This is a genomic window from Streptomyces sp. NBC_01077 (genome assembly GCF_045162855.1).
Classification (GTDB): Bacteria; Actinomycetota; Actinomycetes; order Streptomycetales; family Streptomycetaceae; genus Streptomyces.
Map to the genome: position 1 here is coordinate 4,553,325 of NZ_CP108669.1, position 55,731 is coordinate 4,609,055.

General features: G+C 72.0%; 53 protein-coding genes and 1 tRNA gene (2 of these 54 running past the window's edge). 21 read left to right on the top strand and 33 right to left on the bottom strand.

What is annotated here, in order from left to right:
- Positions 1 to 427: the 5' portion of an ABC transporter permease gene (locus OG462_RS20310; RefSeq protein WP_406059476.1), read on the bottom strand. It extends 260 nt beyond the left edge of the window; 427 of the gene's 687 nt are visible here — the first part of the coding sequence; it begins with the start codon at positions 425 to 427; its stop codon lies off the left edge, out of view.
- A 144-nt stretch (positions 428 to 571) separates the two neighbouring features.
- On the opposite strand from OG462_RS20310, the gene OG462_RS20315 reads away from it, so the two are divergent.
- Positions 572 to 1,579, top strand: a complete 1,008-nt coding sequence (locus OG462_RS20315) for an ABC transporter ATP-binding protein (protein WP_406059478.1) — start codon at positions 572 to 574, stop codon at positions 1,577 to 1,579.
- A gap of 16 nt (positions 1,580 to 1,595) precedes the next feature.
- On the opposite strand, the gene OG462_RS20320 is transcribed toward OG462_RS20315, so the two are convergent.
- Complete coding sequence (locus OG462_RS20320) at positions 1,596 to 2,708, bottom strand: alpha/beta hydrolase (RefSeq protein ID WP_406059480.1); 1,113 nt, start codon at positions 2,706 to 2,708, stop codon at positions 1,596 to 1,598.
- A 165-nt stretch (positions 2,709 to 2,873) separates the two neighbouring features.
- Between OG462_RS20320 and OG462_RS20325 the strand changes: the two genes are divergently transcribed.
- From OG462_RS20325 to OG462_RS20350, 6 genes are all read left to right on the top strand, one after another.
- Positions 2,874 to 4,718, top strand: a complete 1,845-nt coding sequence (locus OG462_RS20325; protein ID WP_406059482.1) for a phosphatidylglycerol lysyltransferase domain-containing protein — start codon at positions 2,874 to 2,876, stop codon at positions 4,716 to 4,718.
- A gap of 28 nt (positions 4,719 to 4,746) precedes the next feature.
- The gene (gene folP, locus OG462_RS20330) at positions 4,747 to 5,607 is read left to right on the top strand and encodes a dihydropteroate synthase (protein ID WP_406059484.1); all 861 of its coding nucleotides are present in this window, start codon (positions 4,747 to 4,749) and stop codon (positions 5,605 to 5,607) included.
- Positions 5,604 to 6,071 (top strand): nuclear transport factor 2 family protein, encoded by a 468-nt coding sequence (locus OG462_RS20335; RefSeq protein ID WP_406059486.1) that lies wholly within the window; start codon positions 5,604 to 5,606, stop codon positions 6,069 to 6,071. Before folP ends, OG462_RS20335 begins: the two co-directional genes overlap by 4 nt.
- A 144-nt stretch (positions 6,072 to 6,215) precedes the next feature.
- Entirely contained in the window at positions 6,216 to 6,575 is a 360-nt protein-coding gene (folB, locus tag OG462_RS20340) for a dihydroneopterin aldolase (RefSeq protein WP_056569486.1), read from the top strand.
- A complete protein-coding gene (gene folK, locus OG462_RS20345) occupies positions 6,572 to 7,171 on the top strand; it encodes a 2-amino-4-hydroxy-6-hydroxymethyldihydropteridine diphosphokinase (RefSeq protein ID WP_406059488.1) in 600 nt (199 codons plus the stop codon). The genes folB and folK overlap by 4 nt, the downstream gene beginning before the upstream one ends.
- Before the next feature lie 62 nt (positions 7,172 to 7,233).
- The gene (locus OG462_RS20350) at positions 7,234 to 7,713 is read left to right on the top strand and encodes a DUF3180 domain-containing protein (protein WP_406059490.1); all 480 of its coding nucleotides are present in this window, start codon (positions 7,234 to 7,236) and stop codon (positions 7,711 to 7,713) included.
- 163 nt (positions 7,714 to 7,876) lie between these two features.
- On the opposite strand, the gene folE is transcribed toward OG462_RS20350, so the two are convergent.
- The 6 genes from folE to dacB form a co-directional block, all read right to left on the bottom strand.
- Positions 7,877 to 8,482 carry a GTP cyclohydrolase I FolE gene (folE, locus tag OG462_RS20355; RefSeq protein ID WP_328944019.1) on the bottom strand — a complete coding sequence of 202 codons (606 nt, stop codon included), beginning with the start codon at positions 8,480 to 8,482 and terminating at the stop codon, positions 7,877 to 7,879.
- Positions 8,483 to 8,583: 101 nt separating this feature from the next.
- A complete protein-coding gene (gene ftsH / locus OG462_RS20360) occupies positions 8,584 to 10,602 on the bottom strand; it encodes an ATP-dependent zinc metalloprotease FtsH (RefSeq protein WP_406059492.1) in 2,019 nt (672 codons plus the stop codon).
- Between the two features lie 171 nt (positions 10,603 to 10,773).
- Entirely contained in the window at positions 10,774 to 11,313 is a 540-nt protein-coding gene (hpt, locus tag OG462_RS20365) for a hypoxanthine phosphoribosyltransferase (RefSeq protein WP_043226634.1), read from the bottom strand.
- Positions 11,314 to 11,354: 41 nt separating this feature from the next.
- A complete protein-coding gene (gene tilS / locus OG462_RS20370; protein WP_406059494.1) occupies positions 11,355 to 12,374 on the bottom strand; it encodes a tRNA lysidine(34) synthetase TilS in 1,020 nt (339 codons plus the stop codon).
- Between the two features lie 207 nt (positions 12,375 to 12,581).
- Complete coding sequence (locus OG462_RS20375) at positions 12,582 to 13,721, bottom strand: zinc-dependent metalloprotease (RefSeq protein ID WP_406059496.1); 1,140 nt, start codon at positions 13,719 to 13,721, stop codon at positions 12,582 to 12,584.
- A 93-nt stretch (positions 13,722 to 13,814) separates the two neighbouring features.
- On the bottom strand, positions 13,815 to 15,218 hold the full coding sequence (gene dacB, locus OG462_RS20380; protein ID WP_406059498.1) for a D-alanyl-D-alanine carboxypeptidase/D-alanyl-D-alanine-endopeptidase: 1,404 nt from the start codon (positions 15,216 to 15,218) through the stop codon (positions 13,815 to 13,817).
- A gap of 102 nt (positions 15,219 to 15,320) precedes the next feature.
- Between dacB and OG462_RS20385 the strand changes: the two genes are divergently transcribed.
- Both OG462_RS20385 and OG462_RS20390 read left to right on the top strand, forming a co-directional pair.
- Positions 15,321 to 15,812 (top strand): inorganic diphosphatase, encoded by a 492-nt coding sequence (locus OG462_RS20385; protein ID WP_024758444.1) that lies wholly within the window; start codon positions 15,321 to 15,323, stop codon positions 15,810 to 15,812.
- A 115-nt stretch (positions 15,813 to 15,927) separates the two neighbouring features.
- On the top strand, positions 15,928 to 17,598 hold the full coding sequence (locus tag OG462_RS20390) for a threonine/serine exporter ThrE family protein (protein WP_406059500.1): 1,671 nt from the start codon (positions 15,928 to 15,930) through the stop codon (positions 17,596 to 17,598).
- A 30-nt stretch (positions 17,599 to 17,628) separates the two neighbouring features.
- Here the strand turns inward: OG462_RS20390 and OG462_RS20395 are convergent, their stop codons facing one another.
- Positions 17,629 to 18,333 (bottom strand): DedA family protein, encoded by a 705-nt coding sequence (locus OG462_RS20395; RefSeq protein ID WP_406059502.1) that lies wholly within the window; start codon positions 18,331 to 18,333, stop codon positions 17,629 to 17,631.
- Positions 18,334 to 18,484: 151 nt separating this feature from the next.
- Here OG462_RS20395 and OG462_RS20400 point away from each other — a divergent pair, with 151 nt between their 5' ends.
- Positions 18,485 to 18,853 (top strand): YbjQ family protein, encoded by a 369-nt coding sequence (locus tag OG462_RS20400; protein WP_406059503.1) that lies wholly within the window; start codon positions 18,485 to 18,487, stop codon positions 18,851 to 18,853.
- A 20-nt stretch (positions 18,854 to 18,873) separates the two neighbouring features.
- Here the strand turns inward: OG462_RS20400 and OG462_RS20405 are convergent, their stop codons facing one another.
- Entirely contained in the window at positions 18,874 to 19,635 is a 762-nt protein-coding gene (locus OG462_RS20405; RefSeq protein ID WP_406059504.1) for a MerR family transcriptional regulator, read from the bottom strand.
- Between the two features lie 135 nt (positions 19,636 to 19,770).
- Between OG462_RS20405 and OG462_RS20410 the strand changes: the two genes are divergently transcribed.
- Together OG462_RS20410 and OG462_RS20415 are read left to right on the top strand one after the other, a co-directional pair.
- The gene (locus OG462_RS20410; RefSeq protein WP_406059506.1) at positions 19,771 to 21,060 is read left to right on the top strand and encodes an ion channel protein; all 1,290 of its coding nucleotides are present in this window, start codon (positions 19,771 to 19,773) and stop codon (positions 21,058 to 21,060) included.
- Positions 21,061 to 21,091: 31 nt separating this feature from the next.
- Positions 21,092 to 22,510: a glutamate decarboxylase gene (locus OG462_RS20415; protein WP_406059507.1), complete on the top strand. Its 1,419-nt coding sequence runs from the start codon at positions 21,092 to 21,094 to the stop codon at positions 22,508 to 22,510.
- Between the two features lie 70 nt (positions 22,511 to 22,580).
- Here the strand turns inward: OG462_RS20415 and OG462_RS20420 are convergent, their stop codons facing one another.
- The 7 genes from OG462_RS20420 to OG462_RS20450 all read right to left on the bottom strand — a co-directional run bounded on the left by OG462_RS20420 (position 22,581) and on the right by OG462_RS20450 (position 29,879).
- Positions 22,581 to 23,645, bottom strand: a complete 1,065-nt coding sequence (locus tag OG462_RS20420; protein WP_406059509.1) for a WD40/YVTN/BNR-like repeat-containing protein — start codon at positions 23,643 to 23,645, stop codon at positions 22,581 to 22,583.
- 489 nt (positions 23,646 to 24,134) lie between these two features.
- Positions 24,135 to 24,899: an ABC transporter permease gene (locus OG462_RS20425; RefSeq protein WP_406059510.1), complete on the bottom strand. Its 765-nt coding sequence runs from the start codon at positions 24,897 to 24,899 to the stop codon at positions 24,135 to 24,137.
- A complete protein-coding gene (locus tag OG462_RS20430; protein ID WP_406059512.1) occupies positions 24,896 to 25,900 on the bottom strand; it encodes an ATP-binding cassette domain-containing protein in 1,005 nt (334 codons plus the stop codon). The genes OG462_RS20425 and OG462_RS20430 overlap by 4 nt, the downstream gene beginning before the upstream one ends.
- 137 nt (positions 25,901 to 26,037) lie before the next feature.
- Complete coding sequence (locus tag OG462_RS20435; RefSeq protein WP_406059513.1) at positions 26,038 to 26,652, bottom strand: PadR family transcriptional regulator; 615 nt, start codon at positions 26,650 to 26,652, stop codon at positions 26,038 to 26,040.
- A 76-nt stretch (positions 26,653 to 26,728) separates the two neighbouring features.
- The gene (locus tag OG462_RS20440; protein WP_406059515.1) at positions 26,729 to 27,271 is read right to left on the bottom strand and encodes a DinB family protein; all 543 of its coding nucleotides are present in this window, start codon (positions 27,269 to 27,271) and stop codon (positions 26,729 to 26,731) included.
- 176 nt (positions 27,272 to 27,447) lie between these two features.
- Entirely contained in the window at positions 27,448 to 28,905 is a 1,458-nt protein-coding gene (locus tag OG462_RS20445) for an aldehyde dehydrogenase family protein (protein WP_406059517.1), read from the bottom strand.
- A gap of 101 nt (positions 28,906 to 29,006) precedes the next feature.
- A complete protein-coding gene (locus OG462_RS20450; RefSeq protein ID WP_406059519.1) occupies positions 29,007 to 29,879 on the bottom strand; it encodes a helix-turn-helix domain-containing protein in 873 nt (290 codons plus the stop codon).
- Positions 29,880 to 30,186: 307 nt separating this feature from the next.
- On the opposite strand from OG462_RS20450, the gene OG462_RS20455 reads away from it, so the two are divergent.
- Entirely contained in the window at positions 30,187 to 30,684 is a 498-nt protein-coding gene (locus OG462_RS20455) for an ATP-binding protein (protein WP_406059521.1), read from the top strand.
- 99 nt (positions 30,685 to 30,783) lie between these two features.
- Here the strand turns inward: OG462_RS20455 and OG462_RS20460 are convergent, their stop codons facing one another.
- The 7 genes from OG462_RS20460 to OG462_RS20490 form a co-directional block, all read right to left on the bottom strand.
- Positions 30,784 to 30,996 (bottom strand): DUF397 domain-containing protein, encoded by a 213-nt coding sequence (locus OG462_RS20460; RefSeq protein WP_173861569.1) that lies wholly within the window; start codon positions 30,994 to 30,996, stop codon positions 30,784 to 30,786.
- Positions 30,997 to 31,261: 265 nt separating this feature from the next.
- Positions 31,262 to 32,077 carry a hypothetical protein gene (locus tag OG462_RS20465; RefSeq protein WP_406059523.1) on the bottom strand — a complete coding sequence of 272 codons (816 nt, stop codon included), beginning with the start codon at positions 32,075 to 32,077 and terminating at the stop codon, positions 31,262 to 31,264.
- Positions 32,074 to 32,640 carry a SigE family RNA polymerase sigma factor gene (locus OG462_RS20470; RefSeq protein ID WP_406059525.1) on the bottom strand — a complete coding sequence of 189 codons (567 nt, stop codon included), beginning with the start codon at positions 32,638 to 32,640 and terminating at the stop codon, positions 32,074 to 32,076. The genes OG462_RS20465 and OG462_RS20470 overlap by 4 nt, the downstream gene beginning before the upstream one ends.
- 93 nt (positions 32,641 to 32,733) lie before the next feature.
- Positions 32,734 to 33,393, bottom strand: coding sequence for a hypothetical protein (locus tag OG462_RS20475; protein WP_406059527.1), 660 nt, complete (start codon positions 33,391 to 33,393; stop codon positions 32,734 to 32,736).
- A 227-nt stretch (positions 33,394 to 33,620) separates the two neighbouring features.
- On the bottom strand, positions 33,621 to 35,699 hold the full coding sequence (locus OG462_RS20480; protein WP_406059529.1) for an FUSC family protein: 2,079 nt from the start codon (positions 35,697 to 35,699) through the stop codon (positions 33,621 to 33,623).
- Between the two features lie 172 nt (positions 35,700 to 35,871).
- Positions 35,872 to 37,002, bottom strand: a complete 1,131-nt coding sequence (locus tag OG462_RS20485; RefSeq protein ID WP_406059531.1) for a DUF2786 domain-containing protein — start codon at positions 37,000 to 37,002, stop codon at positions 35,872 to 35,874.
- Positions 37,003 to 37,006: 4 nt separating this feature from the next.
- Entirely contained in the window at positions 37,007 to 37,396 is a 390-nt protein-coding gene (locus tag OG462_RS20490; protein ID WP_406059533.1) for a winged helix-turn-helix transcriptional regulator, read from the bottom strand.
- Between the two features lie 73 nt (positions 37,397 to 37,469).
- Here OG462_RS20490 and OG462_RS20495 point away from each other — a divergent pair, with 73 nt between their 5' ends.
- From OG462_RS20495 to OG462_RS20505, 3 genes are all read left to right on the top strand, one after another.
- On the top strand, positions 37,470 to 38,300 hold the full coding sequence (locus OG462_RS20495) for an NAD(P)H-binding protein (RefSeq protein WP_406059534.1): 831 nt from the start codon (positions 37,470 to 37,472) through the stop codon (positions 38,298 to 38,300).
- 127 nt (positions 38,301 to 38,427) lie between these two features.
- The gene (locus OG462_RS20500) at positions 38,428 to 39,252 is read left to right on the top strand and encodes an ABC transporter ATP-binding protein (protein ID WP_406059536.1); all 825 of its coding nucleotides are present in this window, start codon (positions 38,428 to 38,430) and stop codon (positions 39,250 to 39,252) included.
- Positions 39,246 to 41,387, top strand: coding sequence for an ABC transporter permease (locus OG462_RS20505; RefSeq protein ID WP_406059537.1), 2,142 nt, complete (start codon positions 39,246 to 39,248; stop codon positions 41,385 to 41,387). The genes OG462_RS20500 and OG462_RS20505 overlap by 7 nt, the downstream gene beginning before the upstream one ends.
- Positions 41,388 to 41,593: 206 nt before the next feature.
- Here the strand turns inward: OG462_RS20505 and OG462_RS20510 are convergent, their stop codons facing one another.
- Positions 41,594 to 42,166, bottom strand: a complete 573-nt coding sequence (locus OG462_RS20510) for a GNAT family N-acetyltransferase (RefSeq protein ID WP_406059539.1) — start codon at positions 42,164 to 42,166, stop codon at positions 41,594 to 41,596.
- Between the two features lie 80 nt (positions 42,167 to 42,246).
- Complete coding sequence (locus OG462_RS20515) at positions 42,247 to 43,173, bottom strand: NADP-dependent oxidoreductase (protein WP_406059541.1); 927 nt, start codon at positions 43,171 to 43,173, stop codon at positions 42,247 to 42,249.
- Positions 43,174 to 43,325: 152 nt separating this feature from the next.
- Here OG462_RS20515 and OG462_RS20520 point away from each other — a divergent pair, with 152 nt between their 5' ends.
- Together OG462_RS20520 and OG462_RS20525 are read left to right on the top strand one after the other, a co-directional pair.
- Positions 43,326 to 44,570, top strand: a complete 1,245-nt coding sequence (locus OG462_RS20520; RefSeq protein WP_406059542.1) for a LuxR C-terminal-related transcriptional regulator — start codon at positions 43,326 to 43,328, stop codon at positions 44,568 to 44,570.
- 88 nt (positions 44,571 to 44,658) lie between these two features.
- Entirely contained in the window at positions 44,659 to 46,350 is a 1,692-nt protein-coding gene (locus tag OG462_RS20525; RefSeq protein ID WP_406059543.1) for a bifunctional 3'-5' exonuclease/DNA polymerase, read from the top strand.
- 61 nt (positions 46,351 to 46,411) lie between these two features.
- On the opposite strand, the gene OG462_RS20530 is transcribed toward OG462_RS20525, so the two are convergent.
- Positions 46,412 to 47,698, bottom strand: coding sequence for a hypothetical protein (locus tag OG462_RS20530; protein ID WP_406059545.1), 1,287 nt, complete (start codon positions 47,696 to 47,698; stop codon positions 46,412 to 46,414).
- 103 nt (positions 47,699 to 47,801) lie between these two features.
- Positions 47,802 to 48,311 carry a SigE family RNA polymerase sigma factor gene (locus OG462_RS20535; RefSeq protein WP_406059546.1) on the bottom strand — a complete coding sequence of 170 codons (510 nt, stop codon included), beginning with the start codon at positions 48,309 to 48,311 and terminating at the stop codon, positions 47,802 to 47,804.
- A gap of 152 nt (positions 48,312 to 48,463) precedes the next feature.
- On the opposite strand from OG462_RS20535, the gene OG462_RS20540 reads away from it, so the two are divergent.
- On the top strand, positions 48,464 to 48,844 hold the full coding sequence (locus OG462_RS20540; RefSeq protein WP_406059548.1) for a DUF6479 family protein: 381 nt from the start codon (positions 48,464 to 48,466) through the stop codon (positions 48,842 to 48,844).
- A 30-nt stretch (positions 48,845 to 48,874) separates the two neighbouring features.
- The gene (locus OG462_RS20545) at positions 48,875 to 49,798 is read left to right on the top strand and encodes a sigma factor-like helix-turn-helix DNA-binding protein (protein WP_406059550.1); all 924 of its coding nucleotides are present in this window, start codon (positions 48,875 to 48,877) and stop codon (positions 49,796 to 49,798) included.
- Between the two features lie 80 nt (positions 49,799 to 49,878).
- Here the strand turns inward: OG462_RS20545 and OG462_RS20550 are convergent, their stop codons facing one another.
- The 4 genes from OG462_RS20550 to OG462_RS20565 all read right to left on the bottom strand — a co-directional run bounded on the left by OG462_RS20550 (position 49,879) and on the right by OG462_RS20565 (position 54,943).
- The gene (locus OG462_RS20550; protein WP_406066627.1) at positions 49,879 to 50,502 is read right to left on the bottom strand and encodes a pyridoxamine 5'-phosphate oxidase family protein; all 624 of its coding nucleotides are present in this window, start codon (positions 50,500 to 50,502) and stop codon (positions 49,879 to 49,881) included.
- A 184-nt stretch (positions 50,503 to 50,686) separates the two neighbouring features.
- The gene (locus OG462_RS20555) at positions 50,687 to 51,349 is read right to left on the bottom strand and encodes a response regulator (RefSeq protein ID WP_406059551.1); all 663 of its coding nucleotides are present in this window, start codon (positions 51,347 to 51,349) and stop codon (positions 50,687 to 50,689) included.
- 112 nt (positions 51,350 to 51,461) lie between these two features.
- Positions 51,462 to 52,646 carry a sensor histidine kinase gene (locus tag OG462_RS20560; protein ID WP_406059553.1) on the bottom strand — a complete coding sequence of 395 codons (1,185 nt, stop codon included), beginning with the start codon at positions 52,644 to 52,646 and terminating at the stop codon, positions 51,462 to 51,464.
- Complete coding sequence (locus OG462_RS20565) at positions 52,643 to 54,943, bottom strand: MMPL family transporter (protein WP_406059555.1); 2,301 nt, start codon at positions 54,941 to 54,943, stop codon at positions 52,643 to 52,645. Before OG462_RS20565 ends, OG462_RS20560 begins: the two co-directional genes overlap by 4 nt.
- A 285-nt stretch (positions 54,944 to 55,228) precedes the next feature.
- On the opposite strand from OG462_RS20565, the gene OG462_RS20570 reads away from it, so the two are divergent.
- On the top strand, positions 55,229 to 55,669 hold the full coding sequence (locus OG462_RS20570) for a VOC family protein (RefSeq protein WP_406059557.1): 441 nt from the start codon (positions 55,229 to 55,231) through the stop codon (positions 55,667 to 55,669).
- A 60-nt stretch (positions 55,670 to 55,729) separates the two neighbouring features.
- Here OG462_RS20570 and OG462_RS20575 read toward each other — a convergent pair.
- Positions 55,730 to 55,731, bottom strand: a tRNA-Thr gene (locus OG462_RS20575) (it continues 72 nt past the right edge of the window).

A 55,731-nucleotide genomic window follows, 5' to 3' on the forward strand; every position in this document is an offset into this window, starting at 1 on the left:
GCGGGAGTTCGACCTGCCACAGGAGACGCATGGAGCCGTACCCCATGCCCCGGGCGGCCTCACGGGTCTCGGCGGGCACGGCCGCGAGCCCCGCCAGCGTGTTCCGCACGAGGATCGTCAGTGCGTACAGCACGAGGCCGGTCACCACGAGCGCCGCCGAGAGCCCGAAGAGGGGCAGCAGCAGGGAGAACATGGCGAGCGACGGCACCGTGTAGAGCAGGGTGGTCAGTCCGAGGACGGGTCCCGCGAACCGCGGCCGGGCCCGGACGAGCAGCGCGAGCGGCACCGCGACGACCAGGGCGATCAGCACGGACACGACCGTGATTCCCACATGCTGGAGTGTGGCGTCCGTCAACTCCTCGGCGCGCGTACGCAGGTACTCACCGCAGATCCAGTCGTTCGTGACCAGACAGTTCGGTGCGCTCATCCGTCCCTCCCCCCGGGTCGTCGATCTTCCCGAACGCATGTATGACGACCCTAACCCCCGCCACCGACAATCCCCGAGACCCGCCACAATGCGGCAACACGCCCTTCACACACCCCCGGCATGCAGGGGCCAGAATGGGGAACCATGATCCGGTTCGAGCACGTGACCAAGCGGTACCCGGACGGCACCACCGCCGTCGACGACCTCTCCTTCGAGGTGGCGGAGGGCGAACTCGTCACCCTGGTCGGACCGTCCGGCTGCGGCAAGACGACCACGATGATGATGGTGAACCGGCTCGTCGAGCCGACCTCCGGCCGCGTCCTCGTCGACGGCGAGGACATCGCCGACGTCGACCCCGTCGCCCTGCGCCGCAAGATCGGCTACGTCATCCAGCAGGTCGGGCTCTTCCCCCACCGCACGGTCCTCGACAACACCGCGACCGTCCCGGCCCTCCTCGGCTGGAAGAAGGCCGCCGCACGCGCGCGTGCCGCCGAACTCCTCGACCTCGTCGGCCTCGACCCCGCCGTCTACGGATCCCGCTACCCCGCGCAGCTCTCCGGCGGTCAGCGCCAGCGCGTCGGCGTCGCCCGCGCCCTCGCCGCGGACCCGCCGGTCCTCCTCATGGACGAACCGTTCGGCGCCGTCGACCCCGTGGTCCGCGAACGCCTCCAGAACGAGTTCCTCACCCTCCAGGCCACCGTCCGCAAGACGGTCCTCCTCGTCACCCACGACATCGAGGAGGCCGTCCGCATGGGCGACCGCATGGCCGTCTACGGACAGGGCCGCATCGAGCAGTTCGACGCGCCCGCGACCGTCCTCGGCTCCCCCGCCACCCCGTACGTCGCGGACTTCGTCGGCAGCGACCGGGGCCTGAAGCGGCTCGCGGTCACGCCGGTCACCGAGGCCGACCTCGAACCCGTACCGGCGGGACATCCCACACCTCCGGCGAAGCCCGGGAACCAGGACGGCGCCCCCGACCCCGTACCCCTCGGGATCTCGCTCAAGGACGCGCTCGCCGTGCTGCTCCAGCACGACACGGGCCGGCTCACGGTCACGGGCGGCGACGGCCGGCCCCTCGGCGTCCTCACCCCGGAAGGCGTCCACCGAGCCCTGCGCCGGGCGTCGGCCTCCGCCCCGGCCCCGGCCTCGTAACCCCGGGCGGCGAGGCTCAGGTCGCGCTGAGCTTGCCGCCCATCCAGACCATCCCCGGCGGGATCTCCCGGTTCCACGTGTTGAAGTTGTGGCCGCCGCTCTCCAGCGTGATCGACGAGACCTTCGCCGGGCTCTTCACCTTCTTGATGAACTCCAGCGTTCCCCGCCGGTTGTCCTCGCCCCGCTTCGACGTCGTCACCAGGAACGACGACGTTCCCTGCGGCAGGTGGTCCAGGCTCCACAGCAGGTCAGCCCGCTTGCGCAGCGCGTCGTCCCCGTGGAAGAGGTCGCCCGTCGTCACGTCCTCCGCCGCCCGGTAGTACGCGGAGAACCCCGCCCCGGCGGTGAACCGGTCGGGGTGGTGCAGGACGATCTTCAGCGCGCAGTACGCGCCCGTGGAGTTGCCCATGAACCCCCAGTTACGGGCCTTCGTGCCCACCCGGTACGTCTCCGAGACGGCCTTCGGCAGATCCTCCGCGAAGAAGGTCTCCGTCTGCGGGCCGCCCGGCACGTCCACGCACTCGGTGTCCCGCGGCGGAGCAACCGTCGGACGGAGCATCACCAGGATCATCGGCTGCATCCGCCCCTCCTTCGCCTGGACGTACGCCGTCTTCGGGTACTTCAGCCCCTTGATCAGGTTCTCGGCCGTGCCGGGATACCCCGTCAGCACCACCGAGGCCGGGAAGGTGCGCTTCGCGTACCGCGCCTGGAAGTACTCCGGCGGCAGATACACATAGGCCGACGAGACGATCTTGGACCGCTCCCCCGCCACCACGACCTTCTGTATCTGGCCGGCGACCTCGGGACGGCCGCCGCCCGGCACGTCGAGCCCCTGCGTCCCCACCACCCGGACGTCCTTCGAACCGCCCGCGTGGTCGACGACCACGCCCAGGTCCTGCTCCTGCCCGAACAGGTCGGCCCACGAGCCGTAGAAAAGGAAGGAACGGTTCGCCGCCAGGCCCACCGCCGCGAACAGCGCCACCTGCGTCACCAACAGCAGCCCGACCCGCCCCACCACCGCCCGCCAGCCACGACGCGCGAGCCGCGGCCAGAGCCAGACCGTGGCGACGAACAGTGCCACGGCCATCACGACCGCCACCACGAGAACTTTGTTGCTGGTGAGACCCATGGGGCGACCGAGCCTTCTTTCCGAGAATTTCCTGTGAACCGATGAACCCGACCCCGCGCAGCTCCGTCCTAGAAGGCGCACCAACCGGAACGGCCCGCCGAACGCGCCGCAGGGCCCGACCGGAGTCAAGGACCCTTCGCAGGACCACGGGAAGCACGGGAAGCCATGTCTGTCACAGTAGATGGGGACAAATCAGGAATGGTTCCGGTTCGGGTACGCCGGATTCTCCGCGGCCCCCGCCCCGAGAAGGTCCCCGCACTCGTCGGCACCGCCTGCACCCTGATCGGCCTCATCGACATCGCCGCAGGCGTCTTCCCCCGCTTCCGCGCCAGCCGGATGCACGCCATGGCGGAAGTCCTCCCCGGCACCCTCGGCCCCCTCTCCGCCGCCCTCTCCCTCAGCGCCGGCGTCCTCCTGCTGCTCCTCGCCCACGGCCTCAAGCGCCACAAGCGCCGCGCCTGGCGCGCCGCCGTCGTCCTGCTCCCCCTCGGCGCCCTCGCCCAGTTCGTCTGGCGCCACTCCGTCCTCGGCGCCCTCCTCTCCCTCGTACTCCTCACACTCCTCCTACGCCACCGGAGCGAGTTCGCCGCCCTGCCCGACCCCCGAAGCCGCTGGCGCGCACTCGCCAACTTCGTCGTCATGGGCGCCGGCTCCATCGCCCTCGGCCTCGTCATCGTCAGCGCCCACCCACGCCGCGTCATCGGCAGCCCGAGCCTCGCCGACCGCCTCGAACACGTCCTCTACGGACTGTTCGGCGTCGAAGGCCCCGTCGGCTACGACAACGGCGTCGACTGGACCGTCGGCTACTCCCTCGGCGCCCTCGGCATGCTCACCGCCCTCACCACCATCTACCTCGCCTTCCGCCCCGAACACCCCGCCGCCCGCCTCACCGGCGAGGACGAAGTCCGGCTCCGCGCCCTCCTCGACCAGCACGGCGGCCGCGACTCCCTCGGCCACTTCGCGCTCCGCAGCGACAAGGGCGTCGTCTTCTCCCCCAGCGGAAAGGCCGCCGTCTGCTACCGCGTCGTCTCCGGCGTCATGCTCGCCAGCGGTGACCCCATCGGCGACGTCGAAGCCTGGCCCGGCGCCATCGAACGCTTCATGGACGAAGCCAAAGCCCACTCCTGGACCCCCGCCGTCATGGGCTGCTCCGAGACCGGCGGCCAGGTCTGGACCCGCGAGACCGGCCTCGACGCCCTCGAACTCGGCGACGAGGCGGTCGTCGACGTCCCGGATTTCTCCCTCTCCGGGCGGGCCATGCGCAACGTCCGCCAGATGGTGAAACGCATCGAGCGCAACGGCTACACCACCCAGGTCCGCCGCGTCCGTGACCTCGACGACGCCGAACTCGAACGCGTCCGCCACGCCGCCGCCGACTGGCGCGGCACCGACACCGAACGCGGCTTCTCCATGGCCCTCGGACGCATCGGCGCCCCCGGCGACGGCGACGCCGTGATAGCGACCGCCCACAAGAGCGACGCAGGCGACGACCCCGACTCGCGCTACGGCGACCTCAAAGCGATCATCCACTTCGTGCCCTGGGGCCCCGACGGCATGTCCCTCGAACTCATGCGCCGCGACCGCTCCGCCGACCCCGGCATGAACGAGCTCCTCATCGTCGCCGCCCTCCAGGCCTCCCCCGACCTCGGCATCGCCCGCGTGTCCCTCAACTTCGCGATGTTCCGCTCGGCCCTCGCCCGCGGCGAGAAGATCGGCGCCGGACCCGTCCTGCGCGTCTGGCGCGGACTCCTCGTCTTCCTCTCCCGCTGGTTCCAGATCGAGTCGCTGTACAAGTTCAACGCCAAGTTCCAGCCCCGCTGGGAACCCCGTTTCGTCGTCTACCGCAAGAGCCGCGACCTCCCCCGCATCAGCTTCGCCGCCATGCAGGCCGAAGGCTTCGTGAACCTCTCCCTGCCCCGCCCCTTCACCCGCAGGCGCCCCGCCCCGGCCCCCCGCCCCTGCGCCCACATCGTCCCCGCCGCCTCCGAGCGCGAGATCCGGGCGGCCTGATGCCACCGCTGGGCCCTACGCTGGACGCATGAGTACGACGATCGACCGGGGTACGGCCCTGGGCCTGCCGGAGTGGGACCGCTGCGCGGTCATGGGCGTGGTCAACGTGACCCCCGACTCCTTCTCCGACGGCGGCCGCTGGTTCGACACCACGGCCGCCGTCAAACACGGTCTCGACCTCGTCGCCGAGGGCGCCGACCTCGTCGACGTCGGCGGCGAGTCCACCCGACCCGGCGCCAGCCGCGTCGACGAGGAAGAAGAACTCCGCCGCGTCGTCCCCGTCGTCCGCGGCCTCGCCGCCGAAGGCGTCACCGTCTCCGTCGACACCATGCGCGCCGCCGTCGCCGCCCGCGCCGTCGAAGCCGGCGCCCTCCTCGTCAACGACGTCAGCGGCGGCCTCGCCGACCCCGGCATGGTCCCCGCCGTCGCCGCGGCCGAAGTCCCCTTCGTCGTCATGCACTGGCGCGGGTTCAGCCAGGACATGAACAGCCTCGCCGTGTACGACGACGTCGTCACCGAAGTCGTCAGCGAACTCCGCACCCGCCTGGAAGCCGTCATCGACGGCGGCATCGACCCCGCACGCATCGTCGTCGACCCGGGCCTCGGCTTCGCCAAACTCGCCCCCCACGACCTCGCCCTCGTCGCCCACCTCCCCGAGCTCCGCGCCCTCGGCCGCCCCCTCCTGGTCGCCGCCTCCCGCAAGCGCTTCCTCGGCCACGTCCTCGCCCGCGAAGGCGCCGCCCCGCCGCCCGCCCGCGAACGCGACGCCGCCACAGCCGCCGTCTCCGCCCTCGCCGCCCACGCAGGCGCGTGGGCCGTCCGCGTCCACGAGGTCAGGGCCACCGCCGACGCCGTACGAGTCGCCCGCGCCGTCGAGGGAGCCGCGTGAGGCACACCACCGACGAAGCGGCCGTCGAAGCCGCCAACACCGCCTTCTACGAAGCGATGGAGACCGGCGACTTCGAAGGCGTCTCACACCTCTGGCTCGACGACGGAGCCACCCCCATCACCTGCGTCCACCCCGGCTGGCCCGTCCTCACCGGCCGCGGCGAGGTACTCCGCTCGTACGCCCTGATCATGGCGAACACCGAGTACATCCAGTTCTTCCTCACCGACCTCAAGATCTCCCTCGCCGGCCGCACCGCCGTCGTCACCTGCACCGAGAACATCCTCAGCGGCGGCCCCGCCGAGGACGGCGCCGAACTTGGACCCCTCGTCGGCCAGCTCGTCGTCGCCACCAATGTGTTCCGCCACACACCCGACGGCTGGAAGATCTGGTCCCACCACGCCTCCCCGGTCCTCGCGGACACCGAGGAGACACCGGACGAAGAGCCCGGCGGCGACACCCCGTAACCACCCCGCGACCCGCCCACCGAACCCGCCCACAACCCCCACGGGCAAGCGCTGTCGGTCCCCGCAGGTAGATTCGATGCTGGACACCCGGCCGTCCGCACCCGGCTGCGTGGCCACCGAACTACGACAGCAGGAGTGATTCGCGTGGATCGTGTCGCGCTGCGCGGCCTCAAGGCCCGGGGCCACCACGGCGTCTTCCCCAAGGAGCGCGAGGAGGGCCAGACCTTCATCGTGGACCTGGTCCTCGGCCTGGACACCCGCCCGGCGGCCGCCGACGACGACCTGACGAAGACCGTGCACTACGGAATCGTCGCCGAAGAGGTCGTCGACGTCGTCCAGGGCGAACCCGTCGACCTCATCGAAACCCTCGCCGAGCGCATCGCCCAGCAATGCCTCAGCCACGCCGGGGTACAAGAAGTGGAGGTCGTCGTCCACAAACCGGACGCGCCCATCACCGTGCCTTTCGACGACGTGACCATCACGATCACCCGGAGCCGACGATGAAGCCGACGCAGAGCGACCCCACCGTCCAGCCCGTACCGGCCTCCGTCGTCGCCACCGTCGACGCCGCCGACACGACCCTGTCCAACCCCCGCTGGGCCGTCGTGGCCCTCGGCGCCAACCTCGGCAACCGCCTGGAGACCCTCCAGGGGGCCGTCGACGCCCTCGCGGACACCCCCGGCCTCCGGGTCAAGGCCGTCTCCCCCGTGTACGAGACAGAGCCCTGGGGCGTCGAGCCGGGCACCCAGCCCTCGTACTTCAACGCCGTCGCGCTCGTGAAGACGACACTGCCCCCTTCCTCGCTCCTGGAGCGGGCCCACGCCGTCGAGGAAGCCTTCCACCGCGTCCGCGAGGAGCGCTGGGGCGCCCGCACCATCGACGTCGACATCGTCGCCTACGCGGACGTCATCTCCGAGGACCCCGTCCTCACCCTCCCGCACCCCCGCGCCCACCAGCGCGCCTTCGTGCTCGCCCCCTGGCACGACGTGGACCCCGACGCCCAGCTCCCCGGCCACGGCCCCGTCGCCGAGCTCCTCACCGCCGTCGGCGGCGAAGGCGTCGCCCGCCGCGCCGACCTGGAACTCCGTCTGCCCGAGTAGTCGTTACGCTTCGTGGCAGACCGCCCCGCGACCACGACCGACGACCACGTGAAGGACACCCGGTGAAACAACTGCGGCTGAAGGTGCTCGCCGGACTCTTCCTCGTGGCCGGCATCCTCTCCTGGGGTGCCGCCCGGCTCTGGGACGCGGTCGGCACCCTCCCCAGCGTGCCGATCGCCGCGCCCATCGTCCTCGCCGTGATCGCGGTCGTCCTCACCGCGACCGCCCTCTCGATCCGCGCCCGCCTCAAGGCCCAGCGCGACCGCCGCCCCGGCGCCAAGGGCGTCGAGCCCCTCATGGCGGCCCGCGCGGTGGTCTTCGGCCAGGCGAGCGCCCTGGTCGCCGCCCTCGTCGCCGGCATGTACGGCGGCACGGGCGTCTTCCTCCTCGGCTCCCTCGACGTCCCGGCCCGCCGCGACCAGGCCCTCTACGCGGCCCTCGCGGTCGCAGCGGGCATCGGCGTCATCGCGGCAGCCCTCTTCCTGGAGCGCGTCTGCAAACTCCCGGAGGACGACGACGAAAACCGTTCCCCGGCCGCCTAGCGCCCCTACCGGCCCTCGCGCACGAGGTGCCCGTTCGCCGGGAAGGTGGGGTACGGGGCCAGCCTCGCTGGTCAGCCCATGCCCCATACCGATCCCCCTTGATCAGCGGAGTTGAATCGCTGATCAAGGGGGATCGGTATGAAGCAAGGCGGGCAGTCCGCTACTAACGGGCCAATATCAGGGACATGGCCTCAGCGCGTGTAGTCGCGTCACGAAGTTGACCGCGTACCGCCGAGGTGGTCGTCTTCGCGCCCGGCTTACGGACGCCACGCAGAGCCATGCACATGTGCTCGGCCTCGATGACGACGATCGCGCCGCGGGCATCAAGAATGCGCATCAACGAGTCGGCGATCTGCGTCGTCAGGCGCTCCTGCACCTGCGGACGCCGCGCGAAGACGTCGACGAGGCGGGCCAGCTTGGACAGCCCGGTAATTTTGCCCGATTCAGCTGGAATATAGCCAATGTGAGCTACGCCATGAAAGGGGAGCAAATGATGTTCACATTGGGACGTCAGTTCGATATCTTTCACGAGGACCATTTCGTCGTGCCCAAGGTCGAACGTCGTCGTCAGAACATCCTCGGGCTTCTGCCACAGCCCCGCGAACAGCTCCTTGTACGCCCGCGCCACCCGCGCCGGCGTCTCCCTCAGGCCCTCGCGGTCCGGGTCCTCGCCGACCGCGATGAGGAGCTCGCGTACGGCCGCCTCGGCGCGCTTCTCGTCGAAATCGCCGATCGTGCCCTCGCCGTCCAGCGTCACCGGGTCGGTCATCTCTGTGCCTCGTTCCGTCTGACTGATGTGCGCGAAAAGCCGCGCCCCCACAGGCTAAAACCTGTGAGGGCGCGGCATCCATTCCGGGGTCGACCGAGAGGTCAGTCCTCCGGAGTGTCCACCGGGGCGATGTCGATGCCCTTCGTGGTGTCGACCGTGGGGGTCGCCGAGCCGTTCGCGCTGTTCGTCAGGGCGAGCTCCTTGGGGGAGAGCACCGGCGGACGCGTGGACGGGGTACGGCGGGAGGAGCCGGTCCAGGCCGGGCGGGCCGGGCGCTTGACGATGGGGGTGAAGATCTCGGCGATCTCCTCCTTGCCCAGCGTCTCCTTCTCCAGGAGGGCGAGGACCAGGTTGTCGAGAACGTCGCGGTTCTCGACGAGGATCTCCCAGGCCTCGTTGTGCGCGGTCTCGATGAGCTTCTTGACCTCTTCGTCGACCAGCGCGGCGACTTCTTCCGAGTAGTCACGCGGGTGCGACATCTCGCGCCCGAGGAACGGCTCGGTGTTGTCGCCGCCGAACTTGATCGCGCCCAGACGCTCGGTCATGCCGTACTGCGTGACCATCGCTCGCGCGGTGGCCGTGGCCTTCTCGATGTCGTTGGCCGCGCCCGTGGTCGGGTCGTGGAAGACGAGCTCCTCGGCCGCACGCCCGCCCAGCATGTAGCCCAGCTGGTCGAGCATCTCGTTGCGGGTGGTCGAGTACTTGTCCTCGTCCGGCAGGACCATCGTGTAGCCCAGGGCACGGCCGCGGGACAGGATGGTGATCTTGTGGACGGGGTCGGAGTTCGGCAGGGCCGCCGCGACGAGGGCGTGGCCGCCCTCGTGGTACGCGGTGATCTTCTTCTCCTTGTCCGACATGATCCGGGTCCGCTTCTGCGGACCCGCGACCACACGGTCGATCGCCTCGTCCAGAGCATGGTTGTCGATCAGCTTCTGGTCGCCGCGAGCGGTGAGGAGCGCCGCCTCGTTGAGGACGTTGGAGAGGTCCGCGCCGGTGAAGCCGGGGGTGCGTCGGGCGACGGCGCCGAGGTCGACGTCCGGAGCGACCGGCTTGCCCTTCTGGTGGACCTTGAGGATCTCCAGACGGCCCAGCATGTCCGGTCGGTCGACGGCGATCTGCCGGTCGAATCGGCCGGGGCGCAGGAGGGCGGGGTCGAGGATGTCGGGCCGGTTCGTGGCGGCGATCAGGATGACGCCGCCCTTCACGTCGAAGCCGTCCATCTCGACGAGGAGCTGGTTGAGCGTCTGCTCGCGCTCGTCGTGGCCGCCGCCGAGGCCGGCACCGCGGTGGCGTCCGACGGCGTCGATCTCGTCGACGAAGACGATGGCGGGCGCGTTGGCCTTGGCCTGTTCGAAGAGGTCGCGGACCCGGGAGGCGCCGACGCCGACGAACATCTCGACGAAGTCGGAGCCGGAGATCGAGTAGAACGGCACCCCGGCTTCGCCGGCGACGGCGCGCGCGAGGAGCGTCTTGCCGGTTCCGGGCGGGCCGTAGAGCAGGACGCCCTTGGGGATCTTGGCGCCGACGGCCTGGAACTTCGCCGGCTCCTGGAGGAACTCCTTGATCTCGTGGAGTTCCTCGACGGCCTCGTCCGCGCCTGCGACGTCGGCGAAGGTGGTCTTCGGCGTGTCCTTGGTGATGAGTTTCGCCTTGGACTTGCCGAACTGCATGACGCGGGAGCCGCCGCCCTGCATCTGGTTCATCAGGAAGAGGAAGACGACCACGATGAGGACGAAGGGGAGGAGGGAGAGCAGGATCGAGACGAAGGGCGACTGCTTCGTCGGGGAGACGGTGTAGCCCTTCTCGATCTGCCCGGCCTCGAACTTCTCCTGCAGCTTGTCGGCCAGGTCGGCGCCCTGGGTGCCGATGTAGCTGGCCTGGACCTTGCTGCTGTTGTCGATCTTCTGGCCGTCGACGAGTTCGATCTTGACGATCTGCTCGTCACCGGTGGTGATCTTTGCCTGCTTGACCTGGTTCTTGTCGATCGCCTGGACGACCTTGCCGGTGTCCACCGTCTTGTAGCCCTCGGACGAGCCGACGACCTGCATCAGCACGACCACGGCGAGGACGGCCAGCACGATCCACATGACCGGCCCACGGAAGTATCGCTTCACGTCCATCCATACGGAGCGAGAACGCCCCGTCCCTCCTGCCCGTAGGAAAATGCTGCTGTGAGTGCTGCTGTATGAAAAAGCTGTTCTTCGGACGGTACCTCAGCATCGTCGCCCGCGACCGCCTTCCCGTGGTTCAACGGAGGGAAGGCGGTGCGGGTTCCCCGTACAGCCGGGTGTTCAGCCGCCGTAGACGTGCGGGGCGAGCGTGCCGACGAACGGAAGGTTCCGGTACTTCTCGGCGTAGTCGAGGCCGTAGCCCACGACGAACTCGTTGGGAATGTCGAAGCCGATCCACTTGACGTCGATCGCGACCTTCGCGGCCTCGGGCTTGCGCAGGAGCGTGCAGACCTCGAGGGAGGCGGGCTCGCGCGAGCCGAGGTTCGACAGCAGCCAGGACAGGGTCAGGCCGGAGTCGATGATGTCCTCGACGATCAGGACGTGCTTGCCCTTGATGTCGGTGTCGAGGTCCTTGAGGATCCTGACGACGCCCGAGGACTGGGTGCCGGCGCCGTAGGAGGACACGGCCATCCAGTCCATGGTGACGGGGGTGGAAAGGGCGCGAGCCAGATCCGCCATCACCATCACCGCGCCCTTGAGGACGCCGACGATGAGCAGGTCCTTGCCCGCGTATTCCGCGTCGATCTTCGCGGCCAGCTCTGCCAGCTTGGCGTCGATCTCTTGCTTGGTGATGAGCACCGACTGGAGGTCGGTGCCCATGTCCTTCTCGTTCACCCGGGTCACTTTCGTTGCAGCGTGCGTCAGCCTTGCCGGATCACCAGTCTGCCACCCTGGCGGCGGGCTTCGACGCGGCCGGGCAGGTTGATGGCCCCCTGGCCGCGCCAGCCGGTGATGAGCCGGTCGACTTCTTCGATGTGCCGGGCGAAGAGGGAGCCGGCGGGTGCGCCCTCGGCGATGACGGCGCGGCGCAGGACGCGGCGGCGTACGGCGGGGGGCAGGCCGTAGAGCTTGGCGCATTCGAGGGCGCCTGCGTCGTCGCGTACGCGGGTCTCGGCGTCGGCGGCCCAGGTGTCGAGGGCGTCGGCGTCGTCACGGGAGAGCTGGGCCGTTCGGGCGAGGGCTTCGACGACGCCTTTGCCGAGGGCCTTCTCGAGGGCGGGGAGGCCCTCGTGACGGAGCCGGGAGCGGGTGTACGCGGGGTCGCTGTTGTGGGGGTCGTCCCAGACGGCGAGTTCCTGTGCGACGCAGGCTTTGCGGACGGTCTGGCGGTCGAGCTGGAGGAAGGGGCGCCGGTAGCGGCCGGAGGCGCCGGAGATCGCGGCCATGCCGGAGAGCGAGCGGATGCCGGAGCCGCGGGCGAGCCCGAGGAGGACGGTTTCCGCTTGGTCGTCGCGGGTGTGGCCGAGGAGGATCGCGGCGGCTCCGTGGCGTTCGGCTGCGGCGTCGAGGGCCGCGTACCGCGCGTCGCGTGCGGCGGCTTCGGGTCCTCCTTCGCGGCCGACGGTGACGGCGACGGCCTCGGAGGGGGTGAGGCCGAGGGCGGTCATGCGTGCGACGACCTCGCCCGCGCGGCTGTCGGAGCCGTCCTGGAGTCCGTGGTCGACGGTGATGCCGCCGGCGCGCACGGGAAGCTTGCGGGCCTCGAAGGCGAGGGCGGAGGCGAGCGCCATGGAGTCGGCGCCTCCGGAGCAGGCGACGAGCACGAGGGGGGTGTGTGCGTCGCGTGCGGGGGCGGGTTCGGTCTGGTGCTCGGTGAGAACGTCGTGGAGTACGCGGCGGACCGCCAGGCGTATCGCCGCGACCGCAGGATGGGGACCCATGTCCGGTGCCCTTCGTGATGGGGTGGGGTGCCTCGGTCGGAGTCTTAACGGTCGGAAAGGGGGGTTCGGTCACTCAGAGTGCGTCGATGGTGACAGAAACCCGGCCGTTACCCGAGCATTGCACGCCTCACCCCATGCCCAGGGTCCCTCGGATGGGTGATTGGTGAGGTGTTCCGACGTGTTCCTGTGCCGTCTGCCGCACCTGTCTCACGAGTCTGCCTTACGGTGCACCCTCGCGATCCAGTCGGCGGGGGTGGCGATCTCGGCCTTGGTGGGGAGCGTGTTGGGCGAGGTCCAGACGCGGTTGAATCCGTCCATGCCGGCCTGGTCGACGACGGCGCGGACGAAGCGCTCGCCGTCGCGGTACTGGCGGAGTTTGGCGTCGAGGCCGAGGAGCTTGCGCAGGGCGAGGTCGAGGCGGGAGGCGCCGCGTGCGCGGCGCTGCTGGAACTTCTCGCGGATCTCGGCCACCGAGGGCACGACCTGGGGTCCGACGCCGTCCATGACGTAGTCGGCGTGGCCTTCGAGGAGGGACATGACGGCGGTGAGGCGGCCGAGGATCTCGCGTTGTTCGGGGGTCTGGACGAGTTCGACGAGGGAGGGGGAGGGTTCGCCCTCTTCGCCCTCGGGGCGGCCGCCGGCGAGGGTCTGGGCGGCCTCGCGGAGGCGTTCGACGACGGTGCCGGGGTCGACGTCGGTGGCGGCGAGGAACGACTGGATTTCGCCCTGGAGATGGTCGCGGAGCCAGGGGACGGCGGTGAACTGGGTGCGGTGGGTCTCCTCGTGGAGGCAGACCCAGAGCCGGAAGTCGTGCGGGTCGACTTCGAGTTCGCGTTCGACGTGGACGATGTTGGGCGCGACGAGGAGGAGGCGTCCGCCGCCGTTGGTGCCGGCGGGGAGGTCGCGGGTGGCGGGGGCGAAGGTCTCGTACTGGCCGAGGATGCGGGAGGCCAGGAACGACAGCAGCATGCCGAGTTCGACGCCGGTGACCTTGCCGCCGACGGCGCCGAGGACGGCGCTGCCGGGGGTGGTGGAGCGGCGGTCCTGCATCTTGCCGAGGAGGGGGGTGAGGAGCTCGCGGAAGCCGGCGACGTTGGCCTTGATCCAGCCGGCCCGGTCGACGACGAGGACGGGGGTGTCGTGGGGCTCCATGCCTTCGGGGATCATCCGCGTGTAGGCGCGGACGTGTTCCTCCGAGGCCTTGGCGTGCTTGCGGAGTTCGGCGACGACCTCGCGGGCCTCGTCGCGGCTGACTTCGGGTCCGGGCCGCACGAGGCGGGTCGCGGTCGCGACCGCGAGGTTCCAGTCGACCATCCCGGATGTGCCTGCGCCACCGATGCTCGTCATGCGTCAACCGTACGGTCTCGAAGCCCGTTCGGTGTGGGTTCGGGACGGCTTCCGTGCGGGTCGGAGCGGTGTCCGGACGGGGGCGGGCGGGGGTCAGTCCTGTCCGGCGAGGGCGGCGGAGAGCCGGTCGAGGGCGGGCTGTGCCTCGTACGGGGAGAGGGTGGCTCCGGCGAGGAACGCGAAGGCGAGGAGGCGTCCGTCGGCGGTGACGACGGTCCCGGCGAGGGTGTTGACGCCGGTGAGGGTGCCGGTCTTGGCGCGGACGAGTCCGGCGCCCTCGGTGGCGGGTGCCGTGTCGAAGCGGCCGGCGAGCGTGCCGGTGAAGCCGCCGACGGGCAGTCCGGTGAGGAGCGGGCGCAGGGCGGGGTGCGCGGGGTCGGCCGCTCGGGTGAGGAGTCCGGTGAGGAGTGCGGCGGAGACGCGGTCGCGGCGGTCGAGTCCGCTGCCGTCGGCGAAGCGGGCTCCGGCGACGGGGAGGCCGAGGCGGGCGAGTTCGTCCCGTACGGCCTTGCTCGCGCCGTCGAAGCTCGCGGGCTGTTTGCGGGCGAGTGCGGTCTGCCGGGCGAGGGCTTCGGCGAGGTCGTTGTCGCTGTGGGTGAGGGTGCGCTCGACGAGGTCGGCGAGGGGGGCGGAGTACGTGCGGGCGAGGAGGGCGGTCTTCGGGGCGTGGCCGGGGGCGGGGTCGCCGGTGATCTTGATGCCGGCCTCGGTGAGGTGGCCGGCGAAGGCCGTGGCGGTGTCGCCCGCCGGGTCTGCGGTGCGGGGCGCGGGGCCGCTCGTGCTGTCGTCGAGGCGCCCTTCGTCGGTCATGAGGGCGACGACGGGGGCGATGTTCTCGTTGGGGCCGATGGGGTGGAGCTCGGGGCCCGGGTAGAGGTTCGTGTCGTAGGTGAGGCGTACGGAGGTGTGGCCGCGGGCGGTGAGGGCGCGGGCGGTGTCGGTCGCGAGGGCCTTGAGGCGGGCGGGGTCGAGTGTCGGGTCGCCGCCGCCGGTGAGGGTGAGGGTCCGGCCGTCGGCGGTGGCGGTGACGGTGGTGGGGATGCGGTGGTCGGGGCCGAGGGCGGAGAGCGCGGCCGCGGCGGTGGCGATCTTGACGGTGGACGCGGGGGTCATGGGGGTGCCGGCGCCCTCGCCGTACAGCTGCTCGCCGGTGGCGGTGTCGACGACGGAGGCGGTGCGCAGCGGGCCGAGTCCGGGGTCGGCGAGGAGGGGTACGAGGAGGGCGGCGAGGTCCGCCGGGCGTCCGGCGGGGGCCGGGGCGTGCAGGGCGGTGAGGACGCCGGGGGCGCTCGGGGCGGGTGCGGGGCGCTTCGGCGGGGCGGGCGCGGGGGGCGGGGCGTGACGCGCGCCACCCGTCGTCGGGGCGGCGGCGCGGGCCCGCTCGGCCGTACGCTGACCCGAGTCCCACGGCCCGGCCGCGGTCACCGCCACGGCGGCCAGGGCCAGTCCGAGGGCGGCGGAGCCCGCCGTGAGCTGCCACATCCTCGGCTCGGGCATTGCTGACCAGCCCCTTTCGCGATCACACACGTGCGTGAGGGACACTTAATCACCGCGCGTCGTCGCGAGCATTCACTTGTGTTGATTCAGGAGGAGCCACCCGTGGAGTTCGACGTTCTCATCGAGATCCCGAAGGGATCGAGGAACAAGTACGAGGTCGACCACGAGACGGGTCGCATCCGCCTGGACCGTCGCCTCTTCACGTCGACGGCCTACCCGACCGACTACGGCTACGTCGAGAACACCCTCGGTGAGGACGGCGACCCGCTGGACGCGCTCGTCATCCTCGACGAGCCCACCTTCCCGGGCTGCCTCATCAAGTGCCGCGCCATCGGCATGTTCCGCATGACGGACGAGGCGGGCGGCGACGACAAGCTGCTGTGCGTCCCGGCCACGGACCCGCGTATGGAGCACCTGCGGGACATCCACCACGTGGCGGAGTTCGACCGCCTGGAGATCCAGCACTTCTTCGAGGTCTACAAGGACCTGGAGCCGGGCAAGTCGGTCGAGGGTGCGGACTGGGTCGGTCGCGCCGAGGCCGAGGAAGAGATCGAGAAGTCGTACGCGCGCGCCAAGGAGCAGGGCGGCCACTGAGCCGGTTCTGTTCTGAACGCGTGAAGGCGGTGCACCCCTTGGGTGCACCGCCTTTCGCACATCCGTCGCACACTCATACTGGAATTCACGGTTCCCAGGGAGTGAGGCGGACAGAGTGGTGGCGGAGCCGCACGGCTCGAAGGACGGTCCCGAGGATGCTCCGGAGGATCGGAAGCCGGTGTCGGACGAGGCGCGGAGCGCTTTCGTGCCGCCGGCCGGTGTGGAGCAGCCCGTGCCGCCGGAGGAGGAGCATCCGACCTCCGAGTTCGCCCTTCCCCCGGGACTGACGACGGAGCCGCCGGCCGAGCAGGAGGGTTCGGCGTTCGCGACGCCGGCCACCTACTCGGCGAAGAATTCACCGCCCGCCTTCACCCCGGCGTACGGGGTGCCCCTGGTGCGGCTCTCGCAGGATGCCCCGTGGCAGGACCGGATGCGGACGATGCTGCGGCTGCCGGTGGGTGAGCGGCCGATGCCCGAGACGGCGCGCAAGGAGGACGAGAGCGGTCCCTCGGTGCCGCGCGTGCTCGACCTGACCCTGCGTATCGGCGAGCTGCTGCTGGCGGGCGGGGAGGGCGCGGAGGACGTCGAGGCGGCGATGTTCGTGATCTGCCGCTCGTACGGTCTGGACCGGGTCGAGCCGACGGTGACGTTCACCCTGTTGTCCGTCACGTACCAGCCGTCGCTCGTGGACGACCCGATCACGGCGAACCGGACGGTACGGCGGCGGGGGACGGACTACACGCGCCTTGCGGCGGTGTACACGCTGCTCTCCGACATCAACGCGCGGGCGCACGAGGTGACGCCCGAGGAGGCGTACGGGCGGCTCGCGGAGATACGGCGCAACCGGCACCCGTATCCCGGCTGGGTCCTGACGGCGGCGGCGGGCGTGCTCGCCGGCGCGGCCTCGGTGCTGCTCGGCGGTGGTCCGACGGTGTTCTTCGTGGCGGCGCTGGGCGCGGTGCTCGGCGACCGGCTGGCGTGGCTGTGCGCGGGGCGCGGGCTGCCGGAGTTCTACCAGTTCCTGGTGGCGGCGATGCCGCCGGCCGCGATGGGTGTGCTCCTGACGATGCTGCACGCGGAGCTGCGTCCGTCGGCGGTGATCACCGGTGGCCTGTTCGCGCTGATCCCGGGGCGGGCGCTGGTGGCCGCCGTGCAGGACGGTCTGACGGGCTTCTACATCACGGCCTCGGCCCGGCTGCTGGAGGTCGCGTACTTCTTCGTCGCGATCGTGGTGGGCGTGCTGTCGGTGCTGTACATCGCCGTGCAGTTCGACGCCGAGCTGAACCCGGAGGGGGCGCTGCGGGCGGTGGAGCGGCCGGTGACGCAGATCCTGGCGTCGATGGTGCTGTGCGCGACCTTCGCGATCCTGTTGCAGCAGTCGCGGGCGACGGTGCTCTTCGCGACGCTCAACGGCGGCGTGGCGTGGGTGATCTACGCGTCGATCGCGGTGACCGCGGAGGGTTCGGCGGTCATGGCGACGGCCGTGGCGGCGGGCCTGGTGGGGCTCTTCGGGCAGCTGATCGCCCGCTACGAGCACACCTCGTCGCTGCCGTACGTGACGGCGGCGATCGGTCCGCTGCTGCCCGGTTCGGCGACGTACTTCGGGGTGCTCGCGATCGCCCAGAACAACCTGGACCAGGGCTTCGCCTCGCTGGCGAAGGCGGCGGCCCTGGCCCTGGCGATCGCGATCGGCGTGAACCTGGGAGGCGAGCTGGCCCGCCTCTTCATGCAGGCCCCCGGCGCCGCCGCGGCCCGGCGTGCGGCCAAGCGGACCAGGGGCTTCTAGCTCATGTGACGTGCCGTGTGAGGTGTGGCGTCAGCGCTTGGCGTGGCGGCCGCGGGGGCCCTGCGGGTTCGGGGTGCCGGGGGCGTCGTGGTCGCCGCCGGTGCCCTGCTCCTTCTTCGCGTGGGAGCGGGCCCGGAGGAACTCGATCACGATCGGGACCACGGAGATCAGGACGATCCCGACGAGGATCATCTCGATGTGCTTGTGCACGAAGTCGATCTTGCCGAGGGAGGCGCCGAGCAGGGTCACGCCCGCGCCCCACAGCACACCGCCGATGATGTTGAACGTGATGAACTGGCGGTAGTTCATGCGGCTGACGCCGGCGATGATCGGCGTGAACGTCCGCACGATGGGGACGAAGCGCGCCAGGATCAGCGACTTCGGGCCGTGCTTCTCGAAGAACTCGTGCGCCTTCTCGACGTTCTCCTGCTTGAAGAGCTTGGAGTTGGGGCGCGTGAAGAGCGCCGGGCCGACCTTCCGGCCGAAGAGATAGCCGACCTGGTCGCCGAGGACCGCCGCGGCCACGATCAGCGTGCACATCAGCCACAGCGGCATGTCCAGCTTGCCGGTCGTGATCAGCAGGCCGGTGGTGAAGAGCAGCGAGTCGCCGGGCAGGAAGAACCCGATGAGGAGTCCGGACTCGGCGAAGACGATGGCCAGGACACCGATCGGACCAAAGGTCCCGATCAGATAGTCCGGGTCCAGCCAGCTCGGTCCGAGGGCAAGCGTGTTCACGGGTTCCGGGCTCCTGCGGTCGGTGGGGGCATGGGGGACGGCTGGCCCCAAGCTATCAACGTCGACCGGAGGCGACCGGTTCCACCCGGGGCCCACAGGATGCGGACGGGGCCCGCTCCCCCGAGGCTGGGGGGCCAGGAGGTGTATGCCGATGGGCATCGAGGAGTACGGAGGCGGCCAGGGGTCGCACCCCGACGTGCTGGTCGTGACGACGAACGACGTGCCGGGCTTCGAGATCCGGCAGGTGATCGGTGAGGTCTTCGGGCTCACCGTCCGCTCCCGCCATCTGGGCAGCCAGATCGGCGCGGGTCTCAAGTCGATGATCGGCGGGGAGCTGAAGGGTCTGACGAAGACCCTCGTGCAGACCCGGAACCAGGCGATGGAACGCCTGGTGGAGCAGGCTCGGGCGCGCGGCGCGAACGCCGTGCTGATGTTCCGCTACGACGTGACGGACGCGGCGGACGTGGGCACGGAGGTCTGTGCGTACGGAACGGCGGTGGTGATCGCACCGCCCGCCTGAGCCTGCGGCGGGGCCTCGCGTCAGGCCTCCTGGCGGCGCGCGTTCGCCCGGACGGCGGCGTGGAGGTGCTCGGGAAGGCCCTCGTGGATCGCGTCGTAGAAGGCGTGGAAGTTCTCGTCGGCGAGGTACATCTCGGCGAGCCCCACATGGGCCTTCGGGTGGCACTCGAAGAACCAGGTGGTGATGTGGCGGCGGTGGGCCTCGGCGAGGTCCATCGCCTCCTCGGATCCGGGGGCCAGGCCCTCGTCCATGAGGTCGCCGTAGGCGGCGCCCCAGACGTCCACCTCGTCCTTCATCCGCTGCCAGTCCTCCTTGGTGTAGGTGGCGGCCCGGGCCTGGGCCAGATCGTGGGAGTAGGTGCCGCCCCAGCGGCGCGCGGACTCCTCCGCGTACCGCTCGGGGTCCTTGTCCCCGAAGACCTCGAACTTCTCCTCGGGGGTGAGGTTGATGCCCATCTTCTTCGCCTCCATGGCGTGCTCGACGGCCGCCGCCATCCTCTGGAGCTCGCCGATCCGCTCGGTCAGCAGCCGGTGCTGCCGCCGCAGGTGCTCCTGCGGATCGGCGTGCGGGTCGTCGAGGAGGACGGCGACCTCTTCGAGCGGGAAGCCGAGCTCCCGGTAGAACAGGATCTGCTGGAGCCGGTCGAGGTCCGCGTCGGCGTAGCGGCGGTGGCCCGCCGTGCTGCGGCCGCTCGGGGAGAGCAGCCCGATCGCGTCGTAGTGGTGCAGGGTGCGCACCGTGACCCCGGCGAATCCGGAGACCTGTCCCACGGAGTAGCCCATCGGCTTTCCGCCCCTTTCTCTGTCGGTACGCGTGTCAGCCTCGGGCCTGACGTGACGTGAGGTGCAAGCCCTTACGAGCCCGTTCGGGCAGAATCTCGGGATGTTATGCGGCTTTTGCTCACCTATGGTGGGGCGGTGGCCACTGATCATGTTCCGCCCACGCCGTCGCCCTCGCCCTCGGAGACCCCCCGCCGGGTCGAGCTGCGGCAGATCCCCCCCGCGCTCGCGATCGGCATCGGGGCGAGCCTGGTGCTCCTGGGGATCAATGCCCTCGCGGAAGAGTTCAAGGATGTGCTCTGGAACGATCTACCGGACGCCCTCGGCATCGGCGGCTACTCCTCCCTGTGGATCATCGTCATGCTCACGGCGACCGGTATCGCCGTGGGCCTCGTCGTGTGGAAGGTGCCGGGACACGCCGGCCCCGACCCGGCCTCCGGAGGTCTCGGCGGGGCGCCGCTCGCCCCCGGAGTGGTACCGGGCCTGCTGCTCGCGGCCACCCTCGCGCTGGCCGGCGGCGTCAGTCTCGGGCCCGAGAACCCGATCATCACGGCCAACATCGCCCTCACCTACTGGCTCGGCCGCAAGGCAGCGCCCTCGGTGCCCGCCGCCGCCTGGGTCGCCCTCGCCTCGGCCGCCACCATCGGCGCCCTCTTCGGCACGCCGGTGGCCGCCGCCCTCGCCATCTCCGAGGCCCTGGCAGGCCAGCCGGGCCCCGGCTCCCTCTGGGACCGGCTCTTCGCGCCGCTCGTCGCCGCCGGCGCCGGATCGATGACCGCGGAGCTGCTCTCCGAGCCGACCTTCGACGTGGGGCTGCCGCCGCTGACCGACCCCGGTTGGGGCGACCTCCTCGCCGCCCTGACCATCGCCTCCGCCGCGGCCGTCTTCGGCCTCGCCTCCTGCTACCTCTTCCCCTACCTCCACGCCGCCTTCGGCCGGCTGCGCCACCCGATGCTGATGCTGCCCCTCGGCGGTCTCGTCCTCGGCCTCCTGGGCGCCCTCGGCGGGCAGCTGACCCTCTTCAAGGGACTGGAGCAGGTCAAGGAGCTCACCACCTCGATCGGCAGCTCGTCCTCCGGCGAGCTGGCCAAGCTGGCCGTGGTCAAACTCCTCGCCCTCCTCGTCGCCGCCTCCTGCGGCTTCCGGGGCGGCCGCATCTTCCCCGCCGTCTTCATCGGGACCGCATTCGGGCTGTTCGCCCAGGCTCTCGTCCCCGAGGTCCACCCCGCCGTCGCCGTCTCCTCCGCCGTGCTCGGCGTCCTGCTCGCCACCACCCGGCTGGGCTGGATCAGCCTCTTCACCGGGGCCGTCCTCGCCCCCTCCCCCGCGATGCTCGCCGTGCTCTGCCTGGCCACCCTCCCGGCCTGGCTGATCGTCACCGGCCGCCCCCAGCTCGAACTCGACAAACACGGCGCCTCCCTGCACTGACGCCTCCCCCACCCGGACAGAAGGAGCCCCCATGCCGCTGCACCAGGGCCCCGATCCCTCCCTGCCCCAGCACGAGCCCCGGCTCGCGCTCAACCCGTTCTTCGGAGAGGCCGACCCGATCGGCGGCATGACCGAGGCCCCGCCACGCCACCAGTTGCCCGACGGTCCGCTGCCGCCGATGAGCGCCTACCAGATCGTCCACGACGAGCTGATGCTCGACGGAAACTCCCGGCTCAACCTCGCCACCTTCGTCACCACCTGGATGGAGCCCCAGGCCGGCGTCCTGATGAGCGAGTGCCGCGACAAGAACATGATCGACAAGGACGAGTACCCGCGCACCGCCGAACTGGAGCGCCGCTGCGTCGCCATGCTCGCCAACCTATGGAACGCCCCGGACCCGGGCGCGGCCGTCGGCTGTTCCACCACCGGCTCCAGCGAGGCCTGCATGCTCGCCGGCATGGCGCTCAAGCGCCGCTGGGCCAAGAGGAACGCCGACCGTTACGCGGGCGGCACCCGACCCAACCTGGTGATGGGCATCAACGTCCAGGTCTGCTGGGAGAAGTTCTGCAACTTCTGGGAGGTCGAGCCCCGGCTCGTCCCGATGGAGGGCGACCGCTTCCACCTCGACGCCGAATCCGCCGCCGCGCTCTGCGACGAGAACACCATCGGCGTCGTGGCCGTCCTCGGCTCCACCTTCGACGGCTCCTACGAACCCGTCGCCGAGATCTGCGCCGCCCTGGACGCGCTCCAGGAGCGCACCGGCCTCGACGTCCCCGTCCATGTCGACGGAGCCTCCGGCGCCATGGTCGCCCCCTTCCTCGACGAGGACGTCGTCTGGGACTTCCGTCTCCCTCGCGTCTCCTCGATCAACACCTCCGGTCACAAGTACGGCCTGGTCTATCCGGGCGTCGGCTGGGCGCTGTGGCGTTCGCCCGCCGAACTCCCCGAGGAGCTCGTCTTCCGCGTCAACTACCTGGGCGGCGACATGCCCACCTTCGCCCTCAACTTCTCCCGGCCGGGCGCCCAGGTCGTCGCGCAGTACTACACCTTCCTGAGGCTCGGCCGGGAGGGCTACCGCGTGGTGCAGCAGACCACGCGGGACGTCGCCCGCGGCCTCGCCGAACGGATCGAGGCCATGGGCGACTTCCAGCTCCTCACCCGCGGCAACGAACTGCCCGTCTTCGCCTTCACCACCGCCCCCGACGTCACCTCCTTCGACGTCTTCGACGTCTCCCGTCGGCTGCGTGAGCACGGCTGGCTGGTCCCCGCCTACACCTTCCCCGCCAACCGGGAGGACCTGTCCGTCCTGCGCGTGGTCTGCCGCAACGGCTTCTCCGCCGACCTGGCCGGACTCCTCATCGAAGACCTGAGACTGCTACTGCCCGAACTGCGGCGCCAGCCCTACCCGTCCACCGCCGACAAGAGCGCGGCGACCTCCTTCCACCACTAGAGGGGTGTCCGCCACCTGCCGGACCCGTTCCACCGTCGGCCGGCGACCGTCGGCCGTCGCCGGGCGGCCGTCAGCCGCCCACCGGGTCCTCGCATGCCAGCCGGAACTCCGACCAGCGCACCCCGTCCACGGTCAGCGCGTACTGACAGCGCGACGCCTCACGCAGCAGGCCCAGTTGTGTGCGGCGGACGTAGTACGTGCCGTCGTCGAGCCGGGCGAAGGTACGACCGCCGTCCGTGCTCCCGTACCCGGAGAGCTCGCCGCCGATCTCCACCCGGCCACCGGGCCCCGGGACCGGCACGCCCAGGAGCGTGCGGGGCTGCTCGGCCGGCCCCGTGGTCCACATCCGCTGCCAGGTCCTGCCGCCGTCCACGGAGCGGTGCAGCGCCCGCATCGGGTTCTTGACGGGCTCGCCGCCCACCAACTCCCCCATCTCCGCCGCGTACACCGCGTCCCGGCCCACCGCCACCGACGTGTACCACCCGGGGCCCGCGACCGGACTCGGCAGCCGGCTGACCGTCCAGCCGCGCCCCCCGTCCCGGGAGACGGCGACCGCCGCCCGCCCCGACAGCGGGTCCGTACCCGAGACCCACCAGGACCCGTCGGGCTCCGGCTGCTCCTGAGGTCGTGGTTGCGCCCCGAGGAGCGGCTGCCGGACCAGCGCCCGCCGCCGCCCGTCCTGCGGCGAGATCACCACGAGCCGCTTTCGCTCGCAGTCGTCGGGCAGAGCCCCGGCAGGCACGGCGCAGTCGGTGGTGAGCACCGCCCCGGCGGGTATCTCGGGGGTCCTGCCGACCGTGCGCCGGTCGACCGCCCGCCAGCTGCGGCCGCCGTCCCGGGTGAACCAGGTCCGAGCGTTCGGCTCGACGCCGCCCTCCTCGACGAGCGCCCCGCCCGGCCCCAGGGCCAGCAGGCCGGCCGAGACGCCCTCCATCACCTGTATCCGGGGCAACGGGGACCGTCGCAGCACCCACTCCTTCGCCCCGGCGTCCCGAACGGCCACGTGCTGCCGGCAGAAGCCGCTCTCCGGCACCGCCGGGTCACTCACACACGAGGCGAGCAGCGCGAACCCGCTGCCGTCGGACGCGAAGCCCAGACTGTGCGCCCAGCCGGGCAGCCCCGGCGCGGACGGCATCCGGGGCGGCGCCCCGAACACTCCCGGGGAAACGGAAGCCGCCGGGCCCCCTGAGAACCTGGACGGTCCCGAGGACTCCGAAGACCCCGAAGACCCCGAAGACCCGAACGGTCCCGAGGACCCCGAGGACCCCGAAGACCCCGAACCACCCTTCTCCGCCCCCGGCTTCGAGCCCTCGCCCGACGAACCCGTACACCCGCTCAACACCACCAACACCAGCGCCACGGCGGCGCCGGCCACTCCTCCCACGGGCCTGCGCATCGCACGTCCCCCTGTCCTCCCTCGGGCGGTCCGCGGTGAACCGCTGCTTTCAATACACCGCTCACCGCCCCCGGGTTCCCACCTCCGCGCCGCGACTTCCCGGGCCGCTCCCCCTACCCGCCGCGACATCCCGGGCCGCCACCTCCCCGCACCGCGACTTCCCCCGCCGCGACTTCCCGAGCCGCTCCCCCTACCCACCGCCCCTTCCCCCGCCGCGACTTCCCGTCCCTACTTCCCCAGCCGCCCGAACTTCCGTACCGCCAGCGGGAAGAAGACCGCGAGCAGCACCAGCGGCCACACCACCGCCGCCCAGACGTGTCCCGGCTCGCCGCCCGGATTGCCGAAGAGATCACGGACCGCCGTCGCGGTCGCCGACATCGGGTTCCACTCCACGAACGTCCCGAGCCAGCCCGGCATCGAGTCCGGCGAGGCGAAGGCATTGGACAGGAAGCCGACGGGCCAGACCAGGATCTGTACCGCCTGCACCAGTTCGGCCCGCCCCGCGACCAGGGCCAGGAAGATCCCGATCCACAGCATCGCGAAACGCAGCAGAAGCAGCAGCCCCAGGGCCCCCAGGGTGCTCCCGAGGCCCCCGTCGGCCCGCCAGCCGATCGCGTACCCGACGCCGACCATCACGAGCAGCCCCACCGTCGACTGGAGCATGTCGGCGGCCGCCCGGCCCACGAGCACCGCTCCGTCGGTCATCGGCATCGCCCGGAACCGGTCGATCACGCCCTTGTTCAGGTCCTGCGTCACCGCCGTCATGGTGCCTTCGAGCCCGAAGACCATGGTCAGCGTGAGCATCCCGGGCACCAGGAAGTCGACGTAGTCGCCGTCGACGCTCCGCCCGCCGCCGACCAGATAGCCGAACATCAGCAGCATCATCACCGGGAAGACCAGCCCGACCAGGACCTGCACCGGTTGCCGGGCCCAGTGCGCCAGTTCGCGGCGGGTCATCGTCCAGCAGTCGCTCACCACGTACGCGGCGCTCATGCCGCCACCTCCTTCGCCCGGCCCGCCCCGGGAGCCGTACCGCAGCCCCCGTCGGGACCTGCCCCGCGCGCTGTCAGATGCAGGAAGACCTCTTCCAGCGTCGGCCGCCGCAGCGCCATGTCCTCCGCCTCGATCCCGGCCGCCGCGAGCGCCCGCACGGTCTCGGCGAGCGAGGCCATCCGGTCCTCCACCGGCGCGCTGAGCAGCCGCCGGTCGGCGTCCACGCTCACCTCGGCCCGCGCCACGGGCAGCAGCCCGGCCGCCTCGTCGAGCCGTGCCGCGTCCCGTACGACCACGTCGATACGGTCCACGCCGACCCGCGCCTTGAGCTCGTCGGCCGTGCCGTCGGCCACGACCCGCCCCTGGTCCACGACCGAGATCCGGTCGGCCAGCTGGTCGGCCTCCTCCAGGTACTGCGTGGTCAGCAGCACCGTGGTTCCTCCGCCGACGAGTGAGCGCACCGACTCCCAGACCTCGCCGCGGCCGCGCGGGTCGAGCCCGGTCGTCGGTTCGTCGAGGAAGAGCACCTCGGGCTCCGTGATCAGCGAGGCCGCCAGGTCGAGCCGCCGCCGCATACCGCCGCTGAACTGCTTGACGGGCTTGCGGCCGGTGTCGGTGAGGCCGAAGCGCTCCAGGAGTTCGTCGGCCCGAGTCCCCGCGCGCCGCGCGCCCAGGTGGTGGAGCCGGCCGAACATCTCCAGGTTCTGCCGGCCGCCCAGTTCCTCGTCGAGGGCCGCGTGCTGCCCGAGCAGCCCGATCCGCCGCCGTACCTCACGGGCCTCGGTCCGTACGTCGTGCCCCGCCACCCGCACCAGGCCCTCGTCGTGGCGCAGCAGGGTGGCCAGGATCCGTACCGTCGTGGTCTTGCCCGCGCCGTTGGGCCCGAGCAGGCCGTGGACGGTGCCGCGCCGGACGGTGAGGTCGAGGCCGGCCAGGGCGTCCTTCTCGCCGTACCGCTTGCGTGCGCCCTCCACGAGGATCGCGTCGCCAGTCGCCGTCATGTCGATTCCTCCCGCAAAATGCGTAGTCAAATTTGACCACTTGCCGCCGACGGAGGAAGGTATGCCCTCCCGGACCCTTAGTCAAACTTGATTAGATGCGGATCTTCCCGCGCGCTCGTAGGGGCGCCGGCGCCCGATCAGGTCGCAAAGGGGTTCTCCTCCCCCTCGGCGAGCACGCCCACGAAAGGCTCGCCCTCGCCCGCGAACACGTACGCCCCGCCCTCGATCCGCTCGATCAGGCCGAGCGTCCACTCCTTGCCGGCGTCCGCCGAGTGGATCCACATGTGCATGATCTCGCCGATGTGCCCGAGCTGACCGGGGCCGCCCTCCGGCGTGTAGTACTCCGTGACCGCCGCCCGCCATGCGTCGAGCGCCCGCACCCGCTGCCGCAGCAGCTCCGCGGCCTCCTCCCGGGGCAGGTCCACGATGAAGCCGATGCCCGCCGACAGGACGTCCATCTTCTGGTCGTACGTGGTCAGCGCCTCGCGCAGCAGCGCGAAGTACTCCTCCGCGCCGCGCTCCGTCAGCTCGTACTCGACGCGCGGCGGGCCGCCCACCGTGCTGGGCGCCACCTCGTGCGCGTGGAGCAGTCCCTGCTTCGCCATCTGCTTCAGCGCGTGGTAGATCGAGCCGGGCTTGGCGTGGGACCACTCGTGCGCGCCCCAGAACTCCAGGTCGTTGCGGACCTGGTAGCCGTGGGCGCGGCCGTGCTGCTTCACCGCGCCCAGGACCAGCAGCCGGATCGCCGACATCGCCGTACCTCCTGGTCAATTTTGACCAGAGTACGCGCGCGGGGCCGCCGGAGAGCGGCCCCGACCCCGCTCACGCTCAGCCTCGGCCCTGCTCCGCCGCGATCAGGTCGAAGGAGCCCTTGCCGTCCAGGGACTCGCGGATGACGTCCGCGTGCCCGGCGTGCCGGCCGGCCTCCTGCACCAGGTGGAGCAGCATCCAGCGGATCGAGACCCGCCCGTTCTCGGGGAACCAGGGCGCCTTGGGCAGCGGGAAGGTGTCGTCCAGGCTCGGCACCGTGCGGATGTACTCCTCGGTCTCCTTCGCCACGCCCGCCCAGAACTCCACGATCTCCGGGATCGTCTCGTCGTCCACGAGGCGGAAGCCGTCGCCCCAGGTCTCCTGGGTGCGCTGCCGCTCGTTCGGCTGCTGCTGCGCCAGCCGGAGCCAGTTCAGCTCGACCTCGGCGACGTGCTTGAGCAGGCCGGAGAGGCTGAGCTCGCTGGCGCTGGGGCGGCTCGCCGCCTGCTCCTCGGTGAGACCGAGGAGCGAGCGGCGGATCGCGGCGCGCTGCGCCTCGACGAAGTTGAGGAGCGCGCCGCGCTCGTCGCCCTGGGCCTCCGTGGGAACAAGAGCCACCATGATGTCCGCCTTCCGTAGCTGAATCGCGTTCGTCGCCCGGTTCCTGTGAACCTTCTCGACACCCCTCACGCTACGGAGACTTGCGGACAGATACGGTCCGCAATGAGAAATCAGTACGCGGCCGACCCAGAAGGCTCGAAGACTCGGAGACTCGAAGGCTCGAAGACTCGAAGGGCTCAGAAGGGGAACCGGCTCCGGCCGTGCTGGATCGAGATCCACTTCTGGGTCGTGAAGCTCTCCACCATCGCCTCACCGTTGAGCCGCCCGATGCCCGAGTGCTTCTCGCCGCCGAAGGGCACGATCGGCTCGTCGTGCACGGTGCCGTCGTTGATGTGGATCATGCCGGTGTGGATGCGCTTGGCGATCCGTACACCCCGCTCGACATCCCCGGTGTGGACAGCGCCGCTGAGCCCGTACGGGGTGTCGTTGGCGATGCGCACGGCCTCCTCCTCGCCGTCGAACGGGACGATCAGCGCGACCGGGCCGAAGATCTCCTGGCCCAGGATCGGCGCGTCCGGCGCGAAGCCGGTGAGGACGGACGGGGAGACGAGGTTGCCGTCGACCGTGCCGTGCAGCAGAGCCGTCGCGCCCGCCTCGACCGTCTGGTCGACGAGCGAGGAGACAGCCTCTGCCTGCTGCGAGTTGATGAGCGGACCGATGTGGGTGGCGGGGTCGGCCGGGTCGCCGACGCGCAGGGTCTTCACCTTCGCCACGAACTTCTCGGTGAACTCCTCCTCCACGGTCCGGTCCACCAGGATGCGGTTGGCGGCCATGCAGACCTGCCCCTGGTGCACGAAGCGGCTGAAGACGGCCGCGTCCACCGCGTAGTCGACGTCGGCGTCGTCGAGGACGATCAGGGCGCTGTTGCCGCCGAGTTCGAGGACGGCGTGCTTGAAGTTCTGCGCGCAGACCGTGGCGACGTGGCGGCCGACCTTGTCGGAGCCGGTGAAGGAGATGACCTTCGGGACGGGGTGGGTCAGGAGCGCGTCGCCGATCTCGGCGATGTCGGTGACGACGACGTTCAGCAGACCGGCCGGCAGACCGGCCTCCTCCAGGACCTTGGCGACGAGGGTGCCGCCGCAGATCGGGGTGTTCTGGTGCGGCTTGAGGACGACCGCGTTGCCGAGGGCCAGCGCGGGCGCGACCGACTTGATCGACAGGAGGAAGGGGAAGTTGAAGGGGGAGATGACACCGACGACGCCGACCGGGACGCGGTAGACGCGGTTCTCCTTGCCGTCGACCGGGGACGGCAGGATGCGGCCCTCGGGACGCAGCGCCAGCTGCACCGCCTCGCGCAGGAACTCCTTGGCGAGGTGCAGCTCGAAGGCCGCCTTGAGGCGGGTGCCCCCGAGCTCGGCGACGATAGTCTCGGCGATCTCCTCCTCGCGGTCCTCGACGATCCGCAGGGCACGCTCGAAGACGAGCCGACGCGTGTACGGGTTGGTCTCGGCCCACTCGGCCTGGGCGCGCTCGGCGGCGCGGTAGGCGCGGTCGACCTCACCGGCGGTGGCGACGGTGATCGACGCGAGCTTCTCCCCGGTGTAGGGGTTGAAGTCGATGATGTCCCACGAGCCGCTGCCGGGCTTCCACTCGCCGTCGATGTACTGGTGGGCCAGGTCGGTGAAGTGCGACATGGATCGAGACCCCTCTACCCGCTCTACTTCCGTACGGATGACAGAAGTGACGTGGAAACGTCGAAACGTCGAAACTGATGTCACGTCATCGTACTGATGTGTCAGGTGAGTTGGAGGAGTCCCCGGAGAAGGTCTCGGCTTTCGGCCGGATCCGGCCCTTCCTTCTGGAGCCGCTCCATCACCCGCTGGTACTGGGCGACCTCCTCGCGCTTGTCGAGGTAGAGGGCGCTGGTGAGTTGCTCCAGGTAGACGATGTCGGAGAGGTCGGACTCGGGGAAGCTCAGCATCGTGAACGCACCGCTCTCGCCGGCATGCCCGCCGAAGCTGAAGGGCATGATCTGGAGCGTGACGCCGGGGTGTTCGGAGATCTCGATGAGATGCCTCAGCTGGCCCTGCATGACGGACCGGTCGCCGTAGGGCCGGCGCAGCGCGGCCTCGTCGAGGACTGCGTGGAACTGCGGGGCGCGCTCGGAGACGAGGACCTTCTGCCGTTCGAGGCGGAGCGCGACCCGGCGGTCGATCTCGGCGGCGGGGGCGCCGGGCATGCCCCGGGAGACGACCGCCTGGGCGTACGCCTCGGTCTGCAACAGGCCGTGGACGAACTGCACTTCGTAGACGCGGATGAGGGACGCGGCACCCTCCAGACCGATGTACGTCTGGAACCAGCCGGGCAGGACGTCGCCGAAGCTGTGCCACCAGCCGGCGACGTTGGCCTCGCGGGCGAGCCCGAGAAGCGAGCCGCGCTCGGCCTCGTCCCCGACCCCGTACAGGGTGAGCAGATCCTCGACGTCCCTGGCCTTGAAGCTCACCCGTCCCAACTCCATACGGCTGATCTTGGATTCGGACGCACGGATCGAGTAACCGGCCGCCTCGCGGGTGATCCCGCGCGACTCGCGCAACCGCCTCAGCTGGGAGCCCAGCAGGATGCGCCGCACCACACTCCCGCTCGCTCCGCCCGATTCGCCTGCGGTCACGGCTCCCAGCCTCCCCTTTACGGTGTCGAGCCCCCGTCGAGCCCCGGATTCTGCCACCAAACGCTTCAGCGCGTACACATTCGATTACGGAAAGACGGCGAGTTCCGGGCAGCCGCGGAAAGTTCCCCTCCAGTGGCCGACGACTTATGCACAGATTAGGCACGGGGACGGACAGGTCCGGCGCGTGCACGTGCATCTGCCCTTGCATCCAGTGGTCGCATTCGGAACCATGGACCTCGCGCAGCCGCGTGCTCGTTCGTGTTGTCGTGTTGTCGCACCACAGTCGCGATTCCCGGGAGTGCCTCGCATGGGGACCAATGGATCGACCGTGCTCGAGCCGTTACGGCAGGGCCTTCCGCCGATCGATCCCGGCGCCGTCTCCACCTCCGCCTCCTGCGCGTTGCCCGCGCGGTACGAAGCCGTCCGCGGAGCCCGGAAGTTCACCAGTGCGACGCTCGACCGCTGGGAGCTGACCGAGCGCTTCGACGACGTGGCCCTGGTCGTCTCCGAGCTCGTCACCAACGCGCTGCGCCATGCGGTGCCCGCCGACGCGCCCCAGGAGGAAGGCCAGAACCCGCCGGTTCGGCTGCACTTGATGCGCTGGAGCTCGCGCCTCGTGTGCGCCGTGCGCGACCCCAGCCAGGAGAGCCCGGAGGCGCGCGGCGGCGAGGAGGACTTCGCCGCCGAGTCGGGACGCGGGCTCTTCCTGGTGGACTCGTTCAGCGACAGCTGGGGGTGGCATCCGCTGGCCGGCACGCTGCGGGGCAAGGTGGTGTGGGCGCTGTTCCGGATAGGTCCGGAGTAGAAGCCGCGCACCGTACAGCCGCGCACATCCATACGAGAGAAGGGCCCCGACGCTCACCGCCGGGGCCCTTCTCGTGCGTGTGCGGTCCGCGCAAGGTCCTCACACCAAGTGGTCGAACTCCCCGTCCTTGACGCCGAGGAGGAGCGCCTCTATCTCCGCGGGGGTGTAGACGAGGGCGGGGCCTTCGGGGTGGCGCGAGTTGCGTACGGCAACGTTTCCCCCCGGCAGTTTGGCGAACTCCACGCACGATCCCTGGGAGTTGCTGTGCCTGCTCTTCTGCCACACGACACCTCGCAGCTCCGTGGCCGCCATGCCGTTGTACGCGTGATGCGCATGATGCACTGGTAGCTCCCCGAGTTGCTTGGTGCAGGTGTCAACTTCCTCGGATCATAGCTGTGTTCATATGCCGATGCATGAGCAGATGCACGTGCACGGGGGGTGGCGTAGCGGCTACGCGACTCAGCGTGCTACCAGCGAGTACGGTGCCGCGCCCGCCCCTCACCCTACGGGTCCTGATCTTCCGCCTACGGGTGTTGATCTTGAGCCTACGGCTCCCGACCTTCCTGCCGGGCCCCGCTCAGGGACCCACTCCGGCCGGGGCCAGGGGCAGCTCGGCGAGGAGCTTGCCCGCACGGTCGTACAGCGCCGGGCTGACCTCCCCCTCCCCCGGTCCGGTCTGCGCGTACCAGACACCCCAGCCCGGCTTGCCCGGCAGTTCGAGCAATGTGGCAACGATTCCGCGGCCCTCCGCGTTCCTCAGCTCGACCCGTCCCGCCGTACGGGTCCCGTAGTAGAGCCCCGAGTGGAAGGCCCCCTTCGCGCCCCCCTCGCTCTGGTGGCTGATGCCCGGCGCGCTCAGGTCGATGTTGCCGTCGGAGACACTGCGGACGTTCTCGTAACCGTCCGGCCCGAGCCAGTGCTTGCCCTCCCCCGTCAGCCAGATCCTCCAGCCCTTCCCGGCGTTCACCCGCTCACCGGAGGCCACGATCCTGATCGGGGTCGACTCCGGGGGCGGGGGGTCGCTCGCGCGTGCGACCGGCGCCGTGGTCGGGACGGTGGTCGGCGGGACGGCGACGGGGGCCGACGGCGACGGCGACGGGCGTACGGGAGTCAGAGCGACGACCGCCACCACGGCCGTCGCGACCGCGAGCACCGAGAGCGCCGACAGGGCGGTCGTACGGCGCCGCCGGCGCGCCCGGCCCGCACGGCGGACGGCCTCCAGCGGAAGCGGGCCCGGGGTGACGTCGAAGGCGGCCCGCGCGAACGCCGCGCGCACGTCGGTCTCCCCCGGGGCGGCGGTCGGTGCGGACTGCTCGCCTTCGAGACCGGGGCCGGGACCGGCAGCGGGACGGGGGTCGGGATCCGGGGGTGTCGTCGGGCTTGCGGGGGTCATCGTCGGGCTCCGGTGGAGACGGGGAGAGGCGGGGCGGAGGCGGTGACGAGCCCCGGGTGGGCGCGCAGCGCCGTCAGACCGCGCCGTGCATGGGTCTTGACCGTGCCGATCGAGCAGTTGAGCACGCTCGCGATCTCCAGCTCGGTCAGATCCTCCCAATAGCGGAGCACCATGACCGCACGCTGGCGGGCGGTCAGATCCGATAACGCGGCCAGCAGGGCGGTGCGTTGTTCGACCGCCTCGGCGTGACCCGCCGAGGTGTGGCGCAGCGACTCCGGCAGGACCGGCGTGAGGAGATGGACGACCCGCTTGCGGCGGAGCCGGCTGAGGTTGTTGTTGATCAGCGCCCGGCGGACATAGAGGTCGACCTCTCCGCGGGGAACCCGCCGCCACCGCGAGTACACCTTGGCCAGCGTCGTCTGCACCAGGTCCTCGGCCTCGTGGAAGTCCCCGGTCAGGAACTGGGCCGTACGCACCAGACGCGGCCAGGCGGCGACGGCGAACTCGGTGAAGCCGTCGTCCTCGGAACCGTCGATGACGTCGGTGACGGACTCGTGCGGCACGATGTCGGACCTCGCGATCGGTCGATGGATCGGTGGAGCGGAGAGGCGGCGGGGCCCGCCCCGTGCCGGGCCCCGCCACGTTTCTGCCACGGCTCAGCCGCGGCCCGCCGGGAAGTCGAAGCCCGGAAGCTCGGCCAGGAGCTTGCCCGTGCGGTCGTAGAGGGTGACGCCGGGGCTGCTGCCGCCGTTCCCTTCCGCCGGCCCGGTGTGGGCGTACCAGACACCCCAGTCGGGGCGGCCGGGCAGGGCGATGAGGGTGGCGGCGGTCTTGCGGCCCTCGGCGTCGGTCAGCTCGACGCGGCCCGCCTTACGGGTCCCGTAGTAGAGGCCCGAGTGGAAGACGCCCGTCGCGTCGCCCTCGCTCTGGTGGCTCACGCCGGGCTGCGAGCGGTCGATGTTGCCGTCGACCACACTGCGGAAGTTCTCGTAACCGTCCGGGCCCGTCCAGTACTTGCCCTCGCGGGTCAGCCACACGGTGTAGCCCTGGCCCGCGTCCACGCGGGCGCCAGGACGCACGGTACGGACCGGGTCCGGGGCGGGCACGGCGGCCTCGGCCGGGGCGACCTTCACGGGGACGGCGACCTTCACGGGGACGGCGGGCCTGGCGGCGGCGGGCTCGGCCGGGGCCGCGGGCTTGGTCTGCGCTGCGGAACGGGTCGCGGGGGAGGTCTCGGTGGACGCCCCGACGGCCGACGGTGCCGCGATCACCACGGCGGCCACGACGCCGGCGGCCGCCAGCCAGTACTTCTTCATGCGGTTGCTCCTGGGTGGGATGGGATGTCGGTGCAGGACCGCACACGTCCGCACGTCCGCACGTCCACGCCCCTCTCTCCCTACCAACTCCGCCCAGCCGGACGCCGGATGACATGCTCGCGAAATTCGTCCCAGGGCGGGGCGAGGCCGGGACCCGGGGTCGGGACCCGGAGCCCGGGCCGGGGCTGGGGCTGGGGCTGGGGCAGAGGCCGGGGCCGGGGCCGGGGCTAGCGCGCCCGCGCCCGCGTGGATTCCGTCAGGGCCGTCGTGACCTCGTCCAGGGCCTCCAGGAGAAGCACCGCGCCCTTGTGCAGCAGGAAGTGGTCCGGTGGGTCGTCGGACCAGGCGTCGACCGTCTCGCGCAGGTCGTCCCAGCGCGGTGCCTTGCGCTCCCGTACGTCCTTGGCGCCCCGTTCCGTCGCCCGGCGCAGGGACTCCGCGAGGGTCGCGGCGGCGGGGATGGGCGGGGCACCCCGCTCCGGCAGGTGCGCCTCCATGAGCATCGCCACCCGCCCGAACTCCGCGAGCGCGTGGTCGGCCTGCTCGGCCGCCGCGTGCGAGAGGCCCCGGTGCCGTACGGGCTCGTGCGTCGCCCGGTCCACCGCATCCTGCCAGGCGACCCGGGCCGCACGGGTGTTCAGGAGCGCCTCCCGTACGTCGGGGCTGCCGGGTCCGGCCGGATCGGCGTACCGCGCGGTGACCGCGGCGGCGTACCTGCCGACCGACGCCACCCAGTCCGCGAGCCGGCCGCGCAGCCGGGGCGTCTCCCAGGCCGGGTAGACGGCGTACGCGAGCATCGCGAGGAGCCCGCCGATCAGGGTCAGCAGCACCCGGTCCCGCACGGTCTGGGTGACCCCCGCGCCCTCCATGCCGAGCAGGAACACGACGTACGCGGCGACGAAGACCTGGGCGGCCGCGTACCCCGTGCGCATCAGCAGGTACATCGCGAAGGCGCACACCACCGCCAGGCCGGCCGACAGGTACACGTCCGGGTGCGCCGTCTGCACGACCGCCGTCGCCAGGGCCACCCCGACCAGGGTGCCGCCGAACCGGGCCACCGAGCGCGCGTACGTCTGCGAGAAGTCCGGGCGCATGACCATCACCGAGGCCATCGGCGCCCAGTAGCCGTGCCCGAAGGGGAGCACCGCGCCGAGGAGGTAGCCGGCGGCCGTGACCACCGAGACGCGGATCGCGTGGCGCAGGATCGGGGAGTCACGGCGCAGCTCGGCGCGCGCCTTCGCGACGACGATCGGCGCCAGGCGGACGAGGGTGGGGCGGGTGCGGGCCGTGGCGCCGTGCCCGCCCGCGTCCGTGGTCTCCGTCCTCGGCTCCGCCGTCTCGACGACGTCGCCGAGCAGCGCGACGAGACGGAGGGCGGCGCGGCGGGACGGGCCGTGGAGGATCGCGCCGGTGTCGGGGGTGCGAAGGGCGGCGACGGCGGGTGGGGGGACGGTGACGGGTTCGCCGTGCCGGATGGCGTGCGCGGCGGCGTCCAGGACGGAGGCCGCGGCCGCGAGCAGCTCCCGTACGCGCGCGCGTGCGGGGCCTTCCTCCGGGACGCCGACCGCCGGGTCGGCGAGGGAGGCGAGGACCGGCCGGATGCGCTCGGCGAGGCCCCGGGCGCCGTGCAGCTCCGCCGGACGGCGGCGGGCCTGGCCGGGTGTCACGGCGGCCGCGTTGCGGGCGGTCATGAGGGGGACGGGATCGAACGGGGCGACCGGGTCGTGGCGGAGGCGGCGGGCGTAGTCCGCCTCGGCGGCGAGGGCGTCCGCGAGGGCGTCGCGCTGGGCGCCCCAGCGGCGGACCGGGAGGACGACGACCAGGACGGCCTGGACGACACCGCCCGCGAAGATCATGACGGCGTGGCCGGCGGCGGTGGCGACGGAGGTGGGGAGGGTGACGGTCACCAGCATGATCGCCACGTTGGAGGAGGCGATGATGCCGGCGGTGGGGCCGGCGGCCCAGGCCAGCCCCGAGAGGAAGGTCCAGAGGAGCAGCAGGGCGAGGAAGAGGCCCTCGTGGGCGCCGGTGAGGTAGCCGATGAACGTCGACACGGCGAGGCTGGCGCCGGAGGCGAGGGCCAGGGTGGGGCGGGGGCGCCAGGAACGCTGGAAGGTGGCGATGGCCGCCTGGTAGGCGCCGAAGGCGGAGGAGGCGGCGACGGCGGGGCCGAAGACGGCGAGCGAGAAGCCGATGACGAGGGCGAGCCCGAGTGCGGCGCGGGCGGCGATGACGGGGTCGAGCCGCTGCCGCTCGACGGTGAGCCCGGAGCGGGCGGTCTCCTTCAACGCCCGGAGCCAGCTCATGGCCCGAGCGTATCCGCGATCGACCCAAAACAGGCCATTCCCCCCATCCGGCCCCGCCCCACGCCTCCCGGAACCCTGCCGGGGGCGGGTAGGGGCTCGGGGGGCGTGAGGCGGCCCCCGCCCCACGCCCTGCCCCACGACCCACACCCCACCCCGCGCGCCGCACCGCCCGCTACCCCCGGCCCTCGACCCCCCGTCGCCCCGGGCCCAGGCCCGCCCTGTCCGCTGCCGAGGCGCCGTGGGTCCAGCCCTCCTCGTCCCAGGCCGCACGTACGCGCGTGGCTCGGGTTTCCGGGAAGAGTTCGTCCGTGCGGGTGGTGACCGCCAGGTCGCGGGAGGCGAGGGCCGGGAGAAGGGTCGGGGCCTCGGACGCCACCCGGCGGGACGTGGCCGCGAGTCGGGCGCCGAGCCGGTTCGCGTACGCCAGCAGGAACGACTGCCGGAACGACTTCGTGCGTTTGCGGCCCCCCGCCCGCTGCTCCGCCTCCGCCCGCGTCATCGCCGCCGTCCCCTGCACGAGCAGCGACGTGTACAGCAGTTCCACCGGGTCGAGGTCCGCCTCGAAGCCGACCACCGTCGAGAAGCCGTACGACTCGTTCCACACCGCCCGGCAGTGGTTCGCCGTCGCCACCGCGTCGAGCAGGATCGCCTTCGCCTGCTCGTACGGCGGCTCCACCCCGATCCGGATCGCCCCCGGCGTCTCCGGCGACGGCGCCCCCGCCGCGAGCGTCGCCTCGTCCAGGCTGTGGCGCGCCATCAGCTCCTGCGCCTTGGCGGTGAGCGCCTCCGCCTCCTCCGGATACCCCGTCGCCTCGGCCTTCGCCAGCAGCGCCCTGATCCGGGTCAGCATGCGCGGCTCCCCGGCCGTCGCCGGCGGCAGCGCCTCCCCGGGCGCCGGACCGACCGCGTCGAGCCTCGGCAGCCGGACCAGGAGCCGGTACAGCTCCAGGACGGTCGTCGCGTACGAGAAGCGGTCCGACGGCTGGCCGGGAGTCGCGTCCAGCTCGTCGAGTTGTGTCCGCCAGCGGTGCGGCAGGCGCTCGTAGCGGGCCGTCTCGGCCCTGATCAGGCCGGTGAGGACCCGGAGGTGGTCGTCGGAGAGGTCACGGCGCGCCAACCGTACGACGTCCGCCGGCTGCCACCCCCGCCCCCACAGCGTCCGTACGAACTCCTCGCCGCGGCGCGTCAGTTCCGCGTCGGCGGCGCGGTCGGCGGCCAGCAGCGACGCCGCCGTGTCGAGCGACCCGTCGTCGCTCGCGTACAGCGCCTCGAAGGCCTTGTCGATCGTGGTGCTCGTGCTCACGTGCTCACGCCGTCCTCGTGTCCCATTCCTCGCGCGACCGGGCGATCACCGCACGGTGGTCGAGCGACCAGTCGATGAGCTGCTTGATCAGGTGGGTCATGCTGTGCCCGGTCTCCGTCAGCGCGTACTCGACCTGCGGCGGTGTCGTCGGATACACCGTCCGCGAGACGAGGCCGTCCCGTTCGAGGCGCCGCAGCGTCAGGGTCAGCATCCGCTGGGAGATCCCGGTGACGAGCCGCTGGAGTTCCCTGAACCGCCTCGGCCCCGGCGCGAGTTCGACGACCACGTGCACGGTCCACTTGTCGCCGAGCCGGTCCTGGACGTCCCGTACCCCGCAGTCCTCCGCGCAGCTCACCAAGGGCTCGGTGGTTACCTCCGTGTGCCCCTCGGACATGAATGTGCCTCCTTCCGCGATCTTCTCCGCCCCTCCACGATGGTCTCAGCCATCTCGACCCCTGGGGGAATCCATGCTTCTCGTCACCGGCGTCTCCGGCGCTCTCGGCTCGCTCGTCGCCGAACGGCTCGCCGGTCGCGACGACGTCGTCCTCGGTACGCGCGCGGGGCTGCCCGGCACCCGCCGACTCGACTTCGACGCGCCCGGGACGCTGCCGGAGGCCTTCGCCGGGGTGGACACGCTGCTGCTGATATCCGCCGGGTACGGAGAGGACGACACGGTCGTCGCCCGTCACGAGGCCGCGATCTCGGCCGCCGAGCGGGCGGGCGTCCGGCACGTCGTGTACACGAGCCTCTCCGGCGACGGCGACCACCTCACGTACGCGCTCGCGCACCGCTGGACCGAACGGCGGCTGCGGCGCTCCCCCACCCTCGACTGGACGATCCTCCGCAACGGCCTCTACGCCGAGTTCCTCACCTGGATCGCCGTGCCCGACGCCGACAACCGGATCACCGGCCCCCTCGGCGAGGGCCGCCTCGCCGCCGTCGCCCGTGAGGACCTCGCCGAGATCGCCGCCTCCGTCGCGACGGACCCGGCCGCCCACCGGAACCGGGTGTACGAGCTGGTCGGCGAGCGCGCCCTCGGCGGCGCCGACCTCGCGGCGGCCCTGGGCGCCACGTACGCCCCCGGCACGTTCGCCGACACCCGCGCCGCGATCGCCGCGTCCGGGGCGTTGCCCTTCCAGGTGCCGATGCTGGCGAGCACGTACTCGGCGATCGCCCACGGCTTCATGGACGGCACGGGCGTCGAGAGCGACCTGCGCGCTCTGCTCGGCGGCCGCGAACCCCTCGACGCGCTGGAGGTGTTCGTGAAGGCGGCTCGGGAGAGCCAGGCGGTGTCCTGATCCACAAGACACCCCTTGGACCCGGCCAGGGGGTAGGGGGTAGGGGGTAGGGGGTAGGGCCAGGCATACCCTCTGAACGCCCGTCAGTGGTCGTGATCGGCGGCGGCGGAAACGGTTCGCTTGAGGCATGACCTCGACAGCCCGAACCGCCCCCACGGCCCCCACCTCCGTCGCCCCCACCGCCGCCGTACGGCTCCGCCGGCTCGCCCGCCACCACCGGGACGTCCGCGCCCTCGACGGTGTCGACCTCGACTTCCGCGCCGGGACATTCACCGCCGTCATGGGCCCCTCGGGCTCCGGCAAGTCCACGCTGCTCCAGTGCGCGGCCGGGCTCGACCGGCCCACCTCCGGGCAGGTGGAGGTCGGCGGGGTCGCCCTGGATGGGCTGAGCGAGCGGCGGCTGACCCTGTTGCGGCGGGACCGGATCGGTTTCGTCTTCCAGTCCTTCAACCTGCTGCCCGCTCTGACGGCCGCGCAGAACGTCGCCCTGCCCCTCCGGCTCGCCGGCCGCCGCCCGTCCCGTACGGAGGTACGGGAGGCGCTGGCCCGCGTCGGGCTCGCGGGGCGGGAGCGGCACCGGCCGGGTGAGCTGTCCGGCGGACAGCAACAACGGGTGGCCATCGCCCGGGCGTTGATCACCCGTCCGGCCGTTCTCTTCGGCGACGAGCCGACCGGCGCGCTCGACTCGACGACGAGCCGCGAGGTGCTGGACATGCTGCGGGAGCTGGTCGACCGGGACGGTCAGACGATCGTCATGGTCACCCACGATCCGGTGGCGGCGGCCCGCGCGGACCGCGTGGTCTTCCTGGTCGACGGTCGCGTGGCGGGTGAGCTGCCGGCCCCGAAGGTGGAGGCGGTCGCGGCGCGGATGACGGCCCTGGAGACGGGACCGGCGTCGGTGCCGGGGACGGCCCACGCCTCCGCCACCCCCGCCGGGAGGACCGCGTGCTGACCGTCGTCCTCTCCGGCCTGCGCGCCCGCTGGGCCTCCTTCCTCGGCGGGTTCGTCGCCCTCGCGCTCGGTGTCGGGCTGCTCGCCACCATGAGCCTCGGGCTGTCCGCCGCCTTTCACGCGCCCGAGCGTTCTCCTCAGCGGTTCGCGTCCTCGGCCGTCGTCGTGCAGGGTCAGGACCGGCTGACACTGGATGTGCGGCGGGGGCCCGAGACCGTGTCCGTGGCGCAGCGGCTCGACCGTCCACAGCCTGTGGACAAAGAACTGCTCCGTGAGCTCCGGGCCCGCTGGACCGTCACCACCTCCGGCGGACCCGACACAGCCACCCCCTCCGGCGGACCCGACGCCGTCGGCGTCGACGCCCCCGCCGCCGAGGTCCGGGCCCTCGTCGGCGACCGCGCCCAGGTGCTCACCGGCGACGAACGGCGGCGCGCCGACCCCGACGCCGACCGGGACGCCGACGCGCTCGTCGGCGTCAACGCCCTCCTCGGCACCTCCGGCGGCGTCACCGCCTTCGTCTCCGTCTTCGTCGTCGCCTCCACCTTCGCCTTCGCCGTGGCCCTGCGCCGCCGCGAGTTCGGGCTGCTCAGGACCGCCGGGGCCACCCCCGGGCAGATCCGCCGGATCCTCCTCGCCGAGGCCACGGCGCTCGGCGTGCTCGCCTCCGCGGCCGGGTGCGCGCTCGGCGCCCTCGGCGCGCCCGTCCTGGCCCGGACCCTCGTCGACGGCGGTCTCGCGCCCGAGTGGTTCACGGTCGGCGGGCCGGCCTGGCCCTTCCACGCCGCGTTCTGGACGGGCGTGACGGTCGCTCTCGCCGGGGCCGTCGCCGCGTCCCGGCGCGCCGGGAAGGTCGGCCCGACGGCCGCACTCCGCGAGGCGGACGTCGACGCCGACACCCTTCCCCTCGGCCGGGCCCTGCTCGGTACGGGACTGCTCCTGGCCGGCCTCGGGCTCCTCGTCTGGACGTACGCCACGGACCCGTCCGCGCTGCTCAAGCGGAAGACGTACACGATCCTCCCGATGCTCTTGATCACCGGCATCGCCCTGCTCTCCCCGCTCCTCGTCCGGCCGGTGGCCCGGCTGCTGCGGCTGCGGGGGGCCGTGGGGACGCTGGTACGCGAGAACAGCGCCGCCTCGGTACGCCGTACCGCCGCCGTCGCCGCCCCCGTCCTCGTGACAGTGGCGCTCGCCGGGACGCTCTTCGGCTCGGCGACGAGCGTCACGCGCGCGAAGGGCGTCGAAGCGCGCGAGCAGACGGCCGCGCAGTATGTCGTGACGGGCCCGGCCCTGAGACCGGTGACGGCGCCCGCCGGGGCCGTCGTCTCCCCCACGGGGCCGACCTCCGTCTTCGTACGGGACGGGGACGCGGCCGTCGTGAAGTACGGGGCGCGGGCGGTCACCGACCCGGCGGCCTTCGCCGAGCTCGCCCGGCTGCCCGTGGTCGCCGGCGATCCGCGGGACCTCGACGACCGGTCGATCGTCGTCAACGAGGAGTTCGAGCGGCGCCGGGTGGGCGAGACCGTCGAGGTCTGGCGGGCGGACGGGACCGGTCCTGTACGGCTCCGGGTCGCGGCCGTCCTCGCCCTCGGAACCGGCGACAACGGCCCGTACGTCACCCGGGCGAACGCCCCCGGCTCCGCCCCCGACCGGATCGACGCACGCGGCGGCGGTACGGCCACGGTGCGGGCCCTGGAGGCGAGCGGCGGCACCGTCAGGACCGCCGACGCGTGGGCCGACGCCGAGCGCCCGCCGAGCGGCAGCCCGCAGGCCCGGCTCGGCATGGTTCTCGTCCTCGGCATCGCCCTCGTCTACACGGTGATCGGCCTCGCCAACACGCTGCTCATGGCGACCTCCGTACGCGGCGGAGAACTGGCCTCCCTCCGGCTCGCCGGGGCCACCCGGGCCCAGATCCTGCGGGTGGTGACGGGCGAGGCGACCCTCGCCGTGGCGATCGGCACCCTGCTCGGCCTCGCGGTGACCGCGCTGGTCCTGGGCGCCCTGGGCGCGGGCCTCGCCGCCCTCTCCGCCCCGCTGGCCCTGGCCCTCCCGTGGGCCACGGTCGGCACGGCGGCGGGCGTGTGCGCGATGGTCGCGATCGCCGCGTCGGCCCTCCCCGCGTGGCGCCTGACGCGCTGAGCGGCGATGGTGGGACGGACGGGGCGGTGACCGGGGTCGGAGCCGGGTCACCGCCCCGTCCACCGGCGTATCCCCGTCCACCCGTGTCCCCGTCCACCGGTGTCCCCGTCCACCGGTGTCGCCACCCGGCCGCGGCTGCGAACCCGGCCGAGTCCTCCTGACCCCGCCTGCCCCGCCTGCCCCCACCTGCCCCCGCCTGCCCCCGCCTACGCGGACGCGGCCTTCGCGGCCTTCGCGGCCCTCCACTCCGGTGCCAGGACCGACCAGATCTCCTCGTCGTGGCGCCTGCCCCGGTACGGGTAACTCTCCCTCAGAACGCCGTCCTTGCTCATGCCGAGGCGGCGGGCCACCGCGATGCTCGGCTCGTTGTCGGAGGACACCACCCACTCCACCCGGTGGATCCCGCGCACCTCGATCGCCCAGTCCACGAGCGTCCACGCCGCCCGGGTCACCAGGCCCTTGCCGACGCCCGCCGGCTCCAGCCAGCAGCCCGCCTCGGCCGTGCCGTCCCCGGTGTCCAGCTTCCGGAGGATCACCGCGCCGACGAGGGTGCCGTCGGACCAGATGCCGTGGATGCGGCCCGAGTCGGCGGCCACCTTCTCCGCGTACGCCCGGAGGAAGGCCCGGCTGGACTCCAGGTCGGTGACGACGTCGGGGAGCCCGTTGCGCGCGCCGATGAACTCGCGTCCGCGGTCCATGTGCGCGAGGAACTCGTCGGCCTGCCACGGTTCGAGCGGGCGCAGCTCCGCGCCGTCGTCTCCCAGGGGTATCGCGTACATCGTCGTCGTCGCCTTCCAGGTCGGGGCCCGCACTCGCGGCGGAGGGATCTTCTCACCCGCCCTCCACCGCGCACCGGGACTTACGGGACCAGGACCAGCTTCCCCCGCACGTGGCCCGACTCGCTCAGTTCCTGGGCGCGTGCCGCCTCCTTCAGGGGGAGCGTGTCGGCGAGCCGGACCGCGAGGGTCCCGGCCGCCGCCCCGCGCGCGTGGGCGGTGAGCCCGGCCCGTACGGCGTCGGGGTCGCCCACGACCCCCGAGAACACGATCCCGTACTGTTCCGCGTCCACGTCCGCGATCGTCACGATCCGCTCCTTCGCCGCCTCGCCTCCGCCGAGGAGCTCGATCGCGACCGGCAGCACTCCGTGGCCGGCCGCGTCGAAGACCGCGTCGACGCCGTCGGGGGCGGCGGCCCGGACCCGGTCGGCCAGCCCCTCCCCGTACACCACCGGGACCGCGCCGAGTTCGCGCAGGTACGCGTGGTTGGACTCGGACGCGCTGCCGATCACCGTGACCCCGGCGGCGACGGCGAGCTGGACGCCCACCGAGCCGACGACCCCCGCCGCACCGTGCAGGAAGAGCGTCTCGCCCGCTCGTACGCCGAGCAGGTCGAGCACACGCTGAGCCGTCTCGCCGGCCACGGGGAGGCTCGCGGCGGCCTCCCAGGAGAGCCCGGCGGGCTTGGGGGCGACGATGCCGGCGATGGCGTACTCGGCGTAGGCGCCGGTCTCCGTCCAGCCGAGGACCTCGTCGCCGACCGTCAGATCGGTGACGCCCTCGCCGAGCTTGTCGACGGTGCCGGCGAACTCCAGGCCGGGGACGGCCGGGAAGGTCGTCGGGTAGAACTCCTCGACCCAGCCGTAACGGCGCTTCCAGTCCACCGGGTTGACCCCGACGGCCGCCACCTTGACGCGGACCTCGCCGGGGCCCGGCTCCGGTACGGCGACGCCGGTCGCGTGGCGCAACACCTCGGGCCCGCCGAACTCCTCGTACACGATCGCTTCCATCTCAGCCTCCACCACTGCCCGTTCGGTCCTGTCGCTCTTCGACGTGATCAAGACTGCGCCTCCGGGCACCCGCACTCCGCCCTCCCAACGGCCAGTCCCACCTGGCCGAAAGACCGGCCGCGCACGGCACTTCCCCGCGTACGCTCCTTCGCATGGACGCGCTCACGCTGACCACCGCGTACGAGATCATCCGGCAGCCGCTCGGGGAGATCCTCCCCAAGGTCTCGGCCGCCCTCGCCCCGCTCGTCCCGCACGTGGACGCGGCCGAACTCTCCACCCACTGCGCCCACTCCCCCTTCAAGACCCTCGGCGGTACGGAGCTGCTCACCGCCTCCGAACTGGCGCCGCTCCTCGCGGCCGGCGTGCCCGGGAGCCCCTGGCAGGGCGCGGCGACGATCGGCGGCCGGGAACGCCCGGTGGTCGCCGTCACCAGCCACGCGACCCGGCGCGGTGCGCTGCTCGTGCTCGTACGGGAGGACGCCGCCGCCCCGGCGGGCGGGGCCGAACTCGCCGTGGCGCAGGCCCTGTGGGACCTGGTGTCCGGCCACTTCGACCGGTTCGCGACGGAGGCCCTGCCGGGGGCCCTCGCCCGGTCGCGGGCGGCGGCCGACACCCGGGCGCGGGTGATCGCGGAGCTGACGGCCACGCACTCGGCGGCCCTCTCCGGGGTCCTCGGGGTGCTGCGCAGCCGGGCCCTGGACGACACGACGGCTCGGACGACCGCGACCGATCTGGCCGCGTCGGCGCTGATCGAGATGCGGGCGGCCCAGCGGCGGGACCGGGCGCTCGCGGAGGAGCCGGTCCAGGACGCCTTCGAGCGGCTCGCCGCCGAACTCCGGCCGATGCTGCGGCACAGCCAGGTCCGGCTCGACCTGGGCGCCCCGGACTCGGACCGCTCGCTCGCGGCGGACGTGGCGCACAGCGCACGGGCGATCCTCCGCTCCCTGCTCCTGATCGTGCTCGAACAGGACTCGGTACGCCGGATCCATGTCGGCTGGCAGCTGACCGAGCACGAGCTGCGGGCCTCCGTACGGGACGACGGCGCGGGCGCGCTCGCCCCCTGCGACCTGGGCGCGGGCACGATCAAGGACCGGCTCGACGTGCTCGGCGGGCGGCTCGACATGGACGCGGTCCCGGGCTGGGGAACGACGATCACGGCGGTGATCCCGCTGGCGGCGCCTGCCGCGCCGGTCGAGGCGGCGCACCCCCTGACCGGGCTGGGCGAGCGGGAGGTGGAGGTCCTGCGGCACCTGGCCCTCGGCCACCGCAACCGGCGGATCGCGGAGGAGCTGCACATCAGCGAGTCGACGGTGAAGTTCCATGTCGCGAACATCCTGAACAAGCTGGACGTCGACTCCCGGGGCGAGGCGGCGGCCCTGTTCCACGCGGCGGCGTAGCGCCTGCCGCCCTCGCCGTGAAGGGGTCGCGCCGCGCCCCCGCGCGGCCTTCCGGGCACTGTCAGTGCCGGGTGCCAGACTCGCACCCATGACCGAGCGGTGGGCACTGGCGGCCGAGGCGGAGGGGGACGGAGCACTGCTCGTACCCCTCGGCCCGGACGGGCTGCCCGCCGGGGAGGTGCGGCGCGAGGCGGACCTGGTGGCGGCCGTGCGGGCCAGACCCGAGGTCGCCCGCTGGGTGTGGAGGTCGACGGCCGAGGTGTATCCCCGGCTGCTCGCCGCGGGGGTCCGGGTCGAGCGGTGCTACGACGTGGAGGACGCCGAGCAACTGCTCCTGGGCCACGAGGGGCGGCTCGGCGAGCCCCGCTCCGCGGCGGCGGCCTGGGCGCGCCTGCGGAACGCTCCGGTGCCGCCCGATCCGCCGCAGCGCGGCGCCGAGCCCGGTTCGCAGGACTCGCTCTTCGAGCCGCGCCCCGTCGTCTCCGTCCCCTTCGACGGCCTCCTCGCGGTCTACGCGGAGCAGCTGCGCCGCCACGACCGGGCGGAGCATCCGGGCAGGATGCGGCTGCTCACGGCTGCCGAGTCGGCGGGCATGCTGGTGGCCGCCGAGATGCACCGGGCGGGGCTGCCCTGGCGGGCGGACGTACACCGGGACCTGCTGAACGAACTGCTCGGCGAGCGGTACGCGGGCGGGGGCGAGCCGCGCCGCCTCGCGGAGCTCGCGGACGAGGTGTCCGCGGCCTTCGGCCGCCGGGTCCGGCCGGATCTGCCGGCCGATGTGGTGAAGGCCTTCGCACAGGCCGGGGTGCGGCTGAAGTCCACCCGCCGCTGGGAGCTGGCGGAGCTCGACCATCCGGCGGTGGAGCCTCTGATCGCGTACAAGAAGCTGTACCGGATCTGGACGGCGCACGGCTGGTCGTGGCTCCAGGACTGGGTGCGGGACGGCCGTTTCCGACCGGAGTACCTGCCCGGTGGCACGGTCAGCGGGCGCTGGACGACGAACGGCGGCGGGGCCCTGCAGATCCCGAAGGTGATCCGCAGGGCGGTGGTCGCGGACGAGGGCTGGCGTCTGGTGGTGGCCGACGCCGACCAGATGGAGCCGCGCGTGCTCGCCGCGATCTCCCGGGACCCGGGCCTGATGGAGGTCGCGGGGCACCCCGACGACCTCTACACCCGGCTCTCGGACCGGGCCTTCTCGGGCGACCGCGACCACGCCAAGATCGCGCTCCTGGGCGCGATCTACGGGCAGACCAGCGGCGACGGCCTGAAGAACCTGGCGGCGCTGCGGCGCCGCTTCCCGCGCGCGGTCGCCTATGTCGACGAGGCGGCGAAGATGGGCGAGGAGGGCCGGCTCGTACGGACCTGGCTGGGCCGGACCAGCCCGCGGGCGGTGGGAGCGGGCGGGGACGAGGAGGCCGGCCTGCCGCAGGAGGGCGGCGAACCGGCGGTGGAGGAAGGGGAGTTCACCCCCGGGTACGCCTCCGGGAACGCGCGGGCGCGAGGCCGGTTCACCCGTAACTTCGTGGTGCAGGGCAGCGCGGCCGACTGGGCGCTTCTGATGCTGGCGGCGCTGCGCCGCGCGCTCTCCGGGATGCGGGCGGAGCTGGTGTTCTTTCAGCACGACGAGGTGATCGTGCACTGCCCGACGGAGGAGGCGGAGGCGGTCACGGCGGCGATCCGGGCGGCCGGGGACGAGGCGGGCCGGATCGCGTTCGGGGAGACGCCGGTGCGTTTCCCGTTCACGGTCGCCACGGTCGAGCGGTACGCGGACGCGAAGTAGCCGCGGGGGAAAGGCCGATGGACCCCGCACGCGCATGCGGGGCCCACCACCTGTCCCGCCGCTACTTCAGCGGCAGCTTCTGCCACTTCGGGCTCAGCGCGATCGACTTCAGCTGCTTCATCGTCAGCGCGGGCTCGGCGCGGGTGGCCGCCTCGTGCTGGGTGCCGGCGTTGAAGGCGGACACGACGACACGGAAGCCCTCGGGCGTGATGGTGTCGGCCGTCCACCAGACGACGCCCTCGCCACCCTTCTCGCCCGGCTGCTGGGTGAGCTTGACCCTGCGGCCGTCGGGGAGCGTGGTGACGTCTCCACTGCCGAAGATCGTGTCGGCCACGTCCGCCATGTTCGGCTGGACGTTGATCTCGACGAGGCTCTTCCCCTTGCCGTCGTCGACGACCACGTAGGCGTACCCGGACTGCCCGCCCTTGTTGACGACCGTGAGGCCCTTGGGCACGAGCGAGCTCAGGGTGTTCATCACGTCGGTGGCGCTCGGCTCGGCCGGCGGCTGGGCCGCGCCCTCGCCGCCGGACATGTCCACGTTCTCGGGCAGCTGCGCGGTCAGCGGGCGCCAGTCGTCGGTCGTGACCAGGGCCTTGAGCTGGGCGGGGGTGAAGGGCGGGTTCTCGCGGCTGATGGGGGCGCCCTTCTCGGCGGCGGCGTTGTACTCGCTCGCGTCGATCAGGAAGCCGTCCCGGGTGAGCAGGACCGCCCGCCAGGCCTTGGTCTCCTCGCGCTTGTCGGGGTACTCGTACCCCTGGAGGATCATGAGCCGGGAGCCGTTCGGCAGGTTCTGGGTGGTGCAGTCGTCGTAGGGGATGGCGACCTTGTCCGGGCAGGCCACCTGGTCCTCGCCCGCCTCGCCGGTGCCGGCGCGGTAGAGGCCGACGGAGACGCCCGCCCTGCCGTTCCCGTCGTCGAAGACGCCGGTGACCGACTGGCCGACGCCGTCGAGGCCGTCGATCTCCCAGGTCCCCGCCGGGGTGTTGTTCTTGAGGACGGCGGCGATGTCCTTGACCGGGATCTTCGCGATGCCCGGCAGCTGCTTCCCGGGGACGGGGTCGGTGGTGGCGCGGGGCTTCGGGGGCGCCGCCACGGAGGTGGTCGTCGCGGCCCCGCTCGGCGACAGCAGCGAGCCGCCGTACACACCGCCGACACCGACGGCGGCGAGCGCGAGGACACCGCCCGTCATCGCGAGGCGGCGGCGGACCAGGCGGCGCTTGCCGCGCTGGAGCCCACCCTCGGCCAGCTCGCGCCGGTCGTCGGCGGCGAAGCCGTCGCCGGTGCGGCGCAGGATCGCGCCGAGCTCGTCCTCGAATCCCTCGTGCTGGGGGCTTTCGTTCTGGGGCATGTCGAATTCACCGTCTCCGGTCAGTGGATGAGGCAAGCGTGGATGAGGGAAGCGTGAAGGGGAGAAGCGTGAAAGAAGCAGTTCCGCGGTCAGCGGGCGGCGGTCAGCGCGCGGCGAACTCGGCGATGCTGCCGCCCAGCTGTTCGCGCAGCTTCGCGAGCGCACGTACGGAACGGGTGCGTACCGCCGCGGAGCTGACGTGCAGGGCGTCGGCGGTCTCCTCGATGCTGCGGTCCTCCCAGTACCGCAGCACCACGACCGCCCGGTCCTTGGGTGCGAGCCCGGCCAGCGCGTCGAGCAGCGCGATCCGGAGCGCCGGGTCCTCGCCGTTGTCGGGAGCGCGGTCGGGGAGTTCTCCGAAGGGGCGCTCGGTGGCCGAGCGGCGCCTCTGGTGGCTGAGGAACGTGCGGACGAGCACGGTCTGGGCGTACGCGGCGGGGTTCCCGATCCGGGCCATGCGCCCCCAGAGGGCGTACATCCGGCCGAGTGTCTCCTGGGTGAGGTCCTCGGCGAGATGAGTGTCGCCGCTGGTCAGCAGGCATGCCGAGCGGAACAGATGGCCCGTGCGTGCGGCGGCGAACTCCAGGAACTCGTCCGCGCGGGACTTTCTCATGCCCCTCCTTTCCCTCGCGGTCACGTGGTGCGGTCGCCGTACACCTCATTGACGCGGCGGGGAGGGGCAAATGTTTCAGCGAATCTTCCAGGAATCTTCAGGTGTCTTCGCCGAGCGCGTCCAAAAGGGTGAAAAAGGGGTAATCCTGGAGTATGAACACTCTCAGCGCAGCCCAGACCATGGCCGCGGGAGTCTGGCAGTCAGGCCTCGGACAGGTGCTCGGCGGGCTCGTCATCGTCGCCGTACTGATCGCAGCGGTCTGGCTGGGTTTCCGCGTCCGCGACCGCGAACCCGCGGCGCCCAAGGCGGACGAACAGCCTCACCGGCCGGAGGACGGCAGCCTGCCGGGCGAGATGTCCGAGTACCGCAGGCCGACCGAGATGCCGCAGACGGACGGCGAGCACCGGCTCATGCCGTACCAGCTCAAGGACGGCTCGGAGGCGTCGCCCGACCCGCCGACCGAGGAGAAGCGCAAGTGGGGCGGGATCTCCAGCGGCGGCTTCGGCAGCGGAGGCACGGGGCACGGCGACTGACCCCTTCCTGCCCGACGGAGGCCACGCCCCGTGGATGAGACCGTGGACGAGACCGTGGACGAGACCCTGGATGAGAACGCCGCCCCCGCAGCCCTCTTCGAGGGGCGACGACCACACCTGCGGGCGGTCGCGTACCGCCTCCTCGGCTCCTTCGAGGAGGCGGACGAGGCGGTGGAGGACGTACGGAGGACCGGGCGGGCCCGGGACGCCCGCATCGCCCCGGGCCCGGTCCCGACCACGGACGACCCCACCGCGGCCGTCGCCCGTGCCTGCCTGGCCCGGCTCCGTTCCCGCGAGACCCACCGCGAACACCCCTGGGACCCTTGGGCCTCGGGCGGGCCGCCCCACGCCGACGACCACGCCGACCACGCCGACCACGCCGAGGACGCCCGCGACCGCGCCGGCAACCCCGAGGAACCGCCCCTGCCCTCGGCCCTGGACGAGCTGACCCCACCGGAACGGCTCGCGTTCGTCCTGCACGACGAGTTCTCCGTCCCGTACGAGGAGATCGCCCCGATCGTGGAGCGCACCCCGGCCGCCACCCGCCAGCTCGCCGGCCGGGCCCGCTACCGGCTCCAGGAGGCCGAGGAGATGCCGGAGCCGGACCTGCCACGCCAGCGGGAGGTCGTCGCGGCCTTCCTGACGGCCGCGCGGAACGGCGACGCCGCCGCCCTGCACGACCTCCTCGACCCGGAGGTGGTGCTGCGGGCCGACGCCACGGCCGTGCGGACGGGGACTGCGGCCGCCCACGGCCCGGGAGCGGTCGCCGAAGTGATCGCCGACCGGGTGAGCACAGCCAGGAAGGCCCTGGTGGACGGGGCGGCAGGCCTGGCGTGGCCGTCCGAGGGCGACCCGCGGCTCGTGCTCGCCTTCACGGTCCTGGAGGGGCGGATCACTGCGATCGACGCCCTGTCGGACGAGGACCACCTGATCCGCCTGAAGCTCCAGCTCTGAAAGCGCTCAGAGCCCCTCGGCGCGAAAGCGCTCAGAGCCCCTCGACGCCCCCTCAACCCCCTCAGCGCTCCTCGGCGCTCTCACTCGCCGAGGACACGCCCCGCACGCGAGGCCACATGGGCGGGCGGCACGACATCGGCGGGCAGCACGGGGTCGGTGACCGGCTCGCCGAAGGTGGTCACCACGGGCAGCACCCCGGCCCACAGACCGAGCGCCGCGTCCTCGGAATCACCGTCGTCCGGCGGTCCGCCGCGGGTCTTCACGGAGGCCTCGGTCAGGTCGAGCGCGAGCAGAGCGGTCGCGGCCAGCTCCTTGCGGCTGGGCTGGCGTACGTACTCCCACTGCCCGGGCGAACTCTGCTCGGTCAGCGCCCGCAGGCCGCGCAGCTTCTCGTCCGGGTCGGTCACGACGCGCGGAACGCCGTAGACCATCGCGCAGCGGTAGTTCACCCCGTGCTCGAAGACGGAACGGGCGAGCACGAGCCCGTCGACATGGGTGACGGTGACGCAGACGGTGGTGTCGGGCGCCTGGACGAGACTGCGACTGGCGACGGACCCGTGCAGGTACAGCTGGTCGCCCTCGACCCCGTACGCGGTGGGCACCACCATCGTCGTCCCGTCGACGGAGACCCCGAGGTGACAGAGGAACCCGGCCGCGAGCACCGCGTCCAGATCGCCCCGCCGATGGCTCCCCTTCTCCCGCATCCGCCGCAACCGGGTCCGCTCGGTGACGACCAACTCGTCGTGCCCGCCGTCCCTACCGCTGCCACTCACGCTGCCCCCAGGTTCCTCGACCGACGTAGAAGATCTTCCGGAGTTGTACGACCTCCGGCCCCGCCCCCGCCACCCCCGCCCGCCTGTCGAAACGGCGTGGCCCGGCGAGGAAGGGTCACCGGCCGCGCTGCTCCGGGCGTACCAGCAGGCCTCGTTCGAGGGCCACGACCACCGCATGGGTGCGGTCGCTGACGTCGAGCTTGGCGAAGACGCGCAGGAGGTGCGTCTTCACCGTCGCCTCCGCGATCACGAGGCGCTTGCCGATGTCGATGTTCGAGAGGCCGTCGGCCACCGCGTTCAGGACGTCCAGTTCCCGCGCGGTCAGGGTCACTTGGGCCGGCCGCCGCATCCGTGCCACCAGGCGCTCCGCGACCCTCGGCGCGAGCACGGTCTCGCCGCGGGCGGCCGAGCGGATGGCGTCGACCAGCTGCTCGCGGGTCGTGTCCTTGAGGAGGTAGCCGATGGCACCGGCCTCGACCGCCCGCTCGATCTCCTCGTCGGTGTCGTACGTGGTGAGGATCAGCACGCGGGTCGCGGCCGGGCCGGCGACGATCTCCGCGGTGGCGGCGACGCCGTCCAGGACGGGCATCCGCAGATCGACGAGGGCGACGTCGGGGTCGAGGGACTCGACGAGTCCGACCGCCTCCCGGCCGTCGGAGGCCTCTCCGACGATGTCGATGGCGGGCTCCCCGGCGAGCAGGGCGACGACGCCGGCCCGCATGACCGTGTGGTCGTCCACCACGATGACGCGGATGCGTCGGCCCACCGCGTCCTCCATCGGGTCCTCCCTCCCGCCTTCTCTCACGTCCCCCCTCCCGCCTGCCCTCACGTCCCCCCTCCCGCCTGCCCTCACGTCCTCCATCGGGCCCTCCCCCGCGTCTTCCATGTCGTCACTCCTGACCGTTCGTGGGAAGGGCGGCGAGGACGCGGGTGCCGTCCCCGGGGGAACTGGTGACCGTGAGCTCTCCGCCCAGCTCGGCAACGCGTTTGCGCATGCCGTCGAGGCCGAAGCCGTGGGACTCCTCGACCACGAACCCGCGTCCGTCGTCGGTGATCTCGAGTTCGACGCGGTCCGCGTGCCGGTCGAGAAACACGCTCACGGTCGACGCGCCCGCGTGCTTCCGTACGTTGGCCAGCGATTCCTGCGTGCAGCGCAGCAGCGCGATCCTGGTCTGCTGGTCGCAGAGGACCTCCGGCAGCTCGGCGAGGACGGTGAGCCCGGTGTCCTCGGCGAACCGGTCAAGGGTCCTGCGCAGCGTCGCGGCGACCGATCCGGGGGTGAGGCCGCTCTGCGGCGCGGAACCGACGAGCACCCGTGCCTCGGCGAAGTTCTCGCGTGCGGTCTGCTCGATCGAGAGCAACTGCCGTGCGGTCCTGTCCGGTTCGGTGTCGAGCGTGGACCGGGCGGCCTCGGCCAGCACGATGATGGAGGCGAAGCCCTGGGCGAGGGTGTCGTGGATCTCCCGCGCGAGCCGCTCGCGTTCCTCCACGGCCCCCTGCCGGCGATGCGCCTCGGCGAGCTGCGACTGCGTGCGCTCCAGCTCCGTGCTCAGCCGCAGCGCCCGCGCCTCGGACTCCTCCATGCTCCGGTGCACCAGCGTTCCGATCAGTATCCCGGCCGCGTAGCCGATGACCGTGAAGACCCCGTTGCCCGTGACGAACTCGCCGGACTCCGCCTGCCATTCGGTGCTGCCTGCGAAGGTCCCGGCCGCCGCCGCGCCGCTCAGGACCGTGGCCGCCCGCGGGCTCGCGGCAAGGATCCAGAACTGCGGCAGCGACACGATGAACAGGGCCGCGCCGCCGCCCGGGAGCCAGGCCATCGCGCCGACGGCCGCGGCGAGCACCCACAGATAGGGGGTCGGCCGGACCACGGGGTTCCCGGGCAGGCAGCGCACGGTCGCGTACCCGAGACCGATCACGACCAGCAGCGCCAGGGCGATGTACCGCTGCGGGGCCGGGTCGTTCAGCCCGCCGATGACCGACGGCGCCAGACCGAGGAAGACCCACACGAGGGCGTACCACCGGTGGAGGGTCGGCGGCCACGACCTGCTGTCCGCTGGGGGCCGTTGATTCATGTGGTCAGCGTACTTTTCGGGGTGGTCCGGCCGGCTTCCCGGAGCGGTCCGGCCTCGGAAGCCGTACGCCGCCGAGCGCGGCCCACGCCACGCGACGGCCACCAGTTCGCCTCGCCGAGCAGCAGCATCAGCGAGGGCAGGATCAGGATCCGGATGACGAAGGCGTCGAGCAGCACGGCCACGGCCAGGCTGAAGCCGATCTGCTTCATCTCGATCAGGTGCAGCGCGGCGAAGCTGGCGAACACCGTCACCATCACGACGGCGGCGCTGGTCACCACGCCCGCCGAGCTGCCGATGCCGTCGAGTACGGCCCTGCGGGTCGGCACTCCGCTCAGCGCGGCCTCCCTGATGCGGCTGATCACGAACACCTGGTAGTCCATCGACAGGCCGAAGAGAATCACGAACAGGAACAGCGGCACCCGCGAACCGATCGAACCCGTGGACTCGAAGACCAGCAGTCCCTCGGCCCAACTCCCCTGGAAGACCACCACCAGGACACCGAGCGAGGCACCCGCCGAGAGCAGGTTCAGCACCACACCGACCAGACCCAGCACCACGGAACGGAAGGCCCACACCGTCATGGCGAAGGTCACGAGCAGCAGGGCCCCGATGATCAGCGGCAGCTTCTGCTTCTGGTGCTCGGGATAGTCGGCGTAGCGGGCGACATCACCGGTCACCGCGGTCTCGGCGCCGGGCACCCCGCCGACCGTGGCCGGCACGTACTCCTCGCGGAGCTGCCGGAGGGACGACTGCGCCGCCTCCGTGCTCACATGGTGCGGCACCGACAGCTCCAGCATGCTGATCCGGCCGTCGGGAGAGGTCCGCAGCACGGCCGTACCGCCGAGCCGGGGGTCGTCCTTCACGTTCCGGGCCAGCTCGCGCAGCGCGCCGGCCACCTCGTCCGCGCGGCCGGCATCGGCCCGTACGACGACCTGGTGCATGGCTTTCAGCTCCGGGAAGGCGGCGTTCAGCCGGTCGTACGTCTGCATGGCGCCGATGGCGCGGGAGTGCGTCTCGCGGCCCATGTCGGTGAGCCTGAGGCCGAGGAGCGGAGCGGCCAGGGCGAGCATGGCGACCACCGAGACGATCAGCGTGGCGCCGGGATACCGGCTGACGGGCCGCAGCACGGCACGGGTGAACCGCCCTGCACCGGAGGCAGGGGTCGCCCGCCCGGCACCGAAGGACGACGCCTTGCGCGCGGGATTCACCTTCCGTGCGGAGTTCGCCTTCCGCGCGGGATTCACCTTCCGTGCGGAGTTCGCCTTCCGCGCCGCGCGGCGTTCCGCTCGCTCGCCGAGCTTGGCGAGGAGCGCGGGCAGCACGGTCAGCGAGCTGACCACGGCCACCAGGGTGACGACGATCGCGCCGGTGGCGATGGAGGAGAAGATGACGTCGTCCGCCAGGTACAGCGTCGCGCTGGAGACGGCGACGGCGAGACCGGAGAGGACGACGGCCCGCCCCGAGGTCGCGGCGGCCAGCTCCACGACGGCCTGCGGGGTGAGCCGGCCACCGGCCCTGGCCCGTTCCTCCCGCTCCCGCTTGAGGTAGAAGAGCGTGTAGTCGACGCCCACCGCGAGACCGATCAGCAGGATGACGTTCGTCCCGACCCCCGCGTCCGGGAAGACGTGCGATGCCAGCATCGACAGTCCGACGGCCCCGGCGATCGAGGAGAGCGCCAGGAGCATCGGCACCAGGGCCATCGACACGGAACGGAAGACGAACAGCAGGGTGATCAGCGTGACGGGCAGCGCGATCATCTCGGTACGGGCGAGATCGTCGCCGCGCAGCTTCTCGACGCCCTTGCCGATGGAGGGGCTGCCCACTTCCTCGACGCGCAGCCCGGGATGGGCCGCCTGCACCTCGGCGGTCTGCGCGAGCAGCGGGTCGACGTGCTTCTTGCCGTCGAGTTCGGCGCCCTCCATGGTCACGTCGACCCGGACCGCCGTGCCGTCGGCCGCGCGGACCGCCGGGGCGACGGACAGGACCTCGGGCAGGCTCCGCATCCGGTCGGCGATGTCCCGGGCGGCGGCGTCGGCCTCGGCCGCGTCGAGACGGCCCGTGCCGGGTGCGGCGGAGATCAGCACCCGCTCCAGCGGCCGCTGCCGCATCCCGCCCTCGGCGGCGAGCGCCTCGGCCCGGCCGGCCTCACCGATCCGGAAGTCCTCGGTGGTGGCGGGGTTGCCGCCGACGGCGATCCCCGCCCCCAGGCAGAGCGCGACGAACAGGAACCATCCGACGATCGCGCGCCATGGGTTCCCGGCGCTCCAACGGGCCATACGTACAGGGAGATTCGTCATGCCCCCCATGCTGTTCGCGCGCCCACCCCCACCGGCAGGCTCGACCGGTGGAACCTTCCGTCCACCGGTCGGTGGACACGACGGCTCGGGCTCTCCGCGACACCGCGCCCGCTCTTGTTCGCCGCTGTGATCGCCGCTGTGGGGGGCAAGGGCGTTCAGACGAGTTCGAGCGCGAGCGCGCCCGTGTTCGTGGTGGAAGCATGAATGTCGAGAACGTGCCGCCGGCTCCGTCCCAGGGACATCAGCGGCCACCACCGGCCGCACGAGGAAGAAGGAGAAACCGGCATGGCGATTCAGCGGATGGACAACGTCGGCATCGTCGTCGAGGACCTGGACGCCGCCATCGCGTTCTTCGTGGAACTCGGTATGGAACTGGAGGGCAGGGCGGAGGTCGAGGGCCCCGTCGCCGACCAGTGCACCGGACTCGACGGCGTCCGCTGCGACATCGCGATGGTCCGGACCCCGGACGGTCACAGCCGGCTCGAGCTGGCGAAGTACCGCAGCCCCGCGGCGATCAGCGCCGGGCCGCGCAACCGTCCGCACAACATTCTGGGCACGCACCGGGTCATGTTCGCCGTCGACGACATCGAGGACACCGTTGCCCGCCTGCGCCCTCACGGCGCCGAACTCGTCGGCGAGATCGCCCGGTTCGAGGACAGCTATCTGCTCTGCTACGTCCGCGGCCCGGAGGGCATCATCGTCGGACTGGCCGAGCAACTGCAATGAGACCGCGTCCAGGCATGAAAAAGCCCCAGGTCACGGCGAGTGAGTCCTGGGGCTGATCCGAG

Excerpts from the sequence above, each read along its gene's own strand:
- OG462_RS20315 (WP_406059478.1), top strand. The coding sequence starts at position 572 with ATGATCCGGTTCGAGCACGTGACCAAGCGGTACCCGGACGGCACCACC.
- OG462_RS20320 (WP_406059480.1), bottom strand. The coding sequence starts at position 2,708 with ATGGGTCTCACCAGCAACAAAGTTCTCGTGGTGGCGGTCGTGATGGCC.
- OG462_RS20325 (WP_406059482.1), top strand. The coding sequence starts at position 2,874 with ATGTCTGTCACAGTAGATGGGGACAAATCAGGAATGGTTCCGGTTCGG.
- folP (WP_406059484.1), top strand. The coding sequence starts at position 4,747 with ATGAGTACGACGATCGACCGGGGTACGGCCCTGGGCCTGCCGGAGTGG.
- folK (WP_406059488.1), top strand. The coding sequence starts at position 6,572 with ATGAAGCCGACGCAGAGCGACCCCACCGTCCAGCCCGTACCGGCCTCC.
- folE (WP_328944019.1), bottom strand. The coding sequence starts at position 8,482 with ATGACCGACCCGGTGACGCTGGACGGCGAGGGCACGATCGGCGATTTC.
- ftsH (WP_406059492.1), bottom strand. The coding sequence starts at position 10,602 with ATGGACGTGAAGCGATACTTCCGTGGGCCGGTCATGTGGATCGTGCTG.
- hpt (WP_043226634.1), bottom strand. The coding sequence starts at position 11,313 with ATGGGCACCGACCTCCAGTCGGTGCTCATCACCAAGCAAGAGATCGAC.
- tilS (WP_406059494.1), bottom strand. The coding sequence starts at position 12,374 with ATGGGTCCCCATCCTGCGGTCGCGGCGATACGCCTGGCGGTCCGCCGC.
- OG462_RS20375 (WP_406059496.1), bottom strand. The coding sequence starts at position 13,721 with ATGACGAGCATCGGTGGCGCAGGCACATCCGGGATGGTCGACTGGAAC.
- dacB (WP_406059498.1), bottom strand. The coding sequence starts at position 15,218 with ATGCCCGAGCCGAGGATGTGGCAGCTCACGGCGGGCTCCGCCGCCCTC.
- OG462_RS20400 (WP_406059503.1), top strand. The coding sequence starts at position 18,485 with ATGGGCATCGAGGAGTACGGAGGCGGCCAGGGGTCGCACCCCGACGTG.
- OG462_RS20405 (WP_406059504.1), bottom strand. The coding sequence starts at position 19,635 with ATGGGCTACTCCGTGGGACAGGTCTCCGGATTCGCCGGGGTCACGGTG.
- OG462_RS20415 (WP_406059507.1), top strand. The coding sequence starts at position 21,092 with ATGCCGCTGCACCAGGGCCCCGATCCCTCCCTGCCCCAGCACGAGCCC.
- OG462_RS20420 (WP_406059509.1), bottom strand. The coding sequence starts at position 23,645 with ATGCCGTCCGCGCCGGGGCTGCCCGGCTGGGCGCACAGTCTGGGCTTC.
- OG462_RS20425 (WP_406059510.1), bottom strand. The coding sequence starts at position 24,899 with ATGAGCGCCGCGTACGTGGTGAGCGACTGCTGGACGATGACCCGCCGC.
- OG462_RS20430 (WP_406059512.1), bottom strand. The coding sequence starts at position 25,900 with ATGACGGCGACTGGCGACGCGATCCTCGTGGAGGGCGCACGCAAGCGG.
- OG462_RS20435 (WP_406059513.1), bottom strand. The coding sequence starts at position 26,652 with ATGTCGGCGATCCGGCTGCTGGTCCTGGGCGCGGTGAAGCAGCACGGC.
- OG462_RS20440 (WP_406059515.1), bottom strand. The coding sequence starts at position 27,271 with ATGGTGGCTCTTGTTCCCACGGAGGCCCAGGGCGACGAGCGCGGCGCG.
- OG462_RS20445 (WP_406059517.1), bottom strand. The coding sequence starts at position 28,905 with ATGTCGCACTTCACCGACCTGGCCCACCAGTACATCGACGGCGAGTGG.
- OG462_RS20455 (WP_406059521.1), top strand. The coding sequence starts at position 30,187 with ATGGGGACCAATGGATCGACCGTGCTCGAGCCGTTACGGCAGGGCCTT.
- OG462_RS20460 (WP_173861569.1), bottom strand. The coding sequence starts at position 30,996 with ATGGCGGCCACGGAGCTGCGAGGTGTCGTGTGGCAGAAGAGCAGGCAC.
- OG462_RS20465 (WP_406059523.1), bottom strand. The coding sequence starts at position 32,077 with ATGACCCCCGCAAGCCCGACGACACCCCCGGATCCCGACCCCCGTCCC.
- OG462_RS20475 (WP_406059527.1), bottom strand. The coding sequence starts at position 33,393 with ATGAAGAAGTACTGGCTGGCGGCCGCCGGCGTCGTGGCCGCCGTGGTG.
- OG462_RS20480 (WP_406059529.1), bottom strand. The coding sequence starts at position 35,699 with ATGAGCTGGCTCCGGGCGTTGAAGGAGACCGCCCGCTCCGGGCTCACC.
- OG462_RS20490 (WP_406059533.1), bottom strand. The coding sequence starts at position 37,396 with ATGTCCGAGGGGCACACGGAGGTAACCACCGAGCCCTTGGTGAGCTGC.
- OG462_RS20495 (WP_406059534.1), top strand. The coding sequence starts at position 37,470 with ATGCTTCTCGTCACCGGCGTCTCCGGCGCTCTCGGCTCGCTCGTCGCC.
- OG462_RS20500 (WP_406059536.1), top strand. The coding sequence starts at position 38,428 with ATGACCTCGACAGCCCGAACCGCCCCCACGGCCCCCACCTCCGTCGCC.
- OG462_RS20510 (WP_406059539.1), bottom strand. The coding sequence starts at position 42,166 with ATGTACGCGATACCCCTGGGAGACGACGGCGCGGAGCTGCGCCCGCTC.
- OG462_RS20515 (WP_406059541.1), bottom strand. The coding sequence starts at position 43,173 with ATGGAAGCGATCGTGTACGAGGAGTTCGGCGGGCCCGAGGTGTTGCGC.
- OG462_RS20520 (WP_406059542.1), top strand. The coding sequence starts at position 43,326 with ATGGACGCGCTCACGCTGACCACCGCGTACGAGATCATCCGGCAGCCG.
- OG462_RS20525 (WP_406059543.1), top strand. The coding sequence starts at position 44,659 with ATGACCGAGCGGTGGGCACTGGCGGCCGAGGCGGAGGGGGACGGAGCA.
- OG462_RS20530 (WP_406059545.1), bottom strand. The coding sequence starts at position 47,698 with ATGCCCCAGAACGAAAGCCCCCAGCACGAGGGATTCGAGGACGAGCTC.
- OG462_RS20535 (WP_406059546.1), bottom strand. The coding sequence starts at position 48,311 with ATGAGAAAGTCCCGCGCGGACGAGTTCCTGGAGTTCGCCGCCGCACGC.
- OG462_RS20540 (WP_406059548.1), top strand. The coding sequence starts at position 48,464 with ATGAACACTCTCAGCGCAGCCCAGACCATGGCCGCGGGAGTCTGGCAG.
- OG462_RS20550 (WP_406066627.1), bottom strand. The coding sequence starts at position 50,502 with ATGCGGGAGAAGGGGAGCCATCGGCGGGGCGATCTGGACGCGGTGCTC.
- OG462_RS20555 (WP_406059551.1), bottom strand. The coding sequence starts at position 51,349 with ATGGAGGACGCGGTGGGCCGACGCATCCGCGTCATCGTGGTGGACGAC.
- OG462_RS20560 (WP_406059553.1), bottom strand. The coding sequence starts at position 52,646 with ATGAATCAACGGCCCCCAGCGGACAGCAGGTCGTGGCCGCCGACCCTC.
- OG462_RS20565 (WP_406059555.1), bottom strand. The coding sequence starts at position 54,943 with ATGACGAATCTCCCTGTACGTATGGCCCGTTGGAGCGCCGGGAACCCA.
- OG462_RS20570 (WP_406059557.1), top strand. The coding sequence starts at position 55,229 with ATGGCGATTCAGCGGATGGACAACGTCGGCATCGTCGTCGAGGACCTG.